The following is a 57,671-nucleotide window of genomic DNA, read 5'->3' on the forward strand; positions in this document are numbered from 1 at the left end:
CTTTTCCGGCTTCGTCTTACATCCAAACTATCCGAAAAGCAGGTAATAAATTATGGGTCTTGATTTCCGATCAGGGACTTTACCGCATCGATATAAATACATGGAAAATAGAAGAACATTTCGATTTTTTCTATCAGCATGACACCGGTCATATTTTAGCAAAAACCTTTTATCTGGACAAAAACGGGCAAATATGGATCGGAACACAGAGAGGTTTGTATATTCTCAACCCTCAGACCAAGCAATATACACTTCATCTTCATTCCAAATCAGAACCCTTTAGTTTGCCTGATAACTCAATTTGGGCAATTTCAGAAGACAAGCAGCAAAATATATGGATCGGAACTTATTCGGGTGGATTATGCTATGTGAATCTCGAAGAGAAAGCCAGTTTTAAGACTTACACTGTGGGATTAGGACAACTGAATCATAGTCTGGTGAGTGGTTTTGCCGAAGATACTAATTATCTGTGGATAGCCACCGAAGGTGGAGGACTGAACAGAATGGACAAGAAAAGCGAACAGTTTAGCTATTACCAAAACAGACCAGATGGCAATAGCCTTGCATACGACAATATAAAATCGTTGGCAATGGATGGGAATCAGAATCTTTGGATCTCGATGTTTCGGGGCGGATTGGATTATTATAACCAGAAAACCAATCGTTTTACACATTTCAAAAAAGAAAAAGAGAACGAAAATAGCCTTCTTTTTAATGACTTACGCAAGATTGTTCTCGAGCCCGATTCGGGTTTATGGATTGCCTATCAATTAAACAAACTGGTTGTCTCTTTCTATTCGTTTAAAGACAAAACGTTTACTCATTATTATTTCGGAGAATCCGACAATAGTTATTATATCTACGATATGTGTAAAGATGCCCGTAATAATTTATGGATTATTACGCACAAAAATATATATCGGATGGATATAGCCACTCGCTCGGTGGTTGAAGTCCCGTTAAAAGACTCTTTCTATCTGAATGCACAGACTATTTCGGCAGACAACAACAATAATATATGGATTGGTACGATTGGTAACGGATTGGTAAAATACGATATTCAAACATCTCGATTTACTGTTTTCGATGATATACTGAAATTTAATGCTTCGTCCATTTATAGCCTCTGTGCAGATGGGGACAACAATATGTGGATGGGTACGGACAACGGATTGTTCAGATACAGTCCCGTAGATAGTATATTCTTCAGATTCGATAAAAAAGATGGCGTACAAGGACAAGTATATTATCCCTTATCATCTTTACGGAGCAAGGACGGAAGCCTTTATTTCGGAGGCTCCAATGGTTTTACACGGGTTAATCCACACGAAATATCGTCCAATACATTTAAACCACGAGCTATTATATCCGATTTTCTGGTCGATAATATCTCAGTGAAGCCTTACAGTGAAAATTCGGAGGATGAGGTGATAGAAAGATTTAATGATGAAATTGTACTCGATTATACACAAGTCAATTTCGGCTTTCACTTTTCGTCCGATAACTATCTGATACCCGAGAAAAACCGTTTTCGTTTCCGACTCAAAGGATACGATGACCGATGGATAGAGGTCGATGCTTCGAGTCGGAGTGCCTTTTATTCGAAGGTTCCCCCCGGCGAATATACTTTCGAGGTGATGACGGCTAATAATGATGGTCTTTGGAACGAAACTCCCACTGTTATAAAGATCAAACGATTGCCTGCACCATGGCTGAGTTGGCAGGCCTATGTTATCTATTGCCTTTTATTGGCAGGGCTTACCTATGTGGTTGTACGCTATTACAATCAGCAGAAGAAACTCAAATTACAGATTTATCTTGATCAGGTCGATAAAAACAAAAAAGAAGAGATACACCAATCGCAACTTCGCTTTTTTACCAATATATCGCATGATTTCAGAACGCCTTTGTCGCTAATTCTTGCCGCATTGGATAAATTGAGGCTCGAAGGGCTCAAAGAATACTATTATCATCTGTTGAATAACAATGCACAACGGCTGCTCAATCTGGTAAACGAATTGATGGATTTCAGAACTGTGGAAAACGGTAAAATGAAACTGCATATTCAGCCAATCGACCTGAATAGCTTTATCGAAAAAATAGCATTCGATTTTCAGGACTATGCCAAGCAACGTGATATCAGTTTCGCTATAATAACGGATAACTCGTTGCCTCCATCGGTATTAGTAGATAAACAGGTAATGGAGAAGATAGTAATGAACTTGCTTCACAATGCCTTTAAATATACCAAAGACGGAGGATGTGTGAGTATTGAAATATATGCGTCCCGAAAAACATTCACTTCTGCATACGAAAACGGATTTACGATCAATAACGACAGTCAGTTTGATAATCAATATGCCATAGCTGTCCGTGATTCGGGTATAGGTATATCCAAAGATTCAATAGAAAATGTTTTCGAGCGGTTTTATAAAGTAAAGACCGTAAACTTCGATTCGCATCTCGGTACAGGGATCGGCTTGGCGTTGGTGAAAAGCCTCGTGTTGTTACATAAAGGATCGATCAGTATTTATAGCCAGCGCGAGAAAGGTACGGATATGGTAGTTAGCTTTTCGATTGATGCCTCTGTGTATAAAGACGAAGATTTTGTGAAGGATGAATCTGTGGACAACGCTACATTGACCGCTCCTGTATATATGGATGAAGAGCCTGCCGAAAATATTGCTCTTTCGCCAACAAACGACGATATATTGTTGCGCGATAAGAAACGTATTCTCATAGCCGAAGATAATGATGACTTACGAAAACTGATTGCCGAATCGCTACGACCTCATTATGAAGTAATAGAGGCGGGTAATGGATTACTAGCTTATAAGTTACTCGACGATATGGAAGTTGACCTTATTCTCAGCGATATAATGATGCCCGAAATGGATGGTATTACCTTATGTCGTAAGGTGAAAAGCGACATTAATATATCGCATATTCCGTTTATATTGCTGACCGCCAAAACCGGATTGGAAAGCAAATTGGAGGGAGCCGATTCGGGAGCTGATACCTATTTCGAAAAGCCTGTCGATTTTAATTTGCTCAGGCTTACAATACAAAACATACTCAAACGTCAACAACAGCTTAAAGACTATTATGCTAAAAACTATTTTGTAGATAGTTCGGAGCTTTCTACCAATCAGCAAGACAATAAGTTTTTGAAGAAATTCATAGAAATATTAGATCAGAATATCGATCAACCCGAAATGGATGTTAATTACATTGCTTCTCAGCTTTCGATGAGCCGAAGCAAGCTTTATAGTAAGATAAAGAGCATGACTGATAAATCGATAGTCGAATTTATATTGAGTTACCGTCTTCGCAAAGCCGCCCGTATGATTGTGGAAGAAGATGTCTCAATGCGTGATGTAATGGAACAAATCGGAATCGAAAGTCAGTCGTACTTTACACGAGCCTTTAAAAAAGAATTTGGCGATACGCCCACCGCTTTTGCAGCCAAACACAAAAAAGGCAAAAGCGATAGTAGTTTGTAGTATAGGGGGGGAGTATTGTATACGCCCTCTATTTATTGAACAATATATTCCGGCGTATGCAGTACTGCCTCTGTGAAGTATTATAAAGCAAATAAGACAAAATAAAAGTCAGATAGGGCAAAATCAATTGGAGAGTTAAGAATACTTTTGTTGGTATAATCATTTGCATTAATAGGTTTGACCTTAAATTACATGATCTTATACTATGAAAATCAACACTACTGTCTGGCTTGTAATACTCTATTTGTTTATTAGTCTTTGCTTAGAGAGCAAGGCACAACCTAGTTACGTTCTGACAGACAGGCGGGCTTTACAAGCTACACTTGATAAAGTTGCAGACTGGCAAATCAACCACTTTAATTACTCAAAGGCAGGCAGTGCCGGACATTTGCATGACGCAGGAATAGATGCGTGGACAAATGCCACCCTTTATCTCGGAATGGCAGAATGGTCTGCCATTTCGGATAATGGGCCAAAATATTATAAGTGGTTAAATAAAATTGGTGACGAAAATAACTGGCAGATACCTGACAATTTTAAAAATATGCCTAAATACAGTCTGTATCATGCCGATGAACTGTGTATTGGTCAGTTCTACCTCAATATGTATTCTGTTTTCCGTAAAAAGAAAATGATGGAGGCCACCTTGAAACGTGCCGATTGGATAATGGCTAATCCTCCAAGTGAGGATATGAAAAATACAAGCAAGCAGACATGGACATGGTGCGATGCTCTGTTTATGGCTCCGCCCGTTTACGCTAATCTGGCCAAGTTAACAGGTGATAATCGCTATTTACAATTTATGGATCAGCAATTTAAACTCACCTATGATTATTTATACGATAAAGAATATAAACTGTTTTTCAGAGACGATCGCTTTTTTGATAAAACAGAGGTAAATGGTCAGAAAGTATTCTGGGGAAGAGGCAACGGATGGGTAGCAGCAGGATTGGTAAATATACTGAAAGCTTTACCCGAAGATTCACCGTTGAGACCTTTTTATGAAAACCTGTTTTCGGAATTAGTCGATAGTTTGGTGAATCTGCAATCCGACAATGGATTTTGGCATGCAAGCTTGCTTGATCCCGATCAGTATCCTTCGCCCGAAACCAGCGCTACGGCTCTCATAGCCTATGCTTTGGCGTATGGTATCAATAACGACTTGTTGAGTAACGGCAAGTATACAATGGCTTTGAAAAAAGCATGGATTGCTCTCGATTCGGCAATTGGCAGTGATGGAAAATTGGGATGGGTACAACCTATTGGAGCTGATCCAAAGAAAGTGACCGAAGACATGACCGCCGTATATGGGGTAGGGGCTTTACTGATGGCAGGAGCAGAAATATATAAAATGGATGTGTATTAGACTCTTTAAATAACCCATGTAGGGGAGAACCTATGTGTTCATCCGAAGAGGGTAGACGCCCAGGTCTATCCCTGGAGTGAGAATAATTATAAATACTTAATCATACTTACTATGAGATTATTAGCCGGTTTATTATTGAGCTTTTCGCTTGTTGTTGGAGGCTTTGCGAGAGATGTAGAGTCTTTTAATGAGGGTTGGTTGTTCAAGAAAGGACCTTTTCCAACCGATCAGATACTGTTTCAATCGGGCTTCGATCAGAGGTGGCAGGATGTAATCATTCCCCATACCTGGAATGCGATTGATATGCAGAATGACAAGAATAATTTTTATGCAGGAGAAGCTTTCTATAAAAAAACATACCGTCCCGATGCTTCGATGAAAGACAAACGCATCTTTCTCAATTTCGAAGGGGTTGCATCCGTAGCCGAATTGTATGTAAACGGTACATTTGCAGGCAATCATAAAGGAGGCTATTCGGCATTTACGATAGAGATATCTAAACTCTTGAAATTTGGAGAGGATAACGAAATATTACTAAAAGTTGATAACTCATCACGTCCCGATGTTGTGCCGATCAATCATACACTTTTTGGAGTGTATGGAGGAATGTATCGTCCCGTGCATCTGATCATTACAGAAAAAGTAAACATAGCGGTAACCGATTATGCTTCGCCCGGAATTTATATCAGTCAAAAGAATGTAACGAATAAGTCGGCAGATGTGAATGTCGAAATCAAAATAGAGAATAAAAACCGAGAAGCGAAACGTGTTCAGCTACTTACTTCTATTTATGATATGGATGGTAAGTTAAAGCTAAAGAAAGAAACTGCCATAAATGTACTGCCTCAGGGTAGGCAATTCTATAATCAGAATTTTACAATTACCAATCCCCATCTTTGGCAAGGTCTCGAAGACCCCTATTTATATAAAGTGGTAACACAGATTTTGTCGAACGGAACGGTTATAGATGAAGTAATTCAGCCTTTAGGTTTGAGGCATTTTGAACTCAAAGCCGCAGACGGAATGTATCTCAACGGGAAAAAAGTACCCATGTATGGCGTTTGCCGCCATCAGGACTGGTGGCAATCGGGTAGTGCATTGACCAACGAGCAGCACGATGCCGATTTGGCAATTATAAAAGAAATAGGAGCTACCACCATACGTCTGGCACACTATCAGCAATCGGAATATTTCTATTCGAAGTGCGACAGTATCGGGTTTATGATCTGGGCAGAGATTCCCTTCGTAAATAGGGTTTCTACTAAAGAAGCCGATAATGCCAAACAGCAAATAACTGAGCTTATCCGTCAGAATTACAATCATCCATCCATATATACTTGGGGATTGCACAACGAAGTATATACACCGATCAATTATACAGCTTCGTTAACAACTGAGCTTCACGATCTGGCAAAGTCCGAAGATCCTTACAGGTATACGGTATCGGTAAACGGATACGGCGATCCGGGGCATGGCGTGAATATGAATGCCGATATACAGGGTATCAATCGGTATTTCGGATGGTACGAAAAAAAGATTCAGGATATGGAGCCTTGGATAGAAGGAATGGAAAAAGAGTATCCCGATTATAAAATAATGTTGGCAGAATACGGAACGGAGGCTAATATCTATCATCAACAAGAAGTGGTGGGTGATGTGGGCGACTGCTGCGGATTCGATAAACAGTATAACGAAACTTTTGCCACCCGGTTCCACGAAATTCAATGGGGGTATATTGCTAATCATCCCTATTTGTTGGCTTCCTATCTATGGAATACGTTCGATTTTGCAACACCTGCATCTTCACAAGGAGGAGTTGAGGCACGTAACATGAAAGGTTTGGTAACCTTCGACCGTAAGTTAAAGAAAGACCCTTTCTATTGGTATAAGGCCAATTGGAGCAAAGATCCTGTTTTGTATTTAACTCAACGCAGGGCAACCGAACGGGAGAATAAAATAACACCCGTAACCGTCTATTCAAATATAGGAGTACCTCAGTTATTTGTTAATGGGGTGGAGGTTAAAAATTACAAGAAGGGAACAACCCATGTTCATTACATTTTTGAGAATATAGAATTGCAGGAAGGGGTAAATGAAATTGAGGTAAAAGCTTCATACAAAGGTGAAACGTATGACGATAAAATCCAATGGAACTATGAACGAAACCGAAATACAAGGTCAGATATACGTAAACCTCAGGAAAATAAAAATGAACATATAGGGTTGTAAGGTTAAAGACCGTCTAAATATTACTTTTTTAAGTTATAAATCATGAAAAAAATACTATTTTTGATTATTCTTATATCTAATATTGCATTTACACAAGGTTTTGCACAAACTAAAAGGTCGTCAATACCATTACAACATGGGACTCATCGATTAGGTAAGCGTACGGATGCCGAGATGCAAAAATGGAGACAATATGGCTTAGGTCAGTTTATCCATTGGGGTGTATATGCAATAGCCGGAGGTCATTGGAATGGAAAGTATTATCCCGGAGCGGCCGAATGGATACGTTCTTGGAAAGAGATGCCTGACGAAGATTACGATAATCTTTACAAACAATTTAACCCTACTGCATTCGATGCGAAAAAATGGGCTAAACAGGCAAAGTATATGGGAGCCAAATACATGATTATAACGACTAAACATCATGATGGATTTTGTATCTGGCCAAGTAAATATACCGACTATACAATAAAAAATACTCCCTATCAAAAAGACCTCTTGAAAGAGATTGTAGATGCTTACGATGCCGAAGGTATTGATGTATATCTCTATTTTTCGATTATCGACTGGCATCAGAAAGGATATAGAAGTGCCCTACCTGCAACTACGGAGGAGAAAGCCGGTTATGAGGAATTCAAGCAGTTTACCCGTAATCAGTTGATCGAGTTGCTCACCAATTATCCCACAGCCAAAGGGCTTTGGTTTGATGGAACTTGGGATAAGGCATGGATAGAGGAAGCTAAATTTACGGATGATCTGGAGACTGAGATGAGAGCATTGCGTCCCGGACTGATTATAGGAAGCCGTTTCAGAGCGGATGAAAACGGCAAGCGTCACTTCGATTCGAATGGCGATTTGATGGGCGATTATGAGCAGGGGTGGGAGCGTGATCTACCCAATTCCATTGCAGATGTTAATGGCAACGATTGGGATTGTGTGATGACTATACCCGAAAATCAATGGGGCTATCATTCCGATTGGAGAGGCTATGTGAAAACCTCGTATGACTTGATTGATATGCTGGTAAGGTCGGTTTCGATGGATGGCAATTTTGTACTGAATTTTGGACCTGACGGAAAAGGAAATATCCGTCCCGAAGAAAGCAAAATAGCTCAGGAGATGGGAGACTGGATGAAAGTAAACAGCGAAGCTATTTATGGATGTTCATACACCGGTCTTAAAAAGCAGGGATGGGGATATTTTACTCAAAAGGATAATAAAATATACTTGACTGTTTTTAATAGACCGATCAATAATATGCTTCATGTTGAAATACCTAAAGGCGGTATAAAGCCTGTAAAAGCCTATTTTCTGTCAGGAAATAAGTCGGTAGATATTATAAATGCAGGACGAAACAAGCAAAATAACAGCTTGTATAATATTGCTTTACCTGCTGATTATATATCGGGACAACCTTTTGTGATTGTATTGGAAATAGAGAAAAGTGCAGAAGATAAAGACATTTATCAACAGGCATTGACCTGATAAGGGGGAGCTGTATTTAGATATTCTATTGTTATTCTATCACCGATGTACAGTCTTGATCTCTAGTTTCGTTTTGCACCAAGGAAAAATGAAAAACAAGCCCGATAAGGTGCGTTAGAAAAAATAGAACAATAAATTAGTATACTTAATTAACTATTAAAATATTTATTAATTATGAAAAACAAAATTTTCGCATTATTGCTGATTACGAGTTTTTTATTGGGTTCGACTACTATTTCGGCTCAAATGATAAAAACGCCGACACCGCCCCGTCCGGCAGGACAAAAGGATGTCTTGAATTTGGCAACAGCACCTCTTCCAACAGTTAGAGTAGCTTTTATAGGTTTGGGGATGCGTGGTCCCGGAGCAGTAAACCGTATGACACATATACCCGGAGTTGAAGTCGTAGCTTTGTGTGATGTATTGGAAAAAAATACCAAGTCAGCCAATGAAATACTCGAAAAAGCAGGTAAACCAAAAGCACTTGAATTTTATGGAGATACTTCGGTGTGGCGTAAAGTTACAGCCTTGCCTAACGTAGATCTTATTTATGTAGCTACCGATTGGGCAAGTCATGCCAAAATAGGAGTACAGGCAATGAAAGATGGTAAGCATGTGGCTATTGAAGTACCTGCAGCCATGAATATGGATGAAATATGGGCATTGATAAATACTTCGGAGCAAACTCGTAAGCATTGTATGCAGCTGGAAAACTGTGTGTATGACTTCTTCGAACTTACATCTCTCAATATGGCTCAACAAGGTTTGTTTGGTGATGTAATTCATGGTGAAGGAGCTTATATTCACGGACTTCAACCTTTCTGGGATCAATATTGGAATAACTGGCGTATGGATTATAACGAGAAACATCGTGGTGATGTATACCCAACTCATGGTATAGGTCCTGTTTGTCAGGTAATGAATATTCACCGTGGTGACAAAATGAACTTCTTGGTATCGGTTGACACAAAAGCTATCGGTAACCCTGCATTTATTAAAGAAAAAACGGGTAGGGATGTTAAAAACTTCCGCAATGGAGATCACACAATGACTATGATTCGTACCGAAAACGGAAAATCAATTCAGATTCAACACAATGTGACCTCTCCACGTCCATATAGCCGTATGTATCAGTTGACAGGTACAAAGGGATTTGCGAACAAATATCCTGTAGAAGGCTTTGCTTTGGATCAGAGTGAAATAAGTTCCGAAGTTGCTGCTAACCACGAGAATCTGAACGCTCATAAATTTGTACCCGATGATGTACGCAAGGCTTTGATGGAAAAATACAAACATCCGATTGCTAAAGGAATCGAAGAGCAAGCCAAGCAAGTAGGAGGTCATGGTGGTATGGATTTCATCATGGACTATCGTTTGATCTATTGCTTACAAAAAGGTCTTCCTTTGGATATGGACGTATATGATTTGGCTGAATGGTGCTGTCTTATACCTTTAACCGAAATATCTTTGGATAAAGGTTCTATGCCTGTTGAGATCCCCGATTTTACTCGTGGCGGATGGAACAAAATTCAAGGTTTGAAATTTGCAGAGTAACTTTCGAAAAGTATATCTGATAGATAATGAATAAATAAGGAGGCTTGGAAATTATTCCAAGCCTTCTTTATAGTTGTATGTGTATTTACTTACTTATAATCCTCGGGCGAAATATCTATCGCACAGAGGTATTTGCTATGTTTATCGAGATATATATTCCGTATCGAAACCCCTTGTTCGGCAAAGTATTTCATGTCAGGATTGTTTTTCAAAGATTGAACAGCAGCAGGTATTGCCGTTGTTTTGAAGTAGATGCTGTCGAATCGTGATACATCTTCATTCAGAAGTTTACAGGTATATTCTAACGTTTTATTGTAGGTACTGCAGTCGACCATGTTTATGCCGCTTTCCTCAGTGAACAAAGGTAATTGTTTCTTGGTTTTCTTTACCAAATCCTGCAATACCTTCTGAAGGTTATCGGAAGTGATTGTGGTTGGATCAAACAATCCCGGTTTTTTTGCGGGCTTTGAATAATCGGTTGGGGTAATTGTAAGAGTACCTAATGAGTTTTTATTCTCGTCTACGCAATAATAAATGAATGTGGCATGATTCTCTTTTAGAAGTGTCATTTGAGGATTACACTGTATATTATAAAGTAGTATATCCCGCATTTGAGTTCTGAATTCTACCGCATCTATCTTTGTGGCATCTATAAACAGAAAAGTAAAATCGAATCTGAAAGTATTGTTTGGTAATGATTCGCACTTATCCAGCCGGGTAGTCTGATCTATCTGAATCGGACAATGTGCATTTATATCGTTTACTGTTTTTTCTATATCTTCTAGCATAATTTTTTACGTTCGACGGATAACTTAATCTTACTTACAATTAGACCTGAGATCCTATTTGCTTTAAAATATGTCTGTTATATCATTAAATTTTTTAATGAATCTTATTCAAGGCATGGCAGAAAACAACAATAAGATGCACCCTTCATTCTGTATTATTGCATGTTGAACCGATCCCGAATATTTATAATGCGAATATAGATTAAAGTTACCAATAAATAAAAAAAAACACCCCGATTCCTCAGCGTGTTTTAAGTTTAACTTTTCCTATATGTATTATGTTGTAGGTATTTTATCCGTTTGGGACTTTTCGTGCTGTTTTACCCTTCCTCCTTTAATCCATGTTCGGCGATAGTAAGCTTCATCGAGACTACTTATGATTACACCATTAGAAGTGGATGCGTGAATAAAACGACGGTCTCCTAAAAATACTCCTACATGATTTACTCTTTTTCCTTTTCGTGAAGATGTTCCGAAAAATACCAGATCGCCCGGTTTCAAATCGTCTTTGCCCAGATCTTTTACATCTTGTGCAGATATGTCTCTACTGCTTCGTTGTAATTTTATACCAAATACATTTTTATAAATAGTAGTGGTTAATCCTGAGCAATCCATTCCTTTAGGACTGGTTCCTCCTCTGCGGTAGGGAGTCTTAAGCCATGTAACGGCTTCGCTGTAGAGTGATAGGATGGTACTGTCGTTAGGTAGAGGAAGACCTGTTTTCTTTTCTATTGTAGTCAGTTTTGCTGTTTGTTCTTGTTCTGTAGTCTCGCTTTTTTTCTCCTTTGCGGATAGTGTAGCGCAGACAAGCATAAAGCTTAATCCGGCAAGTAGGGTCTTAATAGAAAAGTTTTTAATCTGCATCCGTTAATTGTTAAATTTTCGATCTGAGCAAAAGTAAAGAATATGATCTTTTTACACAACCCCTTAAAAGTTATTTTCTCTTAAATAGTGTCTTATTATATGTTTATTTAAAAATCGTTATTTTGTAAGTAGCTTATCTTTAGTTGAATATATTTTTGTGTGTGAAATTGTGTTTAACAACATGATTTTTGTTTTTTATTATTCAGCACTAACAGTAATTATCTAATTTGATGGACTAATTTATGAGATAATTGAGCAATTTAAGATTGAAATAAATTGATGGTTATGTTTTTTTTGTACGTTTGTCCGTGAAATTTTTAGAGCCATAATTTATGGACAAAACGGATTTGAAATAGATCGTAATAAAATTTCTGTGACAAATTTGAATAGCCTCTCAGCTTTGTAGTTAAACTAACAACTTACTAAATAATGCGACGATTGCGTATTGGTTTTTTATTTCTGATAATGTTACCTCTTTTTTTAGATGTTCTTGCTGCTCCACGAAAACGTAAAGCCGTTCAGGCAAAACCGAGTTTAGAATGGGTGAAAGACAATTCGAAATTATTTACTGCTCAACAAGCTGAGGATATAAATTCGAATATCCAGAACCTAAAAGATTCGTTGAAAACTCTGCCTTCTATATATGTAGTTACTCAAAATGATTATTCGATAAAATCTCCCTTTTTCAGAGCATTTAAATCGTCAGTGAGCAATGATAAATGGTATGTTTCTGAGGCTAAGGAGTATGCCTATGATTTTGTGATTCTGATACGTCCCCGAAGTAAAGTTTTTACAACCCCTCAGTTAAATATCCTGTGTAATAGAAATTCGCCGGCGATAATCCCTTTTATTTCTTTTGTAAAGATAGACCGTCTCCAAAACGAGTATAATAAATACCTCAGTGATACGCCTAATACAGCACAGTCGGAAGTTATCGAGAAGCTTATTAATACATTAGGAGCAAGGTTTTTTGATGGGCAGATCAGAGATTATACCCATGCCATCTCCAGTCAAGACAAAGTTGAAATAAACCATTTAATTAAAGGTTTTGAGGACAGCACTACGTATAAAGTCGCAGTAGTGACTACATTAAATGAAGACGGTGAGGATTCTGTATTTGGACGAGCCTTGAAGCAGCAAAATAATGATTCTCAAGACAAAAAAATACAAATGACGGTTGAATACAAGAACTTGAATGCCGATATTGTTTTTGTTTTTTACCCCAAAGGTGTGCATATATTCAGCTCATTGGATAAAGATAAATTATCGGATAAAGCGATACAAAATCTGATGTCGAAGTTTGCATCTCCACAAGCTAAGACAGCAAAATATAAGCAAGCAATGCAACTTTCCCTGACCGCTTTGTCAGAACATTTGAAGGGCGAAAAACCTCTGGATGGAATGTCGATATGGGAAAAATTAGCGGCAACGCTGCTGGGAGTTGGTATACCCGCAGGCTTTGGTTGGTATATATTTAAGGATAGCCTGAGAAAGAAAAAAACGAAAGTTACCCATGTTAAGCCTGTTGCAAATAAACCTGCAGCAGAAAAAAAGCCAGTACACTCCCCACAAAATAAGCCGGTTGTTAATCAAACATCCGTATCTAAGCCTGAAAGGAAGGAAGAAAAGCCTGTTCCTAAACCAAACATCCCCCCGATAACTGAGCAGGTCATGAAAAAAATACCTCCATTGGAATTAACAAAGCCTACAAGTCATGCTGAGGATAGGGGATGGACACTAGATAATACAGGAAGCTTACCCGTTACCATGAGTCGCATAGATGATGTCTTCAAACCGATTTCTCCCCGAAATGAACACGAAAAAGTGATGCTCGAAATGATCGACTATATGCGTTCCCTCAGAGAATATACAGACCAAGAGATAACCCACTCGCTAGGTAATGGAGGGGTATCTCTTTATCTGGATGAATTATACGGATATGTTGATCCTGCTGCTGTGCGTATCGTTTTTAACAGAGGACTTGATATTCTTATAAAAAACTATGCAGAACGTGATCCCAGAGTATCTAAGTATGTGAATGGTGCACGTCATTAAGTTTACAGACCTGTTTATCTGTTTATCTTTGTTTTTGCCCTGACTTTTCTATTTTGGAAAGCCATTTTTTACGGATATTTTCATCTGAGTTTTTAACTATTCCGATGTAAGTGACCCTTACTTTGCTGATTCCACAAAATTGGAGGGTGCATTTTTTGAGTTGATTTACACTTGGTGCATTATATACAAGTCCATAATACCATGCCGGTTGATCGAGGGTGGTAATAATGTGAGCCGTTTTCCCTTTCAGTAGTTTTTCCCATTTCCATGAATTGGGTATGGGACGAAAAGTAAGTCCGGGGAGAAAGACTCTATCTATAAAACCTTTGACAATGGCCGGCAAACCTCCCCACCAGACCGGATGTACCCAAACCAAATGATCAGCCCATTGGATGGCTTCGAATGCTTTAACCAAATCAGGCTCAAGCTCGGTACGTTTTTGATATCCATATTGTAAGTTGGGCGAAAAGTCAAGGTCGGCTATTCTTATTTTTCGAACTTCTGCTCCGCTCTGTTCTGCCCCTTTCTGATATGAATTGGCAAGAGCAAAATTTAAACTGTCCTTATTGGGATGTCCGTCTATAATGAGTATCTTTTTCATCGTGATTGTTATTTAAACTCTTTACTGGATTTTTTATGCAAAAGTACCTCCAAGTATTCATTTAAATTCAAGACAAATGTCTATAAAATAGACTTTCGTATGCGTGTTAGATGTCGGGTAGATATCCCCAGATAAGAAGCAATATAATGTAGAGGAATATGTTTTATATATTCAGAATTGTTTTTCTCCAATAACTGATAACGCTTAGTTGCATCGTCTTTTTGAAATGAAATGATGCGTTCTTCGAGTTTTAGATATTGCATTTCGGTAAGTATGCGTCCCAATTTCTGCCATTCGGCACTCGTCTGATAGAGGTATTCCAAATCAGCTTTCTGTAGAGCCTCTACTTTTGTGTCCATAATAGCCTGAATATTTTCGTCGGTAGGTGTTTGTTTTATAAAGCTCGAAAAAGCCGCCATCATCTCACCTTCGAATGTAATGCAGTTTATGGTTTCTATCCCTTCGCTATCGGTAAAGTAAGAGCGTAATACGCCCGATTTGATAAATACGATCTCTTTGCAGATACGGTTAGCTTGGATTAAGAAATCACCTTTTTTTATATCCCGTACGGTCAGAAAAGGATCCATTCGGTTTAATTCTTCGGATGATAGTATATTGAGTGACGAGAAATATTTTTTCATGTATAAATCTTAAACTTATAGAATCAGCAATCAAATTGATAGGAGGTTTCATCTACAGGGGCTACTATTTCTTGATTTTTTGCAGGAGATGAAAGGAAAAGAGTAACTCGCTTTTCTTCGTAATCACGAGAAGTATCGAAAACAAAATCGGGTTTTCCATCCTCATCCAGATCGCCGATAAATAAAATCTGTACAAAAGTATCATTAAATCGCGGAACGGATATCAAGAGTTGTTTTTTATCCTTGGTATACAGATAAAGTTTGTAATTAATGATTTCATTGTGGGACTTTTCTGCCGGAAAACTATCTATGATATAAGCATTGTTTTCGTCCGTATAAGTTCCATCAGCTCTAAGTGTATATTCTATGTCATTGAACGTGAAGGTTAGTTTTTTACCCGGTTGAATGGCAGTAACCTCAGGCACGAAGCTTTTTATTTTCTGATCTTTTGCAGATATACCTTTGATCATTAAAATAGCATTTCTTGACGATACAAAAGTGGTTGAATCCATTAAGCAGTCATCGTATTCTTTAGCAACGGTAATTTGTGATTTTTCGAGGATAAATTCACCGGTCGATTCATCTTTGAGAAGATCATACCAGTCTTCGAGGAGCATCGATGCAAATTCCGAAGGTTCGCTCCCTCTGTACATTCCATCTATAAAAATATTTACTTTTTCGTTCCTAAAATCAATCGGTAGGAATGGTGCAGACTCTATATGTATTGTATCGTTGGTCATAGAGGTTAAAGAGGTTGCATTACAATTTGATGTATGCATTGAAAACCCTATCAACCCTATTGTAAATAGTGCTATTTTGTAATTCATAAGTTGTTCTTAAACGACAGTAGATAATAACATAGAATGTCTTGATACCTCAATCTGCAAGAGTCGAATCTTTGTAATAGCCTCTCGCATCCGTATGTATAACAATGCTGTGCTCTCCAAACATTTCGTCTGCATCACAAGTAATAACGATTGTATTGTCTTGATTGAATGTGATTTCGGTAATAGTTATCCGCTCTTTAAATTCATCGAGAGTAACAGTTGCCGGCTCTTCGTCGCTTTCATCCTCGCTCTCTTCAAGCCAGTAATCATTTTTGAGTTCCAGCATCGAAGCATACATTCCTCTTAAAACTTTCTCATAGAATTTTTCGGACATCAATCTGTCGGCATATTCTATGGTTTTCAATAGATTGTCTGCTTCATCCAGATAAACGATAATTCTGACGGGTTTGTCTTCAATCTTAATAAATGAGACATACTCCTCATCTTCAAATTCTAATGTGCCGAGAGTTTTACTGTCTAACGATTGGTATACAACCTCTGTGAGCGATGGTATTACATATTGTTGACACGAAAGTGTATCAAATGCCTCCTGTATTTCCTCTTCGGTGGCTATACCATAAATGGGCTTTAGCTTCCGCTCGATTTCGGTAATGTTGGTAGTTATGGTTTTTTCGTCGGAGAGAATCTCCAGTATATTACCATCAAGTAGTCTTATTCTGGGCTTTTTCAGATTGTTAGGTATGCAATAACTATTAACGGAACTTGCTACCGGTGTTAATTGTAGTATAGTAAGACCCCACTGTGTATCTTCTGAAGTTTCGGTTTCCTCATTTTTTTTTGGCTCAGAATTGAGAATGCATCTCTCATCGTCCTTGTTTTCAACTTCAAACTGTCGTCTTATAACCATCGTACTGTATTCTCTATTCACAGTACATTCTGATGTATAACTGGCAGTCATGTGATTTAACTCTCTAATATCACCTTCTTGTGCTTTCTTAAGCATGTCAAGAAGATCCTTAATCTCCCATCCAGTCATAGCCCTATTGAATAAATAAAGTATTTAATGAACTATTTAGAGATATAACAAATTTTGCTTGTTATAGTTCCCATACCATTAAATAGGTCAGAGACCTTACTTAATACTATATAAGTTTCCCTAAGTTATTGAAAAAAATCAAAAGTTGATCATTTTGACCTTTTTTTTCGATAATGATTATGAATTTATAAGTGAGAGGGGTTATTTATTGACACTTAAATATTGCCAATATCGGCTGTTTCAAACGATGGATACCGAAGAGCAGATTATTTCGTGTCTTTGAAATTACAATAGCATAAGTAGTGTAACATATGGTACAAACCAATGGATATAGATTCTATAGTTTTGTCTTATCAATGATCAACCACTAAAATATATATGACCATGAGTAATATGTTTTGTTTTCAATGTCAAGAAACATCCAAAGGTACAGGATGTGAAATAATGGGTGTCTGTGGAAAAACTCCCGAAGTGTCGGATATTCAAGACCTACTGTTATTTGTAGCACGAGGAATTGCGGTATATAACGATGCTTTAAGGAAAGAGAATAATGCTTCGGCAGTAGCCGATAAATTTGTTGTGGATGCTATGTTTATCAGTATCACCAATGCAAATTTTGACTTCGAAGCCATCAAGAGTAAAGTAAAAGAAGGTTTGGCATTAAAGAGCGGTTTAGCGTCTCAGCTTGTAAATACCCCTGCTACTCTGCCTGACGAATGTCTGTGGAATGGTGATGAGGATCAGTTTATGACAAAAGCCAAAGAAGTAGGTGTTTTACGTACCAAAGACGAAGACATCCGCTCGTTGAAAGAACTGGTACATTACGGATTGAAAGGAATGGCAGCTTATGCAGAGCATGCTTATAATTTGAATAAAATAGACGACGAGATATCAGGTTTTATGCAACGTGCCCTAGTTCAACTGACACGTGAAGATATCTCGGTGGATGAATTAATCGGGTTAACTCTCGAAACAGGTAAATACGGTGTGCAGGCTATGGCATTATTAGATGCAGCGAATACAGGTAAATATGGCAATCCTGAAGTTACCGAAGTAAACATAGGTGTAAAAGGTAATCCCGGTATATTGATCAGCGGACACGATCTTCGTGATATTGAAGATCTTCTGATACAGACCGAAGGAACAGGCGTTGATGTATATACTCACAGCGAAATGTTACCGGCTCATTATTATCCTGAGTTGAAAAAATACAAACACTTGGTTGGAAACTACGGTGGTGCATGGTGGCAGCAAAAAGAAGATTTTGACTCGTTTAATGGCCCTATCCTGTTTACAACAAACTGTATAGTACCTCCTTCTAAATCGGCTTCGTATCGCGGACGTATTTTCACAACGGGAGCAGCAGGTCTCGATGGAGCGAAGCACATTGCCGAACGCAAAGACGGACAGCCTAAAGATTTTTCTGAGATTATAGCCATGGCTAAAATATCTCAGTCGCCACGCGAAATAGAAACCGGATCTATTGTAGGAGGCTTTGCTCACAATCAGGTAATTGCTTTGGCTGATAAAGTGGTAGAAGCTGTTAAAAGTGGAGCAATCCGTAAATTTTTCGTTATGGCAGGATGCGACGGTCGTATGAAGAGCCGTAATTATTATACCGACTTTGCAGAAGCCTTACCCAAAGATACGGTTATACTTACAGCCGGATGTGCTAAATACAGATATAATAAACTGCCGTTGGGTGATATTGGCGGTATACCTCGTGTATTGGATGCCGGACAATGTAACGACAGTTACTCTCTTGCTGTTATAGCCTTGAAATTGAAAGAAGTATTCGGGCTTGAAGATATCAACGACTTACCTATTGTTTATAATATTGCTTGGTACGAACAAAAAGCGGTAATAGTTTTACTTGCTCTGTTGCATTTGGGTGTTAAGAATATTCATTTAGGACCAACATTACCCGGATTTTTATCTCCGAATGTAACCAAAGTATTGGTTGAGAATTTCGGAATAGCCGGTATTACTACTGTGGAAGACGATATGCAGGCTTTTTTAGCAAGCTAATTACTTGTTTGAGTAACGAATAAAATGTATTGGTATATTTTATAGTTATAACAATCTATGTTTGTAATACTTGCCATAGGAATAAAAAGGTCTGTGACCATAATTGTGTTGGAGAGTCAGGTTGTAATTATTACAACAAAAAGGTCGGAATTCAATTCCGACCTTTTTGCCTAATAGAGGGTTTTAGTGTTGTTTAGCTACCTTAAGTTGTTGTTGCATTTCTGTTGTTGTTTGTTTGTAGGTAGCCTGAGATTTTATCTCTTAGTAAAGATCCAATATAGAAAAATACGTTTAATTAATTATTGCTTTTGTATTCGTTGCATATAATATTATCTTTTTCTGCTTTTTTTTCTTCGTTTTGTTTGTATGTTGCTGTATTATAGTAAATTACTATTGTGTGTTTTGGTAATTATTTGAAAGTTTGCTGTATAAGTATTTAAAACTTATTGATTATGTCAATAAATATTTTCCTTTATACAATATAAAAGAGGTAAAATACTATATTTGTTGTTGTAGTTTAAGAATATGGATATAGTTGTAAAAAAGATAGTGTGTTTTTGTTTGTCAATAATAGTATTCACTGCTTGTGATGAAGGTGTTGATGAAATGGATAACCCAAATCCGGTTTTAGGCGTTTGGAATAGTTATCATCAAGATACAGATAGTCTGGTAATGACCCGTGTGTTTACCGTTGATTTTTATTCTTACTTTATGTTTGCAGAAGGAAAAGTTCAGAATGAAATGAACAAGCAACACTATTATATTAATAAAACTCAAATCATACTAGATCAATATACTCAAGATTACGTTATTGACGGGGATACACTTTGGATTACCAATAGTAAAGGCGACCAGGTAACCAAATACTTAAAAGCCGATAAGTAATTAAAATTCAGCTGTTATTTCTCTACTACTCTTAGAATGATACTAATTGAATTAATTTGTTTTTGTTCAGAATTCTGACATGCTTTTTATTGATCTCTATCAATCCGTCATCCTGCATATTGGCTAGCTCACGAGCCAGCGACGGACGCGAAACTCCAAAATACTCTGATAATGCCAGTTGAGTACGATCCAATTCTGCTTCTGCTTTATCGGGTTTGGTTAGTTCAAGAAAGTACATAGCTAACTTCTGGCGGATTGTTCTGAACGACATGAAGTGAAGCTTCTTTGATAGCATAGACGCATACATAGCCGATATATTGAGGAAATTAAGCAATACCTGCTCGTTTTGCTGAAGCATTTTGAGAACCGAAGGTTTGGGGATAATCAAAGCCGAGACATTCTCTTTAGCTGTAACCTGCACCGGAAAGCGATTGTTTCTTCCGAATAAGAACAAGACAGCTAAAGGATTGGGTGCATATATATCTTCTACTTTTACCACCTTAGCCGATGCATCAGCCATTTCGGCCTTTACATAACCATCTGTCAGAATAATCAATCTATTGCAAGGCTCATCCTGCATGGCCAGAATCTCTCCTTTTGCAAAAGACTGTATATCGTAATGAATATTTGCCAGCAAATCTTTTAAATCATCTGGTGTAATGCCATTGAATATAGGTGATAAGATCATTTTCTCAAATTCCATAATAAAATCTTTTAGTATTTATTGTCCATTCAAATATAGCAACGATTGGTAATTATAACTGTGAAATATGATTCTTTTTTACTTGAGTTTAAAATAATAGCTAACAATGCGAATCTATAGTTGAGGTAAAGGTTCTTTTTTACTAAAACACGCATATGGGTTTGTTTTTCATTTTGCCTTGATGCAAAACGAAACAAAAGAACAAGACTGTGGCTTCTGCTACTTATAAACTCCTTACTTTCTAACAAAAAAACAGTACAGCCCGAAGAAATGTTCCTTCGAGCTGTACAATATAGTATAAAATAGTGTATAACTTATTGCTTACGAGGTTCTGCACCCATTTGCAATTTTAAAGTTCCACCTTTTATAAATTCGGCATAAGGAAGTCTTAAACTTGTATCTTCTTTTCCATTAAGCGATGCATTCTGGATATAGATATTTTGTTTCGAATTGTTTAATGCTTCGATAACAAACTCACCCTCACGTACATTTTGAGGAAGCCTGATAGTTACCTTATCAAACAATGGGCTTCCGATCTGGAATGCAGGGTCGGGAGAAGTAAGGCCTTTCACATCGAATAAACCGATAGACGACATCACATACCATGCACCCAATTGTCCCTGATCTTCATCTTGTCCGTAACCATACCCGTGAATACCATCTGTACCATAAAATTCGTCACAAATAGCACGTACCCATTTTTGAGTCAGGTCAGGTCGTCCCGAAAAATTAAACAACCAAGATATATGCAAGTTAGGCTGATTACCGTGATTATACAATCCCTCTAATCCGGCAAAGGCATCAATATTAGTACCTCCTCCGAATATACTTTTTTGAGAAATCGTAAATATGCTGTCCAAACGGTTATTGAATTCTTCTTTACCTAGAGTTTCTACTAGCTCTTCTGCATCGTGAGGCACATAGAATGTGTATTGCCATGCATTACCTTCCTGAAAACCAACCCATGGTGCGGTAGGATTGAAGTCTTTGATAAACTCGCCTTTTTCATCCTTAGGTCTCATAAATTTAACGGACGGATCATATACCTCTTTCCAGCCTTTTGATAGTTTCATCAACTGCTCATAGTCGGCTGTCTTACCCATAGCCTTAGCAAACTGAGCCACAGCATATGCACTGAAAGAATATTCTAGGGTATGCGAAGTTCCGAATGGCGAACCTTCGGTGGTCAATTCCTCTTGTCCTGGTTTGCTGACAATATAAGGAGCGTACCCTCGCTTTACGAATGCACCTACGTCCATTTTACCTGCTCCGGCAATACGTCCTTCATACTCCAGTTCGTTTTTGCGTGCTGCCTGATAAGCCAGTTCTTCATCAAAACCTCGTATGCCAATGTTGTGAGCGGCAGCAATTGCCAAGCCTGTAAAGTTAGTTCCTACGCCCGATACAAATTTGCTGGTTGCGATTCCATCTCCCAACCATCCTGCATCCTTGTATACAAGTAATTGACTTTGAACCCAATCAGCATAATACTCAGGATAAGCCAATGCCCACAATTGAGTAAGATTCCAATAACCACCCCAGATAGCATCTGTATTGTAGTGATTGTGTTTAGGTTTACCATCAGAGGTAAGCTCTATTTGTCCAACCGTACCATCATTCTTTGGATAAGCTCCGTTTATATCGCTTGCCAAACCACGCCCCAAAAGTGCATGGTACAGAGAAGTGTAAAATTTAATTTTATCGTCTTCGTTCGTAGTTTCCACTTTGATACGACCCAAATAATCGTTCCATGTACCAAGAGCTTGCTCTTTTGCCTGATCGAAAGTAAGGTCTTTGGCTTCTGCTTCGAGATTCAGACGTGCATTATCAATAGAAGTGTACGATAATCCTACTTTTATGGTAATCGCTTCATTTGCTTTAGTATCGTATGTGAGATACATTCCCGCACCGATACCTTTAACTTCTTTCTGATCGGCTGTGTATGTGCTGTCGATAAATGTTCCGTAACTTACAGGAGCTTTATCGGGTATTGCCGAAAAATACATTGTAACGACTGCATCTTCCTGATATTTTTTCACGTATTCGGGTTTTGTAGTCACATACCCTTCGATACGCCCATCATCGGTTAAGGTTACCTGAGCATCTACTACAGCTCCACTCTCTCCCTGACGATGACCTATGTCAAAAATCAGATTCGATTCCTTCGATTCAGGAAATGTATATCTATGAAAGCCCACCCGGTCGGTTGCGGTAAGCTCGGCTTTTACATTATAATCTTTCAATACTACCGAATAGTATCCAGAGGTTGCAAACTCGTCTTTACGGTCGAAACGTGAACGATATCCGCCATCAGGATTTTCGAGTGTTCCGGGTTGTGTCTGCAACTGCCCTACGGTAGGTGCAAATACAACTCCTCCGATCTGAAACTCGTGGAAGTTGGCAAACCCTTCGATTGATGTGTGGCGTTCGTCGTAACCAACAGCTTCCCATCCCCATTTATTACCGTAATGTCCATTGGTAGAGGGTGCAAGTTTTGCCATACCAAAAGGTTTGGATGCAGGTGTATAGAAAAACCAGCGACTGTGTGCCGTACCAATATTTGGCTTCACATACTGTGTTAAATCGGGTTTGTCGGCTGGCTCTTTGGCAGAGTTACAACCCATAAACGAGAGAGTTAAAACAGATAAACTAATAAAAAATAATTTCATAAATTAGGTATTATTAAAGATTTTCAATTTTCAAGCCCATTCAGTTAATCGGAAAGTGTAGGTCCCCATTTCCGTAGGTCTTCACCACTAAGGTTAGTTAGACCGTGATCAAATAAATAAAACATCCGCCCACTTTCGCGAGTATATACATCGCCGGGCATATCATAAGTCTTGCCCTTAGTAATTACTTTAATACCCACTTTTGTATCGGTATTGTAAATTATATATTGAGCATCTTTTGTAGAGAACCTCAATGTATCGCTATCATTTCTTGTAGTCAGCTCGAAATTAGCGGTATCTTTATCATTGGGATAAAAGAACTCTACCTCATCCAATTCGTTCACAAAAGCATAAGTCATGTAATCACCGGAATTAAACAAGACCACTTTTTTCTTTTTTGTCGGGATATCAAAAGAAAACAAATGGTCTTTTATATCTACTGACAAATTACGAACACTTGAGGTTTCGACAAGCTTTTTTCCATTCCACTCAAACGTCGTAGTATTGATAAACTGTGGAATTGAAAAGTCCATCCCTTCCTCTACTCTGTATATTTCTCTGGGTTTGTTTTGCACTACATCAAAACGAGCAAACTGATGCCAGCAACATCCACTCTTGGTCATGGTATATAATTGCTTATCTTCGGAATTCACACCAAACATTCCACAATAGTCTTGTGCCAGACTCGTAAATTCGCTGCTGAAAATGAATTGTCCTTTGTCTGCCAGATATATTTGGTAAGAAGGTCCGTGATAACAACTATTTTGCCCGTCCTGTATGGCAAAGTCTTTTACGCCATCGAAATTAAAATCTTCGTACATAATCACACTTTGCTCTCCGTAAGGCAATTCTTTTACGTTTACGGCGACCGAATTATCTGTGTAGCTCACGGCCAACTCTTCGGATTCAACTCGTATTAATTCTTTATCAGTTCCTTTTTTATAAATAGCAATCCATCCCGGTGAGAATACTTCTGCAGTATCGGCAACATATACTTTACCATAATAATGATCTGAAAAAGAATCAGTAACAAATGTTTGCTGAGAGAACATCATTAAACTTAAATGAAAAAAAATGATACTTACAACGAGTCGGCTCATATGCGTTGGTGTGATTTCTAAATTATATTTTCTTGTAAATATATAAAAAATAGGAGGTTGAACAATAACAAAAAGGAATTGTCATCCCGACAACTCCTTTCCACACTTATCTGTCAAATTGTAATATCAATTCATCTTTGCTAACTTATTCGAATACAGAGAATGATAAAATCAAATATAACGCCTAATAATTTTAGTTCCCGCATTAATAAATAATGTAAAACATTTATTGCTCCATTTATAGCTATAACCGCATTTTGTTGTCACGCTTACCACAGCAATAATAAGGTCTGAGACCTTAGAAAATCGACAAACTGAACAAATTACCTTCAACAATCTTTTTTACCTGAAAACAACTAATAATATTAACCATAACCTAAGAACAATCATAACTACATAAAAAAAACCGAACACTAACTCATTTCGACATATTTACAATACAAAAATAGGCAAATAGATTTTATAAAAGAAAAATAAATTACATTTTATTAGTTAAATTTTTATTTAACTTTCAATTTGATTTGAAATAAAGAGTATTTCTGTTTTTAAGACAGGTTATATAAGGTATTGATCAAATTTTGTATAATTTACAATCTTAGGTATAAGCAAGTAAGAGAAACTAATTAATAAATATTGAGTTTTAAAGCTATAACTATCAGTTACGACTGTACTTAGATAGACAATATATAGGTCAGACACCTTAATAGAATAAATCAATGCTCTATTTTAATTATTAACACTCTTTACTTATGTAACTTACAAGGCCGGTTAATCTAAAATACCTTACTAATAAACAATCATACGGTTTAAATCGTTATTTTTGTGTAAAATACACATATAATGAGATTAGATAAGAATAACATTCGCGAGAAGATTAAAGATACGATGATGGAAACTCTGAAAATGGAGTTTATAGAAACTGACGAACCTACATTGGAAATGACTATGCCTGTCGGAAAATTCAACAGTCAAACAATGGGAGTTTTACACGGAGGAGCTACTATCGCATTGGCGGAAACCGCAGCAGGGGTTGCATCGAATGTCATATGTAACGAAGATGAGGCTTGTTATGGAATCCAGATAAGTGCCAACCATGTATCTTCTGCCAAGCAGGGCGAAACCGTAAAAGCAATAGCACGACCTGTCCATATAGGTAAATCGACACACGTTTGGGTAGTGGATATTACATCGCTTACCAACAACCGTCTGATTTCTACAGTGACAGTTACCAATTTTGTGGCTAAAAGCAGAAAATAATACAGATTTAAAGTGAAAAAAGGGCTGTGATTTTACATGAAAAATAAAAGAATCAGCTGGGTAGAGATAATCCGAAGAAACATGGTGACCGGATATACCGTTGCATAGGCTACGGCAGGCTCGTCACCCTCAGCGGTTGTGTTTGCATAATTGAGAGCCATGGGATTAGCCATGCTTCCGCAAAGCATTCCTATGGTTTTTGCATAATCAAATTTCAACCCTTTTATAGCTACTGTTCCCACGATAAGCACAGGTACAATAGTTAAACCGAAGCCGATAGCTATCCAGACCAATCCTTCTCCATTCATTAAAGTATCGAAGAATTGTCCTCCCGAATCGAGACCAAGACAAGCCAGATAAACCACTATTCCTAACTGACGAAGCATGAGGTTTGCACTTTGTGTAGTATAGGTGGTGATACGAAAACGTGGACCAAATGCCCCCATGAGGATTCCCACTATAATAGGACCTCCGGCAATACCCAATTTAATGGGTACGCTGATTCCCGGTATTGGAATAGGCAAAGCCCCCAATAATAAACCGAGTGCTATACCAATAAAGATGGCGATAAGATTGGGATTTTTAAGCCTTTCAAGCTCATTTCCTAATATTTTAGCCACATTGTCTACCGATGCTTTTTCGCCGACAATAGTCAGTTTATCACCAATCTGTAAAGCCAGATCGGGCGATGCAAGCAGGTCTATTCCTGCACGGTCGATGCGTGTGATGTTAATACCGTAGAGATTTCTCAATCTGAGAGCTCCTAGTTTAACTCCATTTACTTTGCTTCGGGTTACAATAATACGGCGTGATACCAGATGACTATTGTCTATATGATTCCAATCGATATCTTCTTTGTTCCAGTCTACCTCTTCTTGCTCTCCGAACAACACTTCAACCAGTTCTACATCCGATTTAATAGAGATAATAAGTACATGGTCGTTTATTTCCAATGTCGAATCGGAAGTGGGGATGGTTACCTTTCCGTCTCTCCAGATACGTGATATAATGAATTTTCGGGGCGATAACTTCATAATATCTTTGATGGTACGTCCTGCAATGGCAGGATTGGTTACCATAAATTCGCCTACATAGGTGCTTTTATCTTTCTTTTCCTTATTATTAATGTCTTCCCCTTTAGGAATAAGGCATTTTCTCATCAATGCTATTGCCAGAATAACACCCACAACGCCCAATGGATAAGCAACGGCACAAGCCAAAGCCATATCTGCCAGTTCTTTGGTCGAACCGGGCGAAATTTGTCGTAATGTCTGCTGTGCAGCTCCCAAAGCAGGGGTGTTGGTTACTGCCCCCGAAAGAATACCCATCATATTGGGCATCGATATATCGGTCGTAAAATAAATAAGAAAGGTGAGTGCTATTCCCAGTAATACGACAGCCATCGACATTATATTGAGCCGTAGCCCTCCTTTTTTCAGAGAAGGGAAAAATCCCGGGCCTACCTGTATTCCCAATGCATAGACAAACATGATAAGACCGAAGTTCTGGGCAAAATAGAGCATATCGCGATTGACTTCCAATCCGAAATGACCAATAATTATTCCTGTAAAAAAGACGAAGGTAATACCCAATGAAATATTGAATATTTTGAGTTTTCCGAGTTGTAGTCCGATAGCCGAAATTACGGAAATCAAGATAACCGTCTGTATCATCGACGGCTTAAAAATGGCATCTAATAACCAATCCATATTATTTGATAAGCAGAAACTTTTAGTCTCCTTATATTCGGGGTGTAAAGGTATTACTATTATCTGAATTATAGCAATGTGTAAATGAATCTTTTGAGATGTTCCGCTTTTTTAGATAATTATCTGTGTTTTCCGATTTAAGATGGTGTAATAGTGTTAATTTGAAAATACAAACATTTCTGTTATACGATACTGCATTATATCGTTACTGTATAGAATCATTTATTTCTAACGGCTTAACTGTCCCATCGTTTAACCTGAACAATTCGAATATATGGTTTCGGTAGTAAGGAATATATTTTTCATCCAGAATTTCCAGAAAACGAGTATTTTTGCTTTGATCTCTGTATTCGGTTATTATCCACAACGGAGGATGTGTTTCCATCATCTCGTTTATTTCGTCCAGAATCTTTTTTTCGTGTCGGGCATGCCACTCCTGTAACGTGAAATATTTAATCCCGTTGTAAGGCATTAATCCCGCCGATGGCAGAAATTTAGATAATACCATATAAGGGTATACCGAATTGCGTTCGTTCTCGGGTATCTTTGAGGCTATATCTCTGGCTCTTTCTATGTAGTAAGGAGGTGTTTCAGATTTTTCCAGAGTTATGTAACGGCTTATACATATCCAAGAGGCAGGTATGAAAACGATAAGAAAGATAATCCATGACAGTTTTTTCTTCTCCGAGTTTTGGGTTATTGCATATAATCCCAATATACATCCGAATGCCAGTATGGGAATATTCAGTGTCATGTAATGATGATATGCAGCACCTGTATGGGTGGTAATCAATCCGAAAACAAATAGTAAAGCAGACAGAAGTATAACCTTGTAATCTTTATGTTTTCTGTAAAACAAGAAAGTACCTGCTGCCAATACAATGAAAGGTGTCCAGCACTTAAATATATAGATAACAGTTCCTATGAGTGACCCGAAGAGTGACCCTGTATCGCTGGTATCCACATATTTCAGATTGAATATGAAGGATGCGTATATAAGCTCATAAAGAGCATTGTGTATCCGGAAGTATACGATTATAGGTACTGTTATCAATAAAAAGCCTAACGTAAAATAAAGAACGATTTTTCGTACACCCTTCCAGTCTTTATTTTTACAAGTTACAATAAATATAAACAGCGTGCAGGCACATACGATTCCCATATTATTGAGTCGCAGCCAGAATAGTATTCCCCCGCAAATTCCTATAAGAAGCAAATGCAGAGCTTTAACCCGATTTGGTGTTGACAGCCAAAACTGAATAGTAAGCCATAAGGTCAGGCTGATAAATGGTAAACTATGTTCCTCCGAGAGATTACCTCCCTCGATGGTGAATGTGAAAAATACGAGAGCAATCAATAATACTGTCAAACTGTTTATTGTCGATAATAGACAGCGTGCAGCATTATATAAAAAAGCGAGAGTTATAGATAATTGTGCTATTTGTAAAATGAATATGCCTGTGCGGTCGTCAGATGACAGGCTTAAGCCCAGAGCTTCGATGAAAATGAGTATAGGACCTTTATGGTCGAAATATTCAAGATAAGGTATTCTTCCATCTAAAAATAATTTGCCCAGCATAATGAATGTCCCATTGTCGCTTATGTAGTCCCAATAGTGTGGGCTTGTAGCAAACGAAAATACGGATAGATACAGAAATGCGGTGATGACAAGTAATGGATATACCCAGTAGGTATTATTGATCTTGTCAAAAGAAGCTATTTGATTGGTTGAATGCATTTTTGAAGTGCTGTTTGATGAAAATCAGTCATGCAAAAGTATATAAAAAATGATGAAGACAAAAATAGCCTGTAATGTTACAGGCTATTTATATTAAAATATTATTTGGATTGCTTTTATCTTCTTCCTGAAGTTCTTCCACTCGAAGCTGCTGAACTTGATCCTGAGCTTGATCGCGAACTCGAGCTACTGCTTTCGGTGCTTGAGCTTCTGCTCGGTGTTGAACTTGACGATGATTCTACTCGTGTTGGCGATGTAGTTGTGCTTGATGTACGTCCCGAACTGCTGGAACTCGAACTGCTGCTACTTGATGACGAACTAGGTCTTGTATAGCTGGTAGTAGAGGTGCTAGAGCTTTCTCTGCTTGAGGTACGACCACTGCTGCTTGACGCTGATGAAGAAGACGAACTAGGTCTCGAATAGCTGTTTGTTGATGTTCCCGAACTGGTCGATGGTCTCACAGCTGTACTGCTCGATGATGTTTTATCTCTGCTTGTACTTTCTTTGGGAGCTTCAGAAGGGCGTACTGTTACAGTACTAGGTCTTTCCGAAGAAGAAGTACTTGGGTTTCTGCTAGGTAAAGTACCCGAACTTGTTCTGTCTCCGGTATCTCTGCCATTAGAGCCGGATGAACTGCTTCCGCTTGTACTCGGACGTGTTGAGGTCGATGGGCGTTTATTTGATTCTGCTGCGGCAGAAGATCCGGGACGACTGTTACTCTCAGGACGTGTCGATGTCGACGGGCGACTACTTGACGGGCGTTCGTTAGAAGGTCTGCTCGTATTCGGGCGATTATTATTGTTATTATTATTCGGTCTGTTATTGTTATTGTTCGGACGATTGTTGGGTCTGTGGTTATTGTTGTGATTAGGTCTTCCCGAACCGCCATTTACAATGATAATCGGACCACCCATAGGAGGTAATACAGCAGGAGGGTAAGGAGCCGGAACAAAAGGAACATCATCATACAGAAACTCATACCCGGTCAGATAATCGTTCCAAAACTCAAGTGCATATACTTCATTCTGATAACTGCGGTATTGCAATACCTCTTGTATTCCATCTCTTGTATAATTGACGGTTAACACCCTTTCAGGATACCCTAAAAGGTAAGCCACCTCCTCTTTATTCATGCCTACAGTGAGATCATTCATTCTATCATAGTATTGAGAGGTGGTTCCACAGGCTGTCAGTATAACAGCAAGGGTGAGTATAAATAATATCTTCTTCATATATCTTGTTCGTTAGTGAGAAACTTTAGTCCTTTATACTTCGTTAGAATGAAAGTTTAACAAATGGTTTAATTGAAGATTCATAATTATTGCAAAGATATACGTTTTTCTTACGCATTTGATTTAAAAATTAGAATAAGGTTAGATTTATTATAAAAAAACTGTACTGATTTTAAGGATTTCAGTACAGCTTCTATGTTTTAATGTAATTGTATAAGTGCTATGATGTTAGACCTTACCATTCGTTATAAGCAGTTCCGTTTTTAAGTGCAAAATTGTATTTTTCTTTATCGAAAGTAAATAAAGTGGCTGATTTTGACCCCCATTTTTTAGAAACTTCGTCTAATTTAAGAATAAAACCAGATGCGAGCATCTTACGTTGGAAATTGCGTCGATCTAACTTGCGATCGAGTATGGTCTCATAAATAACACGCAAATCGGACATGGTGAATTTCTCGGCTAAAAGCTCATATCCAATAGGAATAGTATTTATTTGAGAACGTATCGAATTTACAGCTTTTTCGATTATTTTGTTGTGATCGCCATACAATTCGGGTACTTCATTGATATGAAACCATTGTACCTCTTCCGAATCTGCCGCTTTAATTTTAAGTTTAGAGTATTCAACCAGAGCATAATAGCCAACGCTTACAAATCTTCTGAGCAGCCAATGCGGATCTTTTTCGGGGTGATTGGCATCGACGGTAAGTATATGTTTGTTGTCATCGGGATGAACCCTGCCTGTGTCTCCGAATAAATAAAATTGCTTAAGGTAAATTTCATTCAATCCGGTTCTTTTCGACAGAATACGATAAGCTGCGTCATTTACATTTTCATCCAGATATACAAACCCTCCGGGTAACATCCATTTTTGGTTACCATCAAATTTACTCAATAGTATTTTTAAAATTCCTTCATGAAATCCAAATATAATGCAATCTACAGATACACTTGGAAGGAAATTTTCAGCGTCTTTTTCCATTAAAGTCTTATAATTTTCAGCGTTTTTATTTGCCATATATGATTAAGTAATTGAACGTATTTAATATTATTTTTCAAAACCATAACAAGCTATAGTTGTTATACTTGCCAAAGCAATAAAAAGGTCTCATACCTTACAATATCTATTTATTCTCAAATTTAGACAGTCCAATTTAAATTACTCTATGTTTATGTTTTTTTAACAACAACCGGATGGGAGGTTTTTTGCTTTGTTGTTGAGTTTAGCCTTGTTTATGTATTTGTTAAATAGTTGGTTATCTCTATTGTGTTAAATGATGAGAATTGAAAGATCGGTATAACAAAAACTAGAATAATTGTTGTTATACCGACACTAAGAATTTGTTTGAATTTTATTATTTAGATCCGGACATAATTCCCGAATCGTTATCGGAATTGTTAAGCCTTTTGTCTCCACCTTTAAATTGTCGTCCGAAATTGACATTAAACGATGCCTTAACGAATATCAGTTGGGTAAGATTGGGAGTGTATATTTTCGATTGCGATGGAGCCAGTGCCGACCAGTTCTGATCGTTTCTCCTGTATGTACCGCCGAATGGATTGAAAGCTCCCAGAATAATCGAGTAGTTCTGCTTGTTGTACCCGAAGCTTATAGAATGTATGCGTTCTCCCGATTCAAGCGATTCGCCATAGAAGTAATCCCAAGGAGTATACATCGAGAAGTTGGCAACCCAGCTTTTATAATTTCCGTCTATCGACATACGCATATACTTATTGGTGTAGGTATGCCTGTAATCGCTGCCCTCGCTGATGTAGTGGTTTATTCCAGGAGTAAAGGCAATGGTCAGGCGGTCTTTAATCGGACGGAACCGAAGGGTAACTTCGGCACCCAATTGTTGGTGTGCTTTTTGATTTTCGTAAGTCCGTATAAATTTACCATCCTCAAAAAGAATCCTTTCGGCTACCGGTTTTCGCTGGTAATTGTATTGTAGAAATACATCAACACCAAACATCCCTTTATCGTATCCGGCAGTAATATTATTACTATATCCTTGCGACATCTTCAGATTGGGATTACCTCTGCGAATCTGTAACGAATCGATTTCCTGTTCCACTGCATTCAGATTGGCAAGCGATGGAGTGTTGCCCCAGATATTAATTTTGTAACGGATAAATGTTTTATCGTTGATATTATAAGTTACACGTGCCGAGGGACGGAAAGAGTAATTTTCTTCTCGGTCTTCACCCTGACTGTAATACGAACGTATGCCACCCACGCTTGCTACATAATTGAACTTGCCTTTCTGTATCTGATACTCGGCATACACATAAGTTTCGGCAAGATTCATGGCTACTTCGGCCGCCGTATTACCTGTATATTGATTTTTGGTAAATACCTGAGCGTGTTTTACACCTGTGGTGAATTTACCTTTTTCGGTTTTCTTTTCATAGATACCTTCCGATATAAGCGAATATTTATCTCCCGTAATATGAGACTGGATATCTGTAACGGGGTTTCCATCTCTCGATTCTTCATAAACACGGCTATTTTTAGAATCGATATACGTTCCCACCACATTTACAATTATCAGTTGATCTTTTTTGAGGTTGCGTTGAAAATAAATATCCAATGAAGGTATATTGGTCTTTTCAGACGAAAGATCCGAGATCGACAAGGGTACATTATTATCTGACGTTGTAATGGTACTCCTGCGGTTACTGTAAAGATTGGGAGAGTTGTTGTATGCATTTCTGAATACGACATTCAAAAAATATTTATCAGTTTCCATTAAACTATAATTCAAAGCCAGATTCAAATTGTTGTATTTGAATAGGGTAGGCTCACCCACTTCGTCGCGATGCAATGTTTTGTCCGGAAAATTAAAAGTTTCGCTGTTGCTTCTGGTCCACTTAAGTTTTCGGTGTCCCCAATAGGCATTCAAGCCGAATTCCGATTTTCGGTGGTTTACCTTCACTGCCAGATTATCTTCTGCAAAACCTACAGGACCTATTATATTCATAAAATCGCCATGTATATTTCCACCCGATTCTCTGCGACGTACAATGTAATCCAGTACAGCAGATGCACTACCGTAACGGGCTCCGGGGTCATCGTGATATTCGATACGGATTATATCTGCGGGAGTAATGGCTCGTATTTCTTCATTGGTGGTCAAAGCACCGTTGATACGAAGTTGAACCTCGCCTCTACCCGAAGTGGTGATGGCATTATCTATCGGGTTGATATTGATTCGGGGCAATTGAAGCTGTTGCAGCAAGTCAAGCCCATTGGTAGACGTTTTTATCTGCGATTCGGATGGGAATATCAGTTTACGATCTGCTTTGTCTATGACCGATTGTGCGGTAACTACTACGGCAGTCAGTGCTACAGATGATGGTTCGAGTGTAATATTGCCCAAATTACTGTCCGTTGTGGGACTCTTAACAGGTACATATGACGTTTCGTATCCCATATACGATACAGATACCAGATAATTGCCTGTCGGATTGATAATATCGAATAATCCGTTTGCATCGGAGTTCACACCTTTTACAAAAGTAGAGTCGGATTGAAGCAATGTAACATTCGCATATTCGATAGGGGAGGCATTGGTCTTATCGACCACTTTGCCCGATATTTTTATTTGTTGAGCCGACAATGTGTTTATTATTGCCAGAGATACTATCATAAGGTTTACAATCCGTTTCATGTTATCTTTATTTTATTTGTATATATGACGGTATAAGTGGCACTTTGGTTACTCAATTGTGGATGTTTTTTTATTTATATTATTTTTTTATTTCCGCTGTTAGAGGTAAACTATTTAGAATTATTCTTTTATGCTTAAATATCATTGTTGTCAATTTTTTTATTACCCGATTTATATTGCCTTCCAAAGTTTATATTGTAAGATATTTTGAGGTAAGGCATTTTACTGATCGAAGGGCTGGTGACGGTTGACGAGCCGGGGATGAATGCCGACCAAACTTCTTGCCCCGATTTCCACTCCTTTGTAAAGGGGTTTATTATACCTCCCGATATCGAAAAGCGATCAGTTTTGTATCCTGCACTGATATTTTGCCAAATCTCACCCAGATATAGTGTTTCTCCTTCGAAATATTGAAAACTGTTTGACAGGAATGCGTTGAATATCCATTTTTTGTAACTGGCATTTACTTCAGCATTGTAATACCAATGAGTAAATGTATGTGTGTAATTATTTCCTTTATTGATATAGCGAGCTATACCCGGTGTTATACTCATGGTCAGGTGGTCTGTTATGGGTTGTACCTGAATCCTTAATTCACTCATGAAATTATGGAATGCGATTTGATTGTTGTTCTGGTTAATAAATTTCCCATCCTCAAAAAAAATGTCGTTCGCTATATTGCCATCTACATAACGGTATCTCATCCACAGGTTTAAATCGATGATGCCCTTTTTATATCCTCCCCATAATGTGTTTTGATAAGTCATAAATGGTTTGAGGTTAGGATTTCCACGTCTTATTTGTAGCGAATCGATGTCTTGTTCCACATCGTTTAAGTCTCCTTCCGATGGTAACCTGTTGTATATAGTTCCGTTGTATTTCAAATAAGTACCCTCATTGATATTGTAGGTAACCCGCAGCACCGGACGAAAGATGTACTTTTCGGTTTTATTTTCCCCTGTGCTGTAATAGGTACGAGTACCACCTATACCGAGTGATGAATTGAATTTACCTTTTTTGATCTGGTATTCACCATATAGATACGTCTCAGACTGATTCATGTCTACCTGAGACTTGGTACTGCTGGCAAAAGTACTTTCGGTGTAAGCCTGAGTATGCCTTAATCCTGCCGAAATTTTGCTTGTGGCGAATGTCTTTTCATAAATACCTTCACCAACAAATGTATATTTCTTGCTTTTGTTGAGGTTGTGGATATTGGTGTAAAGTAAATCATTACGCCTTTCCTGAAATGTATAATCAGTTTTATTATAGGCATATTTCCCGATAACGTTTACTATAATTAATTGCTCATTTTTAAGGTTTCTCTCATAATATAAATCGAGTAAAGGAGCATTGGTTCTGTAAGAAGTCTGCTTGTAAACATTAACGGGAGTAGAGTTTCCCGAAGTGTATACACTGATTTCGTCGTCCCACGAATTAGGCGTATTTCTGTAATATTGACGAATAGCAGCATTGAAAAAGTATTTACCCGACTCTTGCAGGCTGTAATTGAGACTGTTGTTGATTCCCATTGTATTAAAAGGAATGGTTTCACCAATTCTGTTCTGCTGAATTTTTTTGTCAGGAAATACAAACGTTTGTTCGCTGTTTCGGGTAAAGTCGAGATTGCGGTACCATTGATTGCTGTTGAAACCGAATTCCGATTTTTTATGATTTACTTTTGCATTCAAAGAATTATTTCCAAATCCCGAAAAAGGATTGTTCATCAGTTCTGTATTTACACTTCCCCCTGAGTTTTTGCGTCTGGTAATAAAATCGAGTACAGCTTCAACATCTCCATAGCGAAGCCCGGGATTGTCGTGAAATTCGACCCTTATCACATCTTCGGGAAGAAGTGCCAACACTTCGGAGTAGGTGACTATAACTCCGTTTATCCTCAATTGTACTTCGCTGCCGTTGGAGGTTTTGACTACATTGTTTACTTGATCGATAATAAGACGTGGCAACATTAGATTCTGCAAAAGACTGATACCGCTGGTAGATGCTTTTAATTGTGCAGTACTGGGTAGTATAACATCCCTGTCTATCTTATGAATAATGGGATTGGCAGTTACCGTGATATCATTCAGTGCAATAGAGGCAGGATGCAAGGCTATATCGCTTACATTAATGTCTTTTTCTGATTTTTGCAATGGTAATATTTGGGTTTCATAGCCTAAATACGAAATGGAAAGAAGATGTTCCTCTTTAGAAACATCAGGAATAGAGAAGCGTCCGTCGTCGTTAGAATTGACTCCTTTAACGAAAGTTGAGTCTTGTTTTAGTAGAGATACGGTGGCAAATCCTATCGGGCTCGATTCTACTGCATCGATAATTTTACCTGATATTTTTATCTGTTGAGCTGACAATGTGCTTGTTATTATCAGCAGAAAGGTCAAAAGTGGTAATGTGTAACGCATAATATAGTCTTATTGTTTACTCAATAGACTCTATCGCGATGCTATTTGTTACACAAGGAGGGTGTGTAGTTCATTATTTTTCATTTTATCCATATATAAGTTTCTGATGACGAAACATTGTTTTGCTTATTGTATAAACTTATTGTAGCGATTGTTGTTCTTTATATATTACGTCAAAGTATTATATATGACTAACTTATTGTTTTTTATTCTTACACCCCTGGTTGTTTTGCCAATCGATGTAAGTAAAGTTGCCGATTCGTCTAAGTTTTGGCTTATTCAAGATCTTTATGATTCCTTATTGACTCTTGGCGTAAATGTTGGAGTGACAAACACTGTTGTCTTCGTCATTGTACTTTTAGTGCTGACTGCTGTTGTGTGGTTGTTAAATGTAGCAATGGGGCGTTTTTCGTTTCTATTTGTAAAAGATCAGAAGCTCGATGCTAAATCTAGGGTTATCACTATTCTGATGAAGCATGGCTTCTTTAAGCGTCTTTTTGTTCTTATTGCCATTGCTATTGTTGTATTTACTTGCCGTATTCTTTTTTCGGGCTTTTCGCTTGGCTTGGTTACCTTTGTGCTAGTCCTTTCACGTTCGGTTATGATTATCTGGATTTTATTAGTCCTATTTTCTCTTCTCGATGGATGGAATACCTTTTTTGAATTGCATCCTAAAACACAGCAAAAATCACTCAAAGGATACATACAGCTAATGAAAATTATAGCTGCCGTAATAGCTATTGTTTTTATTCTGGCAATAATAGTAGATAAAGAACCCTCTAACCTTATTCTTGGTTTTGGAGCTACGGCAGCCTTTATTACATTGATCTTTAAAGATACTATTCTTGGTTTTGTGGCCTCTATTCAATTATCGTTTCAGGATATGATCCGTCCGGATGATTGGATTGAAATGCCATCAAAGAATGCCGATGGTATTATTGTCGATATAAATCTGAGTTCGGTTAAGGTGCAAAACTGGGATAATTCGGTTACCATGATACCTATATATGCACTGGTTACCGATTCGTTTACTAATTGGCGTCGTATGGAGCTGGGACCGGGACGCCTTTTCGTTCGGTCTTTCAATGTGAATCTTAAGTCGGTTAAATTTGCCGATGAATCTCTTTTAGAATCCCTCTCCAAGCATTCTGTTACCGGTGGAAATTATATGGAGTTTTTAGCTTTGGCTCAAGTCAGTTCGCCGGATGCTTTACTTACAAATCTGGCATTGTTCAGAGCCCACCTTGAATTATTTCTGCGGAAACATCCACAGATTAATGATCAGTTGATGCTCTTTGTTCGATATCAGCACGCTATTTCGGGCGATGGCATCGGTATTGAAATTTATGCTTTTTCGAAACAGAAAGAAGCAGCCGGCTATGATACCATTCACCGCACTGTGATGGAATATGTAATAGCGAGTGCTTCACTTTTCGAAATTCTTCTTTTTCAATCTCCCTCAGGCGAAGATTTACAACGGATTACAAAGAGTAGAAGCGAAAGCCTAAACTAACAGTGGCAAATTTTTGGTTTATTCCACGCTTTACAACTGGCAGATAATATAATGATCGCTTAAGTGTATATAAAAAAGTCGGAGAAGTAATAATCTCCGACTTTTTCTATTTTCCTATATAATAGTCAAAGTCTCCTTTTTGTCCCAACTGATTAAGTGCTACATAGCGTTGAGCATCAATAGAATGATTAAACCGATCAATCGGTATATTGCTTGGGTTGCCGAATTCATCCGTGGTCCAGCGATAATTTTTGTATTCATTGATGAGGTTCGAACTTCTTTGGCTTATGTGTTTAGCGTAGCGATTCAATATGGCTAGTCCGGTGAGAATACTGTCCTTACCCTTATGAGCAGCTTCTATTTTCCATCCGCAATTACGTATTTCACGAATCGATTTAGGTTCGGCACTATCGGCTATAATTATAGTCTCTCGGGGTATATGGCATTCCTCAAGATGCTTAGCTATCATCAGATTGTCAAAGCCCCGTTCATAAAGCAACTCATCTATCCAAAGTTCGCCTTCAGATAAGCGAATGTCTATTATAGCCGTCGGGTCGTTTGTAAAGCCAAAGTCGATACCTATCCATCGTTTTTTGTAGGATGAAGGCAGGGTGGTAACCACATCCCAGTTTTGTATAATCAATCCTACCTTCGAGCCTGTTTTCCCTAAACCGTACACCTGCCACCATTCGGTGTCGTTTTTACTCGATTCTATCTCCTTTACCTGTGCAGGCGAAAGGTATTCATTATCAAGATAGGTGGAATGAATTAGAACGGCTTCTTCACGGGGAAGGACTTTTTCGTCCACCCAAAATTCATAGCATGGATTGTAATCGAGAAAAATAGTTTCGGTAGTTCTGATTGCCAGTTGGCGATAAGTTTCATAAGGGATATTGATACATTCGTTGATGTAGAGAATATCCCGTGCCGGTCCGTGTACCTTTCCGGGTTGATCGGCAGAGAAAAATTCTATATACGAATTATTAACCTGATATATTTTATCAGTAGCATTCCAATCTTTAGGATTCCACTTTCCATCCGAGCGAAGCATGTTTTCGAAATCACGCATACATCCTTTTTTGAGGTGAGGCATCGATTCGGATACTATGGATATCAGTCGTGATTTTTTAGATAGTACTGCTATACTATAAAGTAATTGCAAGGTGCTCCAGGTTTTGGAAGAACGGGTTGATCCCTTGTTGACGATCACTCGTAAGTCTTGATTATAAGCTTCGAGGTTACGGCTAAATACAGAAGTTGCTTTCACTGTGGCTTTTGTATATAGATAAAAAAGCACGAACATTGCTGTCCGTGCTTTTTGTTTAAACATTACAAGAATTTAAGTGCTAGTATTAATTGTTTCTATAAGATAGGGTTGTTTATCAAAATTTTCAGGCTTTGATATTTGGTCTTTGCTTTGATAGATAGTGTATTATCCGATGGTTTGTTCTTTTGTCTTTAGCGAAATTTATCTATTTATTATCCGCTTTATTGTATGTTAAGATAGAGTTTAGGATATCAATCAATATTTTCCGTATTTTTGCCCATTGTGTAGAATTTAATCAGAGCCAACTAACAATTCTTATAAAAGAATGAAACGAAAAAAAAAGACGATTTATGTTATAATAAATCCAGTATCGGGAACGAAATCTAAGAAAGGATTGCCGGAAAAAACAATGACTATTGATCCCCATGATTTCGATGTTCATATGTTTATGACAGGCTATGAAGGGCATGCCTCTCAGATAGCTAAGGATGCCGTAGACAAAAATGTGGATTATGTTATTGCTGTAGGAGGTGATGGAACTATCAATGAAGTGGCCAGAATGTTGGTTGGTACAGATATCATATTTGGAATCATACCCAGTGGTTCAGGTAATGGATTGGCTCGCGATCTGCACATTCCGATGAATCACCAGAAAGCAATTGAAATAATTAAGGAAAATAACGTAAAGAAAATCGATTACGGAATTGCTAATGACAATATTTTCTTTTGTACGTGTGGAGTAGGGTTTGATGCTCAGGTAAGCGAAAAGGTTTTGAATCAGTCGAGCCGTGGAAAGCTGATGTATGCCAAGAGTATGATTGATGTTTTCTATAATTTCAAACCTGAAAAATATAAGGTAACTAGCGACGATCAGGTCTTTGAGGATGAAGCATTTTTGGTGACCTGTGCTAATGCGTCTCAATACGGGAATGACAGTTTTATAGCCCCTCATGCCGATATTCAGGATGGTAAGATGAATATTGCTATTCTTAAACCATTGTCAGTTTTGAATGCTACTCAGACAGCTATTCAGTTGATGTCGAAAAATATTGGAAATAATTCAAAACTAGTCGAAATGATTACTTCCGAAGTTTTGATTGAAAGAGAAAGAGAAGGAGTAATGCATTTGGATGGAAATGCAATACAGACCGGTAAAGATATTTCTGTGAGAATTATAAATAAAGGCTTAAATGTCCTAGTACCTAAAGAAGTCCCCAAATCGGGATTTGATGGACAAGCTTTTTTGACAAATATAACTCGCTGGATATAAAATATCCAAAGGCAGTAAGTAGGCTTTATTGCTATAAAGTTGAAAAGTTAAATGACTTATTGGAGTATTAGCTAAAACGAATATCCGTGTATTTGCTAAACAGTTTGATCCATTTATAGTTATCTTCGTTTTATTTGTCTGCCCTAACAAAGGAATAAGTGTTTATTAATTTGTTAAAATGTGGGGTGCTGGACTTTTTTTGTTATTTTTGTATTTTGTAATTATCTTTTAGCTTGCCTTCTTAACATTTGGCGGCTCTGGATATTTTGTGAGAGACTCTGTAATAATAAAAAAACAGTATAATGATTTCAGATAAAAAAGTTGTAGTGGTCCTTCCCGCATACAAAGCAGCAAAAACTTTGCCTCAGACCTACCACGAGATTCCTTTTGATATTGTAGATGAGGTTATTCTGGTTGATGATAATAGCCCGGATGATACTATTGCAGTAGCTAAAAGTCTTGGAATTGCTCATATCATAAAACACGATAAAAATAAGGGATATGGTGGAAACCAAAAGACCTGCTACAATAAAGCTCTGGAATTAGGTGCCGATATTGTTGTGATGTTACATCCTGATTATCAATATACACCTAAGCTTATTCAGTCTATGTGTTATTTGATTGCCAATGATGTATATCCTGTTGTTATTGGTTCCCGAATACTTGGAAAAGGTGCTTTGAAGGGAGGAATGCCTCTGTATAAATATGTGGCAAACCGTTTTCTTACATTTTCTCAGAACTTGCTGATGGGGCAGAAGTTATCCGAATACCATACAGGATATAGAGCTTATAGTGGCGAGGTTTTAAGAAGCATCAATTACAATATAAACTCCGACGATTTTATTTTTGATAATCAATTTATTGCTCAGATTTTCAAAAAAGGATATGAGATTGCAGAAATAACTTGTCCTACGAAATACTTTGAAGAAGCATCATCAATTAATTTTGTAAGAAGTTCGAAATATGGACTTGGGGTTTTAAAAGTATCACTATTGTACTTTTTACATCGATATACTCCTGTTAAATATAGAATCTTAGACAAATCATAAAGAGATAATACTTAACATATATGTTTGTAACGAAAACGTCAATACTAACTAAACAGAATGTTTTTTTAGTTATTTGTTTTTCAGTTCTTTTCCTTGGATTTTACAGTAACTTTTGGGGTTCGGCTCGAAAGGAAGCCTTTGGTGGATTTGATGAGTACTCCGAATGTCTGGCTATAGGACGAATAGCCAGATCCGAAAAAGAAGGCGTTTTTTCTCACGGAGCTTTACCCGGAGTAAATTATGATGCTTCGGTAGTACCTGCCAATGCTGATATATGGTTTGAAGTTTACTTGGAACAAAGACCTGACTATGTGACTGATAATATCCCCGATAGTTACGATGTTTATAAAAGTCAAACAGGAGGGCAGTTTATATTATATAGTATTATACAACAGGTGTTACCCTTTAGTAATGGTTTGAAGCTGCAAATATTTCATTGCATAAATGCAATTCTATCAGCACTATGTTTCACCTTATTGCTAGGATGGGTATTCCGTAATTTTGGACTCATAACAGGCATCATTACCTTGGTTTTGATAACGATGTCGAGTTGGCTTACTTTTTTTGGAAATAGTTTATGGTGGGGACTTTGGGCTTCTTATATTCCTTTTATCACCATGCTTCTGGTACTCGAATATAATCATAGGACTAAAAAGTTAAGTTCGAAGAAGATATTACTTTATCTGTTTCTGTCGGTGTTTGCAAAATGCGTTTTTAATGGGTATGAATTTATTTCGACGGCTCTTGTTTCGGCAATGTGTCCCATTATATTTTATGCATTTCTCGAAAAACAAAAGATACGTCCGTTTATATCTTATTTCATGAAAGCAAGTTTAACAGCTATTATTGCAGTACTTGCACAAATGACCATACTGATAACACAAATTAGGGCTGTAACCGGCAGTTTTGCTGCAGGTATTGACTATATAATAACATCTTATACCCGAAGGTCTTTTAGTGCAGAGGACGATTTTGCACATTATCCTTATTCGTTTATTCTAAAAAAATATATGAAAGGAGATGTCTTTCAGTGGGATTTTCTGGCACGCGATTCTCATGCTTTTTATTTTGCCTATTTAATTCTTATTATAGCCATTTTAGGTGTGGTAGTGTATTATTTAAATCGAAATTCGGATCAATTCCGCAAGCGTTTAAATTTGGCATTGCTCGTAACTACACTTATATCTTTAATAGCACCTTTATCGTGGTTTATCGTATTTAAACAACATTCGGCTAACCATTTTCATCTTGACTATATTGTCTGGTATATGCCATTTCTATTATTCGGCTTTGTTATCATAGGAGAAGGCATATCTTTGTTATTGAACAAACTAGGCATTTATAAAAGAAACCTGATTACTGAGTAAGAACAAACATCTATCTGTCAATTAATTAATAAAGTAGTCTTTTTATGCGTTTCTTCTTGTTTAGCCTTCTATTTATAGTGTATCTGCCTGTAAAATCTCAGGAGGCAACCGATTCTTCCATGCTGATTAAGATTAATGATGCTCTTAATTTTTATGATTTTGAGCAAATGAGAAGCTTCATCTTTAAGAATGGAGATCGGCAGACTTACTGTCCTAATTATACAGATAATCCGCATTATGTGATGAAGGATATGAATCTTGAAATATATCTGAATCCGTCTATCGGTGATGAGTCTAAACACAAAGAATTTGATTACACTATTATGTATATTGTTTCGAGAGGAGACGAAACTCCATTTAATTACTACCTTTATTTGACCGATCGCAGAGATGTTTATCTCTATGATTACAACAAATATCTGTCAGAAGAATCGGTTCGAAAGAAAGTTCTCGAAAAACTAGATTCTATACTTCTCGCAATGAAAAAAGAGATGAAACTTGTAAATTGAATCGTTAAATCTTCTCTTTTTTTCTATGTTATGTAATATTTGTTACATTTTTCAGGTTGTTTTCATGTCCTGAGTAAAGTGTCTATCTATTAATTATTTATGATGTGTTTGATTCTGTTTATGTTTGATAAATAGAATATTAGATTTACCTATATATAAATGCGTATAAGATACGTTTATTAGCACATTCACTTATATGCACTAGAGATGCTCAACTGTTAACCATCAAGAAAATTTTACACATACTGCCTATACAATATTATGACACCTTATTATGCAACATGGCAACACAGTGTGCATGCTCAATGGGCAACTTGTAATGATTGTCATATACCTCATGACAATGTTTTGGAGAAATATGCATTTAAAGCCAAAGATGGTTTGTATCATGCAGCCGTGTTTACGCTTCGAAAAGAGCCTATAGCGATACGTCCCCGTGAAGAAAGTTACAGGGTTATTATGGATAACTGCATAAGATGTCATACCGATCTCAATACAGCAATGGTAAAGACCGGACTGCAATGTTATAAAGATGTTCAGGACGGAAATGCAAAGGCGTGCTGGGATTGTCTCCGTGATGTTGTGCATGGTACCATGAGTAGTATTGTATCTGCCCCTAATGCTTTGGTTCCCTTAACAAAGTCTCCTGTACCCGAATGGTTGAAAAAACAAATGAAGAAAAATAACTAAAAAACTATATAAAGCCATGCTACGAAAATTATCAGAAGCTATAAGAAAGAAACCGATTATAGGATGGGGTTTATTCCTTGCTGTAATGGTTGGGGGTTTCTTGTTGGGATTATTGGCGGCATATATAACCGAGCGTCGTGCAGAAATCGAACTAAAGGTCTCAAACCTTTTTATATATAATAATGAAAGTCGGGTTCAAAATCCGGCTTTCTTTTGTTTAAAAATAAAGATTTGCAGGGAAGGGGCGTATTGCATCCGACTGTTTCTTTTATCTGTGGGCGTATGTTATACAGCCATACAATAAATAAGAAAATATATGATCGACTGCTGCCCGATAATATACATAACCCATCCGATATTTTATAAGTAAAACCGATAGGTTTTAAAGAGGGTGTTTTGTTGTTTTGTCGTAAAATAAAATACACAAATTATGACTTCACAAACAAATAAAGACGCACACCATAACCGTCCTATTGATTCTATTTTTGAAAATGTGCGGCAGTGGATGACCGATGAAGAGGTTAAGTATTTTTCGGTAAAAGAAAATCATTTTGGCATTCTTTTGAGTCTCATTTTGATGAGGCACAAAGCAATTCGTAAACACATCAAATCTTTGGCAGAGATAGCCGATGCCGAATGGGAAGAACGTCTTTTGCGGATTGATGAAAGTATACAGGTTTATCATTTCTTCTATCAATCGTTTCTTTGTCAATTAAGTGATGATCACAAGAGGTATGGGCAGATATTTAATATGCTGCTTAAAAAGCTGAAATAAAAAAGTCAGGTTTTATGCCTGACTTTCTTTACTATATTGTTGTTGTATTATTTTCTTTCTTTTAATACTTCGTGCAGTAGCGAGATAGTTTCTTCTTTTTCTTTCAACATACGTTCATAAAGAGCGTTCTTTTCTTCGTAAAGTTCCACAATTTTGTCTAGAGGGTTGAAGGTTGGGCTATAATTAACTATAGATTGATTATCATGAGCATTTATAATATTTATTGCTGTACTTTCGCCTATTTCGGTAATTGCTTCCACAGGAATATCCAGAGCTTTTGCTACTTTTTCTAAAATCTCGATATCTAGTTTCTCCTTTTTTTCGTAGCTCGACAGTGTGGCTTGCGAAACACCAATCTGATCTGCCAGAACATCTTGTTTAACGTTTCTCCATTCTCTCCAGCGTCTTACGTTCGCTCCGTGATTGTTTCCTTTTATTGTGGTTGCTTCCATCTATATATTGTGTATAAGTAAATGATTCTTTGAATGCTATATGCTATTGCAAAAATAGGAAAATTAATTTAGTAATAGTATATATGGTTTATCATTTCGATTTTGTCTCTTTTCCTTCTTTTTCTTTGTATTCTTTTATGAGTGCGATAAAATCGGGGTCGTTTCGGAGAGAGCCCCAATCATCAAAACGTATCATACCCATTGCATATCTAGGATTAGTTTCAAGGCTTTTTCTGAGGTAAGTTAGAGAGCTCGTTTTTTCGTCTAATAGTGAATAGAAATATGCTTTTTGGTAATAAATGGGATTACTAATACTCAAATTTTCTGCAATATTACATTTTTCTATTGCTGTGTTTGGGTCTTTTTCTAAATAGAAGCTCCATTGATAATATAAATCTGCCAAAATTTCATTTAATTCTTTATCATTTATTTCTTCAACTTCTTTTCTTATCTCTTCTATTCTTTGTGCGTCATTTTCAAAGGCTTCCAAATTAGTATTTTCTGTCGTATATTTTATAATCTCCTTCTTCAGTAAGTCTATATCTTTTTTCCTTTTAGTATATCCTTTAGGGGTGATACCTTCTTCATACCGTTTAGTCGCATCATTTATTTGTCGTTTTACAATCTCAAGACGTTCTTTTATATTTTTGTGTTCGTCACTGATGTCTACAATCGAATTAATTGTATTCTTTAGAGAAGTAAACGGGGTATCAAGAATATCAGGAGTTTTTAAACCCACTTCACTATGTAATTTTAGCATAAAAGAATCGGCATCGTATCCTTTTACAATGTATGAGTGGCTATTGTCTTGCTCTAACAGTCTTTCTTTTACCCTGTCTATAGGGTCATTATCTTTATAAGTCACCCAGTACAGGTCGTTGGTAAAACTTCCCAAGTCGGCTATATGATCGAGTACCTTATCTTCTCCACTATAACCGAGTACTATCCAAGTGCGGCGGTCGGCTATCTTGTTGAGGAAGGGTGAGCATATTTTCGATATTTTCTTTAACTCGGTATCCGTATTCAGCATCCATAGCCCACGATGCGTACCATGCAGATAGGTAACCGATTGCTTTTCGATGCGGTCGGTAGTCAGGTCTTTCAATATCGAGAGGTCATAAGTCGGCGGAAACATGTTGTACATTGCCATGGCACGCAATATCAAGTTGTCGAAGTTTACAGTCAGCACATAATCAATATACCCTTCTTTAATGAGGTGAGCCAGATAAATATAGCCAACGTTTACCTTAGCTTCGTCTATGTAATGATTTAGTAAGGCGTTACGCTCGGCAGTGGTAAGGCAAGCCATTAAATTGGTGTACGTTTTATCTTCCTTGCTGAGTTTTTTTATTTTGGGATTGTCCTTATACTTGGCGAGTATTTCTTTTGCAATCTCTCCTGCCGATGGTATACCTCCCGTAACAGACATGCCTGCTCCTATAAATACAATGGGTTTGTTGTATTGTTTATCCTTAGCTTCTTTTAGCAGATGTGCAATATAGTCTACCTGTCCCTCTGTCATTGTGCGTTTTATGGTATAAAGTTAATTGGTTACCCAAAGTTAAGAAACAATATTTATATTTCGGTACTAAAAAAGGCTGTAATTATAAGGTAATCACTTATAATTACAACCTTTAGGTTTATGTAAATTGATATTTTATTCGGAGAGAGGGGCAAATTCATAACCGCTTTCTCGTAGAAAAGCAGCTTTTTCGTTATCGCTCATTCTATCTACAAAAACACGTACAGTATATCCTCCGTAAGTCAGGTTAGAGCTATTCTCGAAATAAGTCCAGTCACTGATACGATCTTTATCAACTGTAACAGTATCTCCATATTGCACCTTGGTGTCGTACTGAGGATCGTTTACAAGTACGCCTGTAAAGTTAGTTCCATCGTAAGTAAGCTCGCTTACCCACATATGCTCTACACCACCGTCTTTGGTCGGAAATCCTTCTTTAATGGAGAAATAAGAATATGCATTGGTTTCTTGATTTTCTATAAATGCTTTTTCGAACTGTCCGAAGGCAAACCTTGCTTTGTTGATTGCCGTATTTATTTCGTTATCGTTTTCTGTCACCAAAATAACAGGATCGTCGTTTTTGCTTTTATTATTGCAGCTTATAAGACTTAATGTGATGAGGCTGAAAAGGATTAGAATGTTTTTGTTCATAACCTGAAATTGTTGAAATGATGTTAATAAAGTGATGTTTGTATGTTAATAACCGGCTAAAACCTGTTAATAACCTGCTGCAAAAATAATAAGAATTGTTGATAACTATCTGTCGGAGGCTGATAATAAGGCAAAAAAAGAACCGGATATAAAATCCGGCTCTTCTCCGATTGAAAGAATATTACTATTAATTGAGTAAAAAATAGTTTGTGTTTAGTAGCTGATACGATCAGGCATCATTGCCATTTGCATATCAAAAGATTGAATATGTTGTTTCATTATATTCTGCTCGAAATTCTTTTCACCGATGAAAATTTTCAAAGCCTGTATCTTGGTATTACTGAACGAATCTTCGAATATTTGTGCAAACAAGTCTTTCTTAGCCGGATATTTAGCTATGCTGTAATCGGTTACTTTGGCTTGTTCGGCTGCAATTTTTATAGCATCTTCTAACCCTCCGATTTTGTCGACAAGACCCAGTTTAAGAGCTTGCGAACCTGTCCATACACGACCTTGTCCGATAGAATCTATTTCGGCTTTGGTTTTAGAACGTCCATCGGCACAACGGGTAATAAACAGGTCGTAACCCGATTCTATGTATTTTTGAAGTATGAGCGATTCTTCTTCGTTGAAGCTTCTCGAGAAACCTGCGAAAAGGAAAGGTATACCATAGGTTGTTCCTCCAAACGAACTGTGTTTGTTGGTATTTACTTCGTCAAAAGTAAGACCGATCTTTTTAGATAACTCTTCGCCTTCGGGGATAAGTCCGAAAATACCGATCGATCCTGTCAGGGTTGAAGGTTGAGCTACAATTATATTGGCGGCGCATGAGATGTAATATCCGCCCGAAGCAGCATAATCGCCCATCGATACGATAACCGGCTTTTTAGCCTTCAACTCTACTACCGCATTCCATATTTGCTCCGAAGCATAGGCACTTCCTCCGGGTGAGTTTACACGAAACACAACGGCTTTTACCTCGTCATCGTCTCTTAATTTTTGCAACTCTTTTACATACTTTTCGGCAGTAATAGAAGGTCCTCCTGCAAACAAACCGCCTTCGTCGCTATCCACAATAGCACCTTCGGCATACAGAATCGCTATTTTAGTTTTATTATCGCCTGTTTTAGCAGCTTTTACGCCTGTCATATTTTGTACGCTAGCCAAAGTCAGTTTCTTGTCGGCTTCTATATCTACAAGTGTTTTCAGATATGCTTCAACACCGGGATTGTACATAACGGTGTCTACCATATTGTATTTTACGATAGAATCGGCAGGCATAAATGTAAGGCATCTGTCGGCGTAGGTATTCAATTGATCTACAGAGATTTTTCGGCTGTCGGATATTCCTGCTAGCATATGAGACCAAATATCATTCAGATACGATGTGCGTTGCAAACGGTTGGCGTCACTCATCTTTTCCTGAATGTAAGGTTCAACTGCCGATTTGAATGTTCCTACTTTAAAAACCTGATACTTGATACCCAGTTTATCATTGAAGTTTTTAGTAAAGATCAGATTAGAGCTTATTCCTCTGAAATCGAATGATCCTCTGGGGTTCATAATTACCTTGTCGGCTACCGAAGCTATATAGTATGTGTTTTGCATGTAGCTGTCGGCATACGCTACGATAAATTTACCTGAGGTTTTGAAATCGAGTAAAGCGTTTCTGATAGGATCTATGTTAGCTAAACCGCCTGTTAAAGCTCCTGCTTTGATGTAAATACCTTTGATCTCGTCATTGTCTTTTGCCTTTTGAATAGCATCCAATATATCTTCGAGTCCGATAGTTTCGGGGTTGCCCATTAGTTTCGAAATCGGGTTGGAGTCGCTTCTCTCTGCTAAGTTTCCTTCGAGTTCGAGTTTCAATATGGTTTTGTCTTTCAGATTATATGTCTCCGAACTTCCCATTGCAGATATGATTCCGGCAAAGATGATGATGGATAAAACCATCAGGACAACTGAGCCGATTATAACGCCAAGTGTAGAGGCTAGTAAAGTCTTAAAAAAGCTTTTCATCTCGTTTTTTATATTTTAGTGGTTTCTGTATTTTCGTCTATATATTCGAGTATATCACCCGGTTGACAAGCCAGCTCTTTGCATATTGCTTCCAAGGTGCTAAATCGTATGGCTTTGGCTTTACCTGTCTTTAGAATAGATAGGTTGGCAGGAGTGATGTCAATCTTTTCCGACAAATCGTTAAGAGAGATCTTACGCTTGGCCATCATCACATCTAAATTTACTATAATAGGCATATCTTTATTTCGTTTAAATAGTGAGGTCTTGTTCTTCTTTCATTTGTCGCGATACTTTGAGTATTTCGGTCATCAGCAGGGTAACTAACCCCAGGAATAAAAGTCCGAAATCCGAAACATCAATCACTGCCCGATATTTTTCAAATGTCATTACATATTGGGCAACGAGATAATCCGAAAAATAAGCAAGTGAATCTATGAGGTAATAAATGATTAGTATATATCCTATGCGTTGTATTTTATGTATAACTTTCGGTTCCAGAATCTTTCCTTTTGTGGCAGATTTAATGACACTAAAGAAGAGAAATGGCAAGTATATGATTCCTGCCAAAAATACTACCGACAGTACAATGATAAAACCTCTGAATACTTTTATATAAACGGGTATATCTATGTTCGAATTTTCAATCCTTATTTTGAAATTATTGGCTTCGGCTCTTACTTCTTGTCCTGTGACCGAATTTGTAATTCTTTCGGGATAAGTGTGCAGGCCTTCTATCGGTAACACTCTTAAATGCAGTGTAAGCATGTACCATGGGGTGGTTGGCGAGCTTTCGCGACCTATTTTATATCCAGCCTTGAAGCTTTCTATTGTATCGGACAGGCTACATATAACTACTACCGAATATAATATGGATAGTATAATGCAATAGGTTTTAATTTTATTATTCATGATTTTTTAATTTTCGTGCTTTAAACTGCTTGGCTTATTAGGATAATACCTATCAGGCAGATTAATGTTTTCTTTATTCTTATAATGTTGCTCTGTGCATGTATCGAATTGTCCATTTTAGCTTTTACTAGTCTGTACAGTGTTAACGTAAGGGATAGGTATACAACTCCTAAAATAATTTTAGCCATTATATATCCTATTGAATAGGCATCTAGGCTGATTAACATATTTGTTGTCAATCTCTCTATTTTAGAATAATTGGTAAATACTATGCCACTAAAAAAAGCAATTAGTGTTGCATAAAATATGGCTATTATATTCATCTCAATGTGTATTGGTAAATGAAATTATTTATTGCAAAAGAATGTATATTTTTTGATATTCGCAAATTATTTATCGAAAAACGATAAATTTATATTGTTTATTGGTTTTTGTGTTCAGAACAATTAGTGCGGTTTTGTGGTTATATAGTATTGAAGATGACTCTTTTTAACTAAATAGACTTTATATGAAAACTCTTTTCAAACTAAGTACAATTGTCTTAATGTCTTTATTGGCATTTAATGTTTCAGCTCAGGAATTGCCAAAGCTAGGTATCGAAGCCGGTATTAATCTATCGAATTCTTCGTGGGATGCAGATCCTATGGATAAAAAAGCTCGTGTTGGCTTCCAGATAGGTATAACGGCGGATTATGCAATTACCGATGAATGGCATCTGCAATCGGGTTTGTCTTTCACAACCAAGGGTGCTAAAGTTGAAGGTCGCACAACGGATGGCGATATGATGTTTGACGGTAAGATAACAGTTAATCAATCGTATCTTCAATTGCCTATTTATGGAGCCTACAAAATAGAGGTAGTTCCGGGTACAAAGATTGTTTTCAATGCCGGACCATATCTGGCTTACGGTGTAGGTGGTCAGACCAAAGTGAGTGGTGACATTGCAATCTTCGATGAAATAGCAACTGGCGACGGAAATGTTGATACCTACGGCACGGATGGCTTCTTAAAGAGATTCGATTTTGGTCTGGGAGCCGGAGTTGGAGCCGAATTTGGAAACATAGTGGCTACTATAAGGTATGAGCTGGGATTAGTAAATATCGGTCAGGACGGTTTAGATTATAAGAACCGTAATGCTGCTCTAACATTAGGATATAGATTCTGATAAGAGGTCGGGTTCTTTCAAACCGCAATGCGAAATAAACATTGCGGTTTTTCTTTGTCCGAGAACAATTAATATATGTTTAGAGTTATATAATTAAAGATTAAATATCACATAAAAAACATAAAAATGGATATGAAAATGAATTGCAAATTAGCTATCGTAGCATTACTATCCTTCGTCGGGTTTACTGCTTCGGCACAGGATTATCCTGTAACATTCGGGGTCAAAGCCGGGGTTAATCTGATAAACATGGCCGGTGATATTACCGATACCGATACTAAGGTTGCTTTGCAGGGAGGTGTTACATTTGATTATGCCTTTAATCCTGCATTTTCTCTCATCAGTGGAGTAGAACTTACCACCAAAGGAGCTAAATACCACGGGACTACATTCAATGATTTTTTTGAAGATGGTTATCACGATGTGTTTGTAAATCTGAATATGATGTATTTGCAAGTACCTGTTTACGCAGCTTACAAAATGCAAGTAGCTTCTGATACGAAGTTCGTTTTTCAGACAGGACCCTATGTGGCCTATGGTATCGGAGGAAAAGCGACCATTAAAGATGGGGTAGAAAAGCAACAAGTAAATTCTTTTAGTACAGGAGTCATAAAAGAGTTTGACTTTGGTTTTGGAGTAGGTGCCGGAGTCGAATTTAGTCACTTGGTAGCAAAATTAGGTTATGAATTTGGAGTTATTAACGTAGTTGATTCGTATGTAGGTCGATTGCAGAATAGAAATGCATATTTGACTCTGGGATATCAATTCTGATACTTAGTCCATAGTATGCGTGCTTAATCTCAAAAAAGTATTAGAATCTGATAAAAAAACAAACTATTTATGAAAACTATTTACACATTTGGCATTGTCGCATTGATGTCTTTCTTCGGGTTTAGTGTATCTGCTCAGCATGTACTTCCTGTGAGATTTACTTTTGAGGGAGGTATCAACTTTTCTAACTCGTCATGGGATGCAGGAGATTTAGATAAAAAAGCGAGAGTTGGTTTTCAGGTGGGCATGATGGTCGAATATCCTGTTACAGATGCGTTTTATGTGCAATCGGGCTTGTCTTATACCCGGAAAGGTGCTAAAGTTGAAGGTTTTCGTCCCGAAGGTAGCGGTTACAGTGACTTGAATCGCGAAATAACTATGAATCAGATGTATATTCAGATTCCGCTTTACGCAGCTTATAAAATAGAAGTGATGCCTGGTACAAAGATTGTATTCAATGCCGGACCTTATATTGCACAAGGTATAGCAGGAACAAGTAAAGTGCCCGGTAAGGTGACATTCTGGAACGAAAATTATCTGGCTACCGGTGAGTTCAGTACTTTTGGTGGGCATGATTCTTTAAAGAGATTTGACTTTGGGTTGGGTACAGGAGCCGGAGTTGAGTTTGCAAGTGTAGTTCTTACATTACGATATGAGCTTGGTTTAACCGATATTGGGAAAAATGATTTGGATTATAAAAACCGCAATGCTGCTCTTACTTTAGGATATAAGTTTTGATTGAATAATCAGGCAATAAAAAAATAAGCCTCGACGATAAATAATCGTTGAGGCTTAATCTTTTTATACTTGTTCGATATCGAATCCTACCATCTCTACAGCGTCTATGATTTGCTGCACAGTTGCTCCGGAGGATTTTACTGTCAGAATTTTATCGGGGTTATCGGTATCTACCTTCCAGTTTTCGATACCTTGCACTTTCTCGATACTAGGTTTTACTTTTGCCACACAATTGTTACAATTGATGCTTGTTTTGAATTTTAATTCTTGTGTCATAATTTTTTTATTTAAGTGATTATTTTTATTTGGTTTAATATAAATGTTCTTTTTTTACTAACATTCATTTTACTGCGCGTAATCGAAGATTACTTGCATTCCTTTTGCCCAAATCCGCAAAAGGAATCAAAAAGGCTTTGTGCTGCGTGGCTCGCCTGTCTGACTTAAGCTTACAGGCTAAACTAAACCTACTGCCTGTCGGCACGTTTAGTTTTACGCCTGCTTCACTTGTCAGCCAACGGCTGTGCCACTGATGCACGGAGGCTGACGCTCCTGAAAATTTTTGTCCGTCAGGCTTTCCGACTTTTCTAGTTGCTTAATCTATCTATACGATAGTATGTTATCAGTTTTAATATATAATATTACCTTAATGCTTTATATTTAAGTATAAGGCTATTACTCACAACGCTAACGCTACTGAGTGCCATTGCTGCCCCTGCGATCATCGGATTGAGTAAAAATCCATTGAATGGATACAGTATACCTGCGGCAATCGGAATCGCTATAATATTATATATAAATGCCCAAAAAAGATTTTGTTTGATGGTACGGTTCGTTTGTTTCGACAATTTAATAGCTTGAGGTATCTTTGTCAGATCATTCGATATAATAGTCATTTTAGCAGTATCAATAGCTATATCGCTGCCTTGTCCCATGGCAATACCCACGTTGGCTTGCGCTAAAGCAGCACTGTCGTTGATGCCGTCACCCACCATGGCAACAATTTTACCCTTGGCTTGCATTTGTTTGATGAATTCGGTTTTATCGGCAGGAAGCAAGCCGGCTTTGTAATGACCTATGTTGGCTTGTCGGGCAATCGACTGAGCTGTTTGTTCATTATCCCCTGTTAGCATATATACTTCTATGCCCGATTTTTGCAGTTGGCTGATAGCTTCTATAGATGTTTGTTTAATTTTATCGGCTATGGCTATTATGCTCAACACTTGTTGTTCGTTACTAAATAGGATGACGGTATTTGCTTCATGCAGACGCTTGTCGATCCATTCCTTAGAAGTCGCATCCAGTGAAATATTAGCATTACTTATCAGTTTAAGATTGCCTATGTAATATTTTTCACCTTCGTACAGACCTACAATTCCTTGTCCGGTAATACTCTCTATTTGTATATTATTGATATACTTAGCTTCTTTGCTGAAGTGTGAACTTACAGCGTCTGCCAAAGGATGCTCCGATGACTTTTCGATGCTGAACAGTATGTTTTTTAGTAAATCGGTCGATTCGACATTCCATTTAATGTCTACTATTTGCGGTTTACCCTCGGTGATAGTTCCTGTTTTATCCAAGATAACAGTGTCTACTTTTTGGATGGTCTCCAAGCTTTCGGCATCCTTTATCAGAATTCCGTTTTCGGCACCTTTACCTATACCCACCATAATAGCCGTAGGTGTAGCCAATCCCAACGCACACGGACAAGCTATTACCAAGATGGTAACGAATGACAATAGGGCGTGAGTAAAAGCATTGTCACCACCAGCAACCATCCATACCACAAAGCAGAGTATAGCTATACCGATCACTATGGGAACAAATATTCCTGCAATTTTGTCCACCAGCTTTTGTACGGGAGCTTTGCTTCCTTGTGCATCCTGCACCATTTGTATGATCTGGGCAAGTAATGTACTGCTGCCTACTTTTTCGGCGGTGAATTGAAAACTGCCTTTTTGATTGATCGTTCCGGCAAATACCTTGTCGTCGGCTTTCTTTTCTACAGCAATAGGTTCTCCGGTGATCATACTTTCGTCAACGTATGACGATCCTTGTACCACTTTACCGTCTACAGCTATTTTTTCGCCCGGTTTTACCAATACTACATCTCCTATTTGTACTTGGGCGATGGGTATTTCGGATTGGGTTCCATCGGCAGTCAGGATAATTACCGTTTTGGGTTGTAAGCCTATCAGTTTTTTGATAGATGATGAGGTGTTTCCCTTTGCTTTTTCTTCGAGTAATTTACCTAACATCACAAAGGCTATCACTACTGCCGCAGCTTCGAAGTATACATCGGGGTGTAATCCTCTCGAATGCCAGAACTGTGGTACAAGAGTATTGAAAACACTGTATATATAAGCCGTTCCTGCACTTAGTGATACGAGTGTATCCATATTAAACGAGCGGTTCTTGGCCTGTTTATAGGCTCTGATAAAGAAACCTTTCCCAAAATAAAGTACTACAGGTGTTGCCAACAGCCACATAACGAAGTTACTGTATTGCAGATGCATCAATGCGGGAGTCATCCCAATTATAACCAAAGGGATACAGAATAGAATAGCTCCTGTAACTTTCTTTTTTAGGGCTTTGTAATTTTCTTCGTGTAAGTTGTCGAGTTTCTCGGTACTTTCGTCGCTTTCGTCTATTGCCAAATCATAGCCTGCACCTTGTAGGGCGGCTTTTAGTTTACTAGTATCGGTTTTGTCCGGATTGTATTCTATCTGGGCAGTTTCAGTTGCAAAGTTAACCGAGGCTGTTTCTACTCCTTCTTGCCGATTGAGTATTTTCTGGGCACTTGCTGCACAAGCTCCGCATGTCATGCCGAGTACGGGTAGAGTCTTTTTTATTATTTGAGTTTCCATTGTCTTTAATCTTTCATTTATTTTAAAACAAAGTAACAACAGATCAGGTTGTGTTATGTTACATAATTATGGATATGATTTATACCCCCGGAATGTGATACCTTTTTACTTCTATTTTGTGGAAGTAGTAATGTCTTTTTGGTATGATTAATGGTTGTTATTCGTCTAAATGATGTTTCTGATATCGAAAATATGGGTGTTTTTGTTTCAAAATTCGACAATTCGCTAAAATTTCATTTTTTTTGTCAATATTTTTTTATTCCATAAATAACAGATAGTCAGTGTTTAAGATTTTAAGCTTATTTTACTTAACATTTCTTTAATATTTAGACTGCAACGCATCAGGTTTTACTGAATCTTTTAATAGAAACATCCCGGGATTTTGGCGCAAGTGTGTGTCAAGAAGTTTTCGCACAATTGTGTAAGAAGTAAGAACATCAATTTTGTTTATTAAATCAATCAATCATGAAATTAAAAAAAGTAGTAAATCTTTTTCTTTTTACATTAATCTTAGGTTTGGGTGTTGCATCGTGTAGTAGTGATGATGATGACAAGAATAATCCATCGGATAATTTAGTAGTAAATGGTATTTGGAAGTTTTCTGAATTAACGGCTGATGTAGAGGCCAAAGATTCTTTATTAACCGATTCGGTAACTCATTACATTGATACTATTCAGGTGGCAACAAAACGTGTATATGTATTCAAATTAGATGGTACCTATGAGAATAACTCAGGAGTAGAGGGTGCTGAGGTTATAAAAGGAAAATACAAAGTGAGTGGTAATAAAATTATCTTAGATAATAAAACGGATGCAGCAATCTCTTATACTTTTGCGAGCGATACGCTAAAGGCTACAGAGGATGTAAAAGCCAGAGCAGCTGCTGATTTGAAGATCAATCCCGATTCAATAGCTAAGGCTAATAAAGTGGAGGTCTTTTATCGAATTTCCAGGTAATCAAAAAGGGAAAAAGCTGTCCTGTTTTATTGAGGACAGCTTTTTCTTTACTAAATCATTGAAGGTATCCTAGCAATAAGAGGCTCTGATACCTTATTTTATAGAAGTTATCTTTTTAAGATTTATATCAGGGCGTTTGTTTGTTTTAGGCCTTTTCAGTGGAGTATTGTACTCCGTATTCTGATCGAAGAACCCACAATTCTTTAAGAAAAACCTGTTGTTAACTTCACCTCCTGCATAATCGAGCCTCACTTGTGCTTTTGCGGTAGCGTCGTAAGTAAATGCAGCCTCACTGATTTCGATCCATTTACCTGTATGGGTAACTGCCCATTGATTGCCAAATAGAACCTCACGAGTAATATATCCCTGATTAGGTATAAAATTCTCAAGAAATGAGTAAGCATGGGTATACCATGTATCGGTTTGTGGACGCAGGAAGCTGGCTATCAATCGCCATTCTTTATCGTCGGTAGCATAAAAATAGGCTGTATATATCGTATTGCCTTTTCCATCGGGATAGATCCGTGTAAGAAATTTGTAAGTAGTACCTGCTTTCCACGAATATTTGAGATAGCTTTGACCTCCTGAGCCCTCATTGCCAAATTCGCCTATATGCACATCTTTACCCCTTTGCAATGTTTTGATTTGCTGATGTTCGGGAATCTCCTTCGGGTCTTGAGTATCAAACGGACTCCATACCGAGAATAAAACTCTGCGTTCGGTCTCCGAGTTTACCTGTATGCCAAAATAACCCTGTCCAAAACCATTTGCCATGTAATATGACCCTATCACATCGTTTCCGATAGGAACCGTTACTTCATTATAGAAATATTCAACAGTTTCTTTTTCAGGAAAAGG

46 protein-coding genes (2 of these 46 cut by a window edge) are annotated in these 57,671 nt (G+C 37.6%); 21 read left to right on the plus strand and 25 right to left on the minus strand.

All coding sequences use genetic code 11. The features are described from left to right. The 5 genes from G7050_RS12300 to G7050_RS12320 form a co-directional block, all read left to right on the plus strand. A protein-coding gene (locus tag G7050_RS12300) for a hybrid sensor histidine kinase/response regulator transcription factor (RefSeq protein WP_166115786.1) crosses the window boundary here: on the plus strand, nt 1–3,503 show its 3' portion. It extends 607 nt beyond the left edge of the window; the window shows 3,503 of its 4,110 coding nt (coding positions 608–4,110); its start codon lies off the left edge, out of view; the stop codon is at nt 3,501–3,503. 205 nt (nt 3,504–3,708) lie between these two features. Further along, nucleotides 3,709–4,869, plus strand: a complete 1,161-nt coding sequence (locus tag G7050_RS12305) for a glycoside hydrolase family 105 protein (RefSeq protein ID WP_166115788.1) — start codon at nt 3,709–3,711, stop codon at nt 4,867–4,869. A gap of 111 nt (nt 4,870–4,980) precedes the next feature. After that, nucleotides 4,981–7,098 (plus strand): glycoside hydrolase family 2 protein, encoded by a 2,118-nt coding sequence (locus tag G7050_RS12310; RefSeq protein ID WP_166115790.1) that lies wholly within the window; start codon nt 4,981–4,983, stop codon nt 7,096–7,098. Nucleotides 7,099–7,140: 42 nt separating this feature from the next. Next, nucleotides 7,141–8,583, plus strand: coding sequence for an alpha-L-fucosidase (locus G7050_RS12315; RefSeq protein WP_166115792.1), 1,443 nt, complete (start codon nt 7,141–7,143; stop codon nt 8,581–8,583). A 174-nt stretch (nt 8,584–8,757) separates the two neighbouring features. Next, complete coding sequence (locus tag G7050_RS12320; protein ID WP_166115794.1) at nt 8,758–10,137, plus strand: Gfo/Idh/MocA family protein; 1,380 nt, start codon at nt 8,758–8,760, stop codon at nt 10,135–10,137. A gap of 89 nt (nt 10,138–10,226) precedes the next feature. Here the strand turns inward: G7050_RS12320 and G7050_RS12325 are convergent, their stop codons facing one another. Together G7050_RS12325 and G7050_RS12330 are read right to left on the minus strand one after the other, a co-directional pair. Then, a complete protein-coding gene (locus G7050_RS12325; protein WP_166115796.1) occupies nt 10,227–10,925 on the minus strand; it encodes a hypothetical protein in 699 nt (232 codons plus the stop codon). A gap of 276 nt (nt 10,926–11,201) precedes the next feature. Further along, nucleotides 11,202–11,789, minus strand: a complete 588-nt coding sequence (locus tag G7050_RS12330) for a C40 family peptidase (RefSeq protein WP_166115798.1) — start codon at nt 11,787–11,789, stop codon at nt 11,202–11,204. 465 nt (nt 11,790–12,254) lie between these two features. Here G7050_RS12330 and G7050_RS12335 point away from each other — a divergent pair, with 465 nt between their 5' ends. Continuing rightward, nucleotides 12,255–13,844, plus strand: a complete 1,590-nt coding sequence (locus G7050_RS12335) for a TPM domain-containing protein (protein ID WP_166115799.1) — start codon at nt 12,255–12,257, stop codon at nt 13,842–13,844. 22 nt (nt 13,845–13,866) lie between these two features. Here G7050_RS12335 and G7050_RS12340 read toward each other — a convergent pair whose 3' ends face one another. From G7050_RS12340 to G7050_RS12355, 4 genes are all read right to left on the minus strand, one after another. After that, nucleotides 13,867–14,445 (minus strand): NAD(P)H-dependent oxidoreductase, encoded by a 579-nt coding sequence (locus tag G7050_RS12340; RefSeq protein ID WP_166115801.1) that lies wholly within the window; start codon nt 14,443–14,445, stop codon nt 13,867–13,869. A gap of 80 nt (nt 14,446–14,525) precedes the next feature. Next, complete coding sequence (locus tag G7050_RS12345) at nt 14,526–15,086, minus strand: Crp/Fnr family transcriptional regulator (RefSeq protein ID WP_166115803.1); 561 nt, start codon at nt 15,084–15,086, stop codon at nt 14,526–14,528. Nucleotides 15,087–15,109: 23 nt separating this feature from the next. Then, nucleotides 15,110–15,913, minus strand: a complete 804-nt coding sequence (locus G7050_RS12350) for a hypothetical protein (RefSeq protein WP_166115805.1) — start codon at nt 15,911–15,913, stop codon at nt 15,110–15,112. A gap of 49 nt (nt 15,914–15,962) precedes the next feature. Next, nucleotides 15,963–16,877: a DUF2262 domain-containing protein gene (locus G7050_RS12355; protein ID WP_166115807.1), complete on the minus strand. Its 915-nt coding sequence runs from the start codon at nt 16,875–16,877 to the stop codon at nt 15,963–15,965. A 426-nt stretch (nt 16,878–17,303) separates the two neighbouring features. Between G7050_RS12355 and hcp the strand changes: the two genes are divergently transcribed. Both hcp and G7050_RS12365 read left to right on the plus strand, forming a co-directional pair. Beyond that, the gene (hcp, locus tag G7050_RS12360; RefSeq protein ID WP_166117721.1) at nt 17,304–18,938 is read left to right on the plus strand and encodes a hydroxylamine reductase; all 1,635 of its coding nucleotides are present in this window, start codon (nt 17,304–17,306) and stop codon (nt 18,936–18,938) included. Between the two features lie 561 nt (nt 18,939–19,499). Next, nucleotides 19,500–19,823, plus strand: a complete 324-nt coding sequence (locus G7050_RS12365) for a hypothetical protein (RefSeq protein WP_166115809.1) — start codon at nt 19,500–19,502, stop codon at nt 19,821–19,823. Between the two features lie 31 nt (nt 19,824–19,854). Here the strand turns inward: G7050_RS12365 and G7050_RS12370 are convergent, their stop codons facing one another. From G7050_RS12370 to G7050_RS12380, 3 genes are all read right to left on the minus strand, one after another. Next, nucleotides 19,855–20,526: a Crp/Fnr family transcriptional regulator gene (locus tag G7050_RS12370; protein ID WP_255499131.1), complete on the minus strand. Its 672-nt coding sequence runs from the start codon at nt 20,524–20,526 to the stop codon at nt 19,855–19,857. A gap of 314 nt (nt 20,527–20,840) precedes the next feature. Beyond that, complete coding sequence (locus G7050_RS12375; protein ID WP_166115811.1) at nt 20,841–23,195, minus strand: GH92 family glycosyl hydrolase; 2,355 nt, start codon at nt 23,193–23,195, stop codon at nt 20,841–20,843. A gap of 44 nt (nt 23,196–23,239) precedes the next feature. Next, nucleotides 23,240–24,295 (minus strand): hypothetical protein, encoded by a 1,056-nt coding sequence (locus G7050_RS12380; protein ID WP_166115813.1) that lies wholly within the window; start codon nt 24,293–24,295, stop codon nt 23,240–23,242. 840 nt (nt 24,296–25,135) lie between these two features. On the opposite strand from G7050_RS12380, the gene G7050_RS12385 reads away from it, so the two are divergent. Further along, complete coding sequence (locus G7050_RS12385; RefSeq protein ID WP_166115815.1) at nt 25,136–25,552, plus strand: PaaI family thioesterase; 417 nt, start codon at nt 25,136–25,138, stop codon at nt 25,550–25,552. A 32-nt stretch (nt 25,553–25,584) separates the two neighbouring features. Here G7050_RS12385 and G7050_RS12390 read toward each other — a convergent pair whose 3' ends face one another. The 6 genes from G7050_RS12390 to G7050_RS12415 form a co-directional block, all read right to left on the minus strand. Further along, a complete protein-coding gene (locus G7050_RS12390) occupies nt 25,585–27,261 on the minus strand; it encodes a putative transporter (RefSeq protein WP_166115817.1) in 1,677 nt (558 codons plus the stop codon). A gap of 205 nt (nt 27,262–27,466) precedes the next feature. Continuing rightward, entirely contained in the window at nt 27,467–28,999 is a 1,533-nt protein-coding gene (locus G7050_RS12395) for a glycosyltransferase family 39 protein (RefSeq protein WP_166115819.1), read from the minus strand. A 116-nt stretch (nt 29,000–29,115) separates the two neighbouring features. Next, nucleotides 29,116–30,231 carry a membrane lipoprotein lipid attachment site-containing protein gene (locus G7050_RS12400; RefSeq protein WP_166115821.1) on the minus strand — a complete coding sequence of 372 codons (1,116 nt, stop codon included), beginning with the start codon at nt 30,229–30,231 and terminating at the stop codon, nt 29,116–29,118. Between the two features lie 235 nt (nt 30,232–30,466). After that, on the minus strand, nt 30,467–31,249 hold the full coding sequence (locus tag G7050_RS12405) for an NUDIX domain-containing protein (protein ID WP_166115823.1): 783 nt from the start codon (nt 31,247–31,249) through the stop codon (nt 30,467–30,469). Nucleotides 31,250–31,586: 337 nt separating this feature from the next. Further along, nucleotides 31,587–33,902, minus strand: coding sequence for a TonB-dependent receptor (locus tag G7050_RS12410; protein ID WP_166115826.1), 2,316 nt, complete (start codon nt 33,900–33,902; stop codon nt 31,587–31,589). Nucleotides 33,903–34,036: 134 nt separating this feature from the next. After that, on the minus strand, nt 34,037–36,322 hold the full coding sequence (locus G7050_RS12415; RefSeq protein WP_166115828.1) for a carboxypeptidase-like regulatory domain-containing protein: 2,286 nt from the start codon (nt 36,320–36,322) through the stop codon (nt 34,037–34,039). A gap of 187 nt (nt 36,323–36,509) precedes the next feature. Between G7050_RS12415 and G7050_RS12420 the strand changes: the two genes are divergently transcribed. Continuing rightward, nucleotides 36,510–37,835, plus strand: a complete 1,326-nt coding sequence (locus G7050_RS12420; RefSeq protein ID WP_166115831.1) for a mechanosensitive ion channel family protein — start codon at nt 36,510–36,512, stop codon at nt 37,833–37,835. Nucleotides 37,836–37,941: 106 nt separating this feature from the next. Here G7050_RS12420 and G7050_RS12425 read toward each other — a convergent pair whose 3' ends face one another. Then, nucleotides 37,942–39,165: a PBSX family phage terminase large subunit gene (locus tag G7050_RS12425; protein ID WP_255499132.1), complete on the minus strand. Its 1,224-nt coding sequence runs from the start codon at nt 39,163–39,165 to the stop codon at nt 37,942–37,944. Nucleotides 39,166–39,427: 262 nt separating this feature from the next. Between G7050_RS12425 and G7050_RS12430 the strand changes: the two genes are divergently transcribed. From G7050_RS12430 to G7050_RS12460, 7 genes are all read left to right on the plus strand, one after another. Continuing rightward, nucleotides 39,428–40,372 carry a diacylglycerol kinase family protein gene (locus G7050_RS12430; protein WP_166115833.1) on the plus strand — a complete coding sequence of 315 codons (945 nt, stop codon included), beginning with the start codon at nt 39,428–39,430 and terminating at the stop codon, nt 40,370–40,372. Between the two features lie 302 nt (nt 40,373–40,674). Then, nucleotides 40,675–41,421: a glycosyltransferase family 2 protein gene (locus G7050_RS12435; protein ID WP_166115835.1), complete on the plus strand. Its 747-nt coding sequence runs from the start codon at nt 40,675–40,677 to the stop codon at nt 41,419–41,421. 20 nt (nt 41,422–41,441) lie between these two features. Continuing rightward, entirely contained in the window at nt 41,442–42,788 is a 1,347-nt protein-coding gene (locus G7050_RS12440) for a hypothetical protein (protein ID WP_166115837.1), read from the plus strand. Nucleotides 42,789–42,832: 44 nt separating this feature from the next. Continuing rightward, complete coding sequence (locus G7050_RS12445) at nt 42,833–43,297, plus strand: hypothetical protein (RefSeq protein ID WP_166115839.1); 465 nt, start codon at nt 42,833–42,835, stop codon at nt 43,295–43,297. A gap of 261 nt (nt 43,298–43,558) precedes the next feature. After that, nucleotides 43,559–43,987: a NapC/NirT family cytochrome c gene (locus tag G7050_RS12450; RefSeq protein ID WP_166115841.1), complete on the plus strand. Its 429-nt coding sequence runs from the start codon at nt 43,559–43,561 to the stop codon at nt 43,985–43,987. Between the two features lie 16 nt (nt 43,988–44,003). Further along, nucleotides 44,004–44,291 (plus strand): hypothetical protein, encoded by a 288-nt coding sequence (locus tag G7050_RS12455; RefSeq protein ID WP_166109440.1) that lies wholly within the window; start codon nt 44,004–44,006, stop codon nt 44,289–44,291. 126 nt (nt 44,292–44,417) lie between these two features. Further along, entirely contained in the window at nt 44,418–44,762 is a 345-nt protein-coding gene (locus G7050_RS12460) for a hypothetical protein (protein WP_166115843.1), read from the plus strand. Nucleotides 44,763–44,809: 47 nt separating this feature from the next. On the opposite strand, the gene G7050_RS12465 is transcribed toward G7050_RS12460, so the two are convergent. The 6 genes from G7050_RS12465 to G7050_RS12490 form a co-directional block, all read right to left on the minus strand. Further along, on the minus strand, nt 44,810–45,214 hold the full coding sequence (locus G7050_RS12465; protein WP_166115845.1) for a helix-turn-helix domain-containing protein: 405 nt from the start codon (nt 45,212–45,214) through the stop codon (nt 44,810–44,812). 91 nt (nt 45,215–45,305) lie between these two features. Further along, nucleotides 45,306–46,736 (minus strand): SIR2 family protein, encoded by a 1,431-nt coding sequence (locus tag G7050_RS12470; protein ID WP_166115847.1) that lies wholly within the window; start codon nt 46,734–46,736, stop codon nt 45,306–45,308. 135 nt (nt 46,737–46,871) lie between these two features. Next, nucleotides 46,872–47,387: a YegJ family protein gene (locus G7050_RS12475; protein WP_166115849.1), complete on the minus strand. Its 516-nt coding sequence runs from the start codon at nt 47,385–47,387 to the stop codon at nt 46,872–46,874. A 213-nt stretch (nt 47,388–47,600) separates the two neighbouring features. Then, nucleotides 47,601–49,406: a signal peptide peptidase SppA gene (gene sppA / locus G7050_RS12480; RefSeq protein WP_166115851.1), complete on the minus strand. Its 1,806-nt coding sequence runs from the start codon at nt 49,404–49,406 to the stop codon at nt 47,601–47,603. Between the two features lie 8 nt (nt 49,407–49,414). Then, nucleotides 49,415–49,642, minus strand: coding sequence for a helix-turn-helix transcriptional regulator (locus G7050_RS12485; RefSeq protein ID WP_166115853.1), 228 nt, complete (start codon nt 49,640–49,642; stop codon nt 49,415–49,417). A 13-nt stretch (nt 49,643–49,655) separates the two neighbouring features. Next, nucleotides 49,656–50,315 carry a DUF2975 domain-containing protein gene (locus G7050_RS12490; protein ID WP_166115855.1) on the minus strand — a complete coding sequence of 220 codons (660 nt, stop codon included), beginning with the start codon at nt 50,313–50,315 and terminating at the stop codon, nt 49,656–49,658. 508 nt (nt 50,316–50,823) lie between these two features. On the opposite strand from G7050_RS12490, the gene G7050_RS12495 reads away from it, so the two are divergent. From G7050_RS12495 to G7050_RS12505, 3 genes are all read left to right on the plus strand, one after another. Beyond that, nucleotides 50,824–51,480: a porin family protein gene (locus G7050_RS12495; protein ID WP_166115857.1), complete on the plus strand. Its 657-nt coding sequence runs from the start codon at nt 50,824–50,826 to the stop codon at nt 51,478–51,480. A 138-nt stretch (nt 51,481–51,618) separates the two neighbouring features. Next, entirely contained in the window at nt 51,619–52,251 is a 633-nt protein-coding gene (locus G7050_RS12500) for a porin family protein (protein WP_166115859.1), read from the plus strand. Nucleotides 52,252–52,320: 69 nt separating this feature from the next. Further along, a complete protein-coding gene (locus G7050_RS12505; protein ID WP_166115861.1) occupies nt 52,321–52,989 on the plus strand; it encodes a porin family protein in 669 nt (222 codons plus the stop codon). A 63-nt stretch (nt 52,990–53,052) separates the two neighbouring features. On the opposite strand, the gene G7050_RS12510 is transcribed toward G7050_RS12505, so the two are convergent. Beyond that, the gene (locus G7050_RS12510; protein WP_166115863.1) at nt 53,053–53,265 is read right to left on the minus strand and encodes a heavy-metal-associated domain-containing protein; all 213 of its coding nucleotides are present in this window, start codon (nt 53,263–53,265) and stop codon (nt 53,053–53,055) included. Nucleotides 53,266–53,627: 362 nt separating this feature from the next. Beyond that, nucleotides 53,628–55,856: a cation-translocating P-type ATPase gene (locus G7050_RS12515; protein WP_166115865.1), complete on the minus strand. Its 2,229-nt coding sequence runs from the start codon at nt 55,854–55,856 to the stop codon at nt 53,628–53,630. Between the two features lie 465 nt (nt 55,857–56,321). Between G7050_RS12515 and G7050_RS12520 the strand changes: the two genes are divergently transcribed. Then, entirely contained in the window at nt 56,322–56,813 is a 492-nt protein-coding gene (locus tag G7050_RS12520; protein WP_166115867.1) for a hypothetical protein, read from the plus strand. A gap of 93 nt (nt 56,814–56,906) precedes the next feature. On the opposite strand, the gene G7050_RS12525 is transcribed toward G7050_RS12520, so the two are convergent. Then, nucleotides 56,907–57,671: the 3' portion of a DUF3472 domain-containing protein gene (locus G7050_RS12525; protein ID WP_166115869.1), read on the minus strand. 540 nt of this gene lie beyond the right edge of the window; only the last 765 of its 1,305 coding nucleotides appear in the window; its start codon lies beyond the right edge, outside the window — the gene reads right to left on this strand; it ends in the stop codon at nt 56,907–56,909.

This window comes from Dysgonomonas sp. HDW5A (genome assembly GCF_011299555.1).
GTDB lineage: Bacteria > Bacteroidota > Bacteroidia > Bacteroidales > Dysgonomonadaceae > Dysgonomonas_A.

Coding starts and splice junctions, on each gene's coding strand:
- G7050_RS12305 (WP_166115788.1), top strand. CDS start 3,709: ATGAAAATCAACACTACTGTCTGGCTTGTAATACTCTATTTGTTTATT.
- G7050_RS12310 (WP_166115790.1), top strand. CDS start 4,981: ATGAGATTATTAGCCGGTTTATTATTGAGCTTTTCGCTTGTTGTTGGA.
- G7050_RS12315 (WP_166115792.1), top strand. CDS start 7,141: ATGAAAAAAATACTATTTTTGATTATTCTTATATCTAATATTGCATTT.
- G7050_RS12320 (WP_166115794.1), top strand. CDS start 8,758: ATGAAAAACAAAATTTTCGCATTATTGCTGATTACGAGTTTTTTATTG.
- G7050_RS12325 (WP_166115796.1), bottom strand. CDS start 10,925: ATGCTAGAAGATATAGAAAAAACAGTAAACGATATAAATGCACATTGT.
- G7050_RS12330 (WP_166115798.1), bottom strand. CDS start 11,789: ATGCAGATTAAAAACTTTTCTATTAAGACCCTACTTGCCGGATTAAGC.
- G7050_RS12335 (WP_166115799.1), top strand. CDS start 12,255: ATGTTACCTCTTTTTTTAGATGTTCTTGCTGCTCCACGAAAACGTAAA.
- G7050_RS12340 (WP_166115801.1), bottom strand. CDS start 14,445: ATGAAAAAGATACTCATTATAGACGGACATCCCAATAAGGACAGTTTA.
- G7050_RS12345 (WP_166115803.1), bottom strand. CDS start 15,086: ATGAAAAAATATTTCTCGTCACTCAATATACTATCATCCGAAGAATTA.
- G7050_RS12350 (WP_166115805.1), bottom strand. CDS start 15,913: ATGAATTACAAAATAGCACTATTTACAATAGGGTTGATAGGGTTTTCA.
- G7050_RS12355 (WP_166115807.1), bottom strand. CDS start 16,877: ATGCTTAAGAAAGCACAAGAAGGTGATATTAGAGAGTTAAATCACATG.
- hcp (WP_166117721.1), top strand. CDS start 17,304: ATGTTTTGTTTTCAATGTCAAGAAACATCCAAAGGTACAGGATGTGAA.
- G7050_RS12370 (WP_255499131.1), bottom strand. CDS start 20,526: ATGGAATTTGAGAAAATGATCTTATCACCTATATTCAATGGCATTACA.
- G7050_RS12375 (WP_166115811.1), bottom strand. CDS start 23,195: ATGAAATTATTTTTTATTAGTTTATCTGTTTTAACTCTCTCGTTTATG.
- G7050_RS12380 (WP_166115813.1), bottom strand. CDS start 24,295: ATGAGCCGACTCGTTGTAAGTATCATTTTTTTTCATTTAAGTTTAATG.
- G7050_RS12385 (WP_166115815.1), top strand. CDS start 25,136: ATGAGATTAGATAAGAATAACATTCGCGAGAAGATTAAAGATACGATG.
- G7050_RS12390 (WP_166115817.1), bottom strand. CDS start 27,261: ATGGATTGGTTATTAGATGCCATTTTTAAGCCGTCGATGATACAGACG.
- G7050_RS12395 (WP_166115819.1), bottom strand. CDS start 28,999: ATGCATTCAACCAATCAAATAGCTTCTTTTGACAAGATCAATAATACC.
- G7050_RS12400 (WP_166115821.1), bottom strand. CDS start 30,231: ATGAAGAAGATATTATTTATACTCACCCTTGCTGTTATACTGACAGCC.
- G7050_RS12405 (WP_166115823.1), bottom strand. CDS start 31,249: ATGGCAAATAAAAACGCTGAAAATTATAAGACTTTAATGGAAAAAGAC.
- G7050_RS12410 (WP_166115826.1), bottom strand. CDS start 33,902: ATGAAACGGATTGTAAACCTTATGATAGTATCTCTGGCAATAATAAAC.
- G7050_RS12415 (WP_166115828.1), bottom strand. CDS start 36,322: ATGCGTTACACATTACCACTTTTGACCTTTCTGCTGATAATAACAAGC.
- G7050_RS12420 (WP_166115831.1), top strand. CDS start 36,510: ATGACTAACTTATTGTTTTTTATTCTTACACCCCTGGTTGTTTTGCCA.
- G7050_RS12425 (WP_255499132.1), bottom strand. CDS start 39,165: ATGTTTAAACAAAAAGCACGGACAGCAATGTTCGTGCTTTTTTATCTA.
- G7050_RS12430 (WP_166115833.1), top strand. CDS start 39,428: ATGAAACGAAAAAAAAAGACGATTTATGTTATAATAAATCCAGTATCG.
- G7050_RS12435 (WP_166115835.1), top strand. CDS start 40,675: ATGATTTCAGATAAAAAAGTTGTAGTGGTCCTTCCCGCATACAAAGCA.
- G7050_RS12440 (WP_166115837.1), top strand. CDS start 41,442: ATGTTTGTAACGAAAACGTCAATACTAACTAAACAGAATGTTTTTTTA.
- G7050_RS12445 (WP_166115839.1), top strand. CDS start 42,833: ATGCGTTTCTTCTTGTTTAGCCTTCTATTTATAGTGTATCTGCCTGTA.
- G7050_RS12450 (WP_166115841.1), top strand. CDS start 43,559: ATGACACCTTATTATGCAACATGGCAACACAGTGTGCATGCTCAATGG.
- G7050_RS12455 (WP_166109440.1), top strand. CDS start 44,004: ATGCTACGAAAATTATCAGAAGCTATAAGAAAGAAACCGATTATAGGA.
- G7050_RS12460 (WP_166115843.1), top strand. CDS start 44,418: ATGACTTCACAAACAAATAAAGACGCACACCATAACCGTCCTATTGAT.
- G7050_RS12465 (WP_166115845.1), bottom strand. CDS start 45,214: ATGGAAGCAACCACAATAAAAGGAAACAATCACGGAGCGAACGTAAGA.
- G7050_RS12470 (WP_166115847.1), bottom strand. CDS start 46,736: ATGACAGAGGGACAGGTAGACTATATTGCACATCTGCTAAAAGAAGCT.
- G7050_RS12475 (WP_166115849.1), bottom strand. CDS start 47,387: ATGAACAAAAACATTCTAATCCTTTTCAGCCTCATCACATTAAGTCTT.
- sppA (WP_166115851.1), bottom strand. CDS start 49,406: ATGAAAAGCTTTTTTAAGACTTTACTAGCCTCTACACTTGGCGTTATA.
- G7050_RS12485 (WP_166115853.1), bottom strand. CDS start 49,642: ATGCCTATTATAGTAAATTTAGATGTGATGATGGCCAAGCGTAAGATC.
- G7050_RS12490 (WP_166115855.1), bottom strand. CDS start 50,315: ATGAATAATAAAATTAAAACCTATTGCATTATACTATCCATATTATAT.
- G7050_RS12495 (WP_166115857.1), top strand. CDS start 50,824: ATGAAAACTCTTTTCAAACTAAGTACAATTGTCTTAATGTCTTTATTG.
- G7050_RS12500 (WP_166115859.1), top strand. CDS start 51,619: ATGAATTGCAAATTAGCTATCGTAGCATTACTATCCTTCGTCGGGTTT.
- G7050_RS12505 (WP_166115861.1), top strand. CDS start 52,321: ATGAAAACTATTTACACATTTGGCATTGTCGCATTGATGTCTTTCTTC.
- G7050_RS12510 (WP_166115863.1), bottom strand. CDS start 53,265: ATGACACAAGAATTAAAATTCAAAACAAGCATCAATTGTAACAATTGT.
- G7050_RS12515 (WP_166115865.1), bottom strand. CDS start 55,856: ATGGAAACTCAAATAATAAAAAAGACTCTACCCGTACTCGGCATGACA.
- G7050_RS12520 (WP_166115867.1), top strand. CDS start 56,322: ATGAAATTAAAAAAAGTAGTAAATCTTTTTCTTTTTACATTAATCTTA.